Here is a 57,671-nt window from a genome sequence, read left to right on the forward strand (position 1 = left end):
GCTCGATGCCCGCACCGGGTCCTATCGACCATGTACAGTCCGCTTGGGCCGAACGCATTCAGGGCGCCGGTCCCGATTGGTCGGGACCGGCTTGGGCGGATCAGTTCGGATTATTCCAGAGGATCACCTTGCGATTCGGATCACCGCCCGGCGCCTGCGCAAGGTTGCCGAAGATCACCCCGATCTCCGGAGCCTCCAGCTTCACCGAGAGGTACTCCTCTCCGGTCTGGCGGGCGACACGGTTCCAGGCCGCGCCGATTTCAAAGCCGGTCTTGCGGTGGATGACGCGGTAGTCGGGGGCTTCTTCGCTTGCCTTGTTGGCGTTGGGGATGATGGCGATAGGGGCGTTGACCCGGATCGTGGCGAAGACACCCTCGAGAGTGCCATCGGTCTTCTGCGTCAGAGCTGCGATCGTGGTTGCCATGGTATTGTCTCCTTCGGTTGCTCGGGACCATTCCCGATGACGCGCGAAGAGACGGCCGATCTGCTGCGGTCATCTCGCACGAAAATTCTGCGAAGATTCTATTTTCCGCAAAAAGGCGGGCGCGCTTCGTCCCGCTTGCCGGAAGAAGTGCAAGAAGCCCGCATGAAGAACCTAAATCGAACTTTGCTGAATTTTCGTGCGAGACGTACCCCTTCAGGGGTTGACCGCGAAAGCAGGCGGTCGACTAAAGGGCGATATAGAAACGGGAATGGCTTGTTGCAACCGAAGCCGGCGACAGACCGTTCAGGCCACCCGGTCCGGCACCTCTTAAGGCCGCCGGTACATTGCAACGTGGGCACATCACATCGGCTTGCGCTGCCCCCCTCGCCCATCTCTGCCAATCGAAAGCAGCAAGGAGCGTCGACTGCCGCCACATCTCTCGGATGCACGTTGAGACGACCGCGGTGGACCATATTGCCAGAAAGCCGTACTGCAATATCTCGAGACGCTAGGCCCCGCCGAGATCGACCAAGTCGATTTTCGACAATCTTGCCCGCCGTCCGGTCTTGGTACGAGCACAGTCCCCCGACAATACCCGTCTGCTCCGATTAGTCGGTCCTGCGCAATCGGGGCTGGCATCGCTTGACGATATCCGGGGTCGCCGACCTGCCTGATCGCCGAGGGCGTCACGCTTCTGGAGCTGCAACGCTTTCGAGCCCAGCGCGGCATGGGAAATCCCGGTTCGTGCTGATGAGTTGCGAGCATTGCGAGCGAATGCGAGCCGAAGGAGATCCTCGACGCGGCCATGGTATCTCCGCCGGAAGAACACAATGAACTGTTCGCCGCGGCGATCGGCTGCGAACGGCGAGGGCTATAACGCCGAGCAGTGAAGTTCCTGCCCGCGAGAACTCACCGAACGCGAGGGATCGTCATGTCGTCAAGGCGCGAAGACTGGGTGCAGGCTTCGTGCAGCCGGCTCGCCGGCGAAACAGTGCTCGCTCGGGCAGATCGCCGGATGCGAGTGACCCGTCCTTCCTGGACTGAGGGTCAACGCGCCGTATATACGCCTCTGTAGATACATAGCGGAGGCGACCATGCCCCATCTTGCGCGGGTATTCCATTCCGGAAAATCGCAGGCCGTCCGCCTGCCGAAGGAATTCCGCTTCAACGTCGAACGCGTAGAGATCGCGCAAGAGGGCGATGCTCTCATTCTCCGCCCGCATGTTGAGGCGGGCGAGCCGTGGTCGTCGCTGATGGCAGCGCTGGCCCGCGGCATGAGTGAAGACTTCATGGAGAGCGGGCTCGAGCAACCGCGCCATCGTCGTCAAGGTTGAGCGCTAACAACGAGGTGACAACCCGTGACGTCGGCAACACGCTGTGCTGTTGTCGGTTCACTGCGCTTGTGACAGATGCAGCCCACGCACCGCTTGGCTTTAGCGTATTCGGATCTTTTCTGTCCGACATGATTCCCGGGAAGCGCTCGTAGCCGAGCGCGTCCGCCGACATCTTCGGACGCGTGTTTTCGCAGAAGAACATCTTCTTCCACCGCTGCCGCGCGGGGTCCGCTTTATACTATCGTATTTCCGATAGTCTACACGACAGATCCGTGCTACATCGTCACCGACCCTTACAGGCCCCTTGGATGGGCGGCGGAGATGCAATGTGCGACGGTTTCTGATCGGCGACAGGTCGTTCGAAGAGGAATCGAACGAATTCCAGGCTATTCTTCCACGTGCTTACGAACATGGGCTCCGGCCGCATTGTCAGTGCAAGGAACCGCCGGTTCCGATGTATATCGCGCAACTTGAGGGGCAGCATTTCGTCAAACGCATGCCGCTGTCCGGGCGCGATCACGACCCGGCTTGCCCCTCCTACGCCCCCCCTTACGAGTTGTCCGGCCTCGGTCCTTTAATCGGCAATGCCATCCAGGTTGATGCGAACGGCCGGGCAATCTTGAAGATAGATTTTTCGATGACGAAGAAAGGTCCGCGAGCGGCGGCATCTCAATCGGCGGATCCGTCAGAGCGCGCCATTCGCAATGAGCCACAGAAGCTATCGTTGCGCGCAATGTTGCACTACCTGTGGGAAATGGGTGAATTGACTGAATGGCGTTCCTCCTGGGCCGGAAAGCGCGGCTGGGGTCGGGTCCGCACGAGCCTCATGAACGCCGCGTCGCAAATGACGACTCGTGGCGGTCAGCTCAGCGATATGCTGTTTGTGCCGGAGACTTTCCGTCAGGAGGACAAGGAAGCAATTGCCGCGCGCCGAGCGACCGCACTTGCCGGTGCGCAAGCGTCCGGGTCAGGACCGCGCAAACTGATGATCGCAGTGGCGGAAGTGAAGGAGTTCATACCCGCACGCGTGGGGCATCGGATCACGTTGCGGCATCTGCCCTTTCCACTCATGCTTGAACACGAAGCATGGAAGCGACTCAACGCCAAATACGAAACGGAATTGGAGTTATGGCGTTCGAACGATGAGCTGCATCTCGTTATGATTGCGACATTTGGGGTTTCGGCATCCGGGGTCGCTGCCGTCGCAGAACTCGCGATGATGGTGGTGAACGAGAACTGGATCCCATTCGAAAACGTCCACGAACGTCATCTTCTGGAGAGACTGGGTGCGCTGCGACGCAAGTCCGTCAAAGGGCTACGCTTCAATCTCCCACAGGAGCAACCAATCGTGTCGGTCACCTTGCCGGAAGAGCGGCCCTCCCCGGTCGCGATGTTCATCATCCCGGCCGGTGCAAGTGGGGACTACCAGCGGGCATTGGCGGAAATGATCAAGGCGAGACCAGAGATGACACCTTGGATTTGGTGCATCGCCGAGGGGGACATGCCGAAATTGCCGTGATCGCCAGAGTGCAGGAGGGATGGTTATTGTCTTTGCTCAGAGCAAGCTCGTTAGATGGTGAAGGAAGCAGCAAATGAAGGCGTTCGTTTCGTAAAGTTCACGAACAGGCACAGCCTCTCCCGGTAGCGCCGCTCAATCTGGTCGAAATCGATCTCAGTCAAACTATGGATGCGGATTCAACGGACAGAGAAAGCGCACGGCGCCACAGCCCATTGCATCCTCGGCAACTTCTTTTCCGCCAAAGGGGTGCCAGGCGGCAGAGGTGCCGTCATGCGGCGAGCCAACATAGCTCGCTTTGCCGGACGTCCTTACTTCACAAAATTCAAATGGCCGCCGATTGCCGCAGCAACCGGCAATTCGAAAACTGCTTCCCTGCCGCCGCGGTCAGCGCTCCCAAGCATCACCTCGCAATTTTTCGCCCGCAAGGTGATGATCCTTGGCTGTTCTTCTTGAAAGGGACGCCTATGCGGCGCCCCGGGCCTCATCCTGCTGGGCCTGTTGTGCATGCATCCAATCGGCGATCTCCTGGGCTTTGCTGGCGGCAGTGAAGATTGCGCGCTTGTCGGAATTCATCACGTCAACCCACGAGGCAATGTAGCGCGCGTGGTCGGGCCGCGGCTCGACGCTGAGGCCCAAGTCGGCGCAAATCATCGCACTCAAGAGCTCGACCGTGCATTCCTCCATCGCATAGGCAGCCGTGCCGAAGCGTCCGGAGAGATCGCGGCCGAGGCGGTGGCTGGCGCCAGAAGCATGGCCGCATTCATGGAGCAGCACGGCGTAGTAGGCGACCGCGTCGCGGAAGCACGCGAATCTTGGCATCTGCACCTGGTCCGTAGCCGGGCGGTAATAGGCCTGCGAGCCGCCGTGGCGGATTTCGATGCCGAGAGCCGCGCAGAACCGTTCGGCCCGATCGATCCGCTCAGCCTCGGCCAACACCGGCATCACGGCCGGTGTGTAGCCGTCAACTTGGGCGCAGTTAAAAACCGAATAGCCGCGAGCGAACATGCGGCGGGCGGGCTCTTCACTTTCGCGATCTCCGTCTTGGTCATCCGCTCTGTCGCGATCGCTAGCCTTCCAGAACACGACAAGGTGGCCGTGCTCGCCCTTGCGAACCTGGGCGCCGAGCGCCTGCCATTGGCGGTAGGTGCCCCAGATGCCGGTGGGGTAGCCTGCCGCGTGCGCCGCAGCCCAAAGTGAGAGAATGTTGATGCCGCGGTAGGTCTTGGTTGAGGCGATATTGACGGGCGTGGTGATGGCCGATCCGTCGTGATGCCAGGGCATTCGGTAGTTGCCGGCGCCGGCCTCGATGGCAGCGATAATCTGGTTGGTGACGCGCTCGTAGATATCGATGGGTGTTTGGCGTCTGCGATCTGTGGTCATGGGTGCCTCCTTCAGCTCGCCCTCTCCGTCGAGGGCGAGGCGGCAGGGGCAGACGCGGGAAGCCTGCCCGTCATACCCTGTTCTCGGTGCTGGTGCGGAACAGGGTTGATGGGCTGGCAGCGTCTGCCACACCCGAGCCATGTCCCGACGGGCGCGCTTAAGGAGGCGCCGACCATGATCGGCGCGCGGAAGAAAACGGCCGGGATGATGCGCGCCTCTCAGCCAGCGTCGTCTCGTGGCGCGCTTCAGGGGGAGAACCCCGGCGTTACCGGAATGGGCCAGTGCCGCAGACCCTCTCGATGACGGCATTCCGGCCGGCGTCCTGCAGCGTCAGCACCTGGCTGTACGGGGCGGGCGTGTAGACGAGGCCGGGCAATTCGGCGATCTCGGTGCCGCGCATGGCTCGAAGCTCGGCTTGAGCGCGCGGACGGGCGCTCCTTGAGGGCTTTGAGTAATGATCGCCGTCGGCAGGATTCGGCAGTCCGGAACTCGGCGAGAAGACCGACCGCACGATTCGCCGTCGCCCGGCTGACGGCGGCTTCGTACGCCAGGTTGGAGACGGTGAGCGCGTCATCTGTGCGCTCGGGGCGGCCATCGAGCAGCCGTGCCATCGCCGCCTCGCTCTTTGCGCCGAGCGCGCTCATGCTCCGCCCTCTATCTGGGGAGCAATCAGCCGGCACTTGCGTTCATCGTCGCTGCGGCGGCTTCGCGTTGCAACGGCAACAAGGGCTGATTGCATCGAACGATACCAAAAGAGCAAGCATATTCAACCAATGCTGGTGTATATGTAAATTATGCTATTGAAACAATTCAGTTTGTCCTGCAAGATATGGTACATGATGAAATGCAGGACAAATTCCGGTGGTTGAGTACACATCCCCGTATTCAGATGAGCAGCAGCGTGTTCTGATCAATATCGAACAACACTATGATACCTGGATGGCAGCCGAACGTGCTGCGACAGCACTCCCATATGGAATGAAATGGGCGGAAAGATCGGGTAAGGAGTACCTCTATCAGGTCTTAGACCGCATCGGTAATGCCAAGAGCTTAGGCCCGAGGTCGCACGAGACAGAGGCTGCCATGGCGAACTACACGTCATCCAAAACCGAGATCAATGAGCGTCGGCAAGCCAGTGCTCGGAAGCTCACAGAATCTTGCCCAGCCCGTTGCCGCTAGAGGAACAGGAGTGGCTGCTGTTAGGAACGTATCTGAGCCATGTTGTCGTTGCCCGTGATGGGACTCCTGCTCGTTTGGTAGTACCCGATCCTCGGTACTTCGGCTTGCAAAAACTTTGGATGTCGGCGCAAGTGAAGCGCGACCCACGGAAAAAGCCGAAGGACCGCAGGCAAGGCATGGCAGTCTTGTCGGCAACAAAGGCGACAATGCCGCATATTTCGATGGATGAAGAATTCGAGAAGGCGATTCCAGTAGAACTCCAACCTTTCTATGAGTCGTGGAAGGTGAACTATATCGGGTCACCAACACCCCGCTGGAGGTAGCATCGTGCGCTACGATCAAAGTCACAAAAATCCGCGCATCTGGCATTGACGCAGCAGAAACCTTTGATCTGGTCTGATGCGAAACGTTTCCAATCGTAGCTTTCTTAATGGATAATCTGGTATTTTGTCTAAATCTCAATCTACTCAAGGCTTTAAACCTTGAGTAGATTCTGCTTAATTTTGATGGCGAAAGTTCAAAAGTATGTGTCGAACAGCACCGGCGGACATGTCCGCCGGGCTCGTTGTCACATCCAAAGATCTTATCAGGCTCGCAGCTGCTGCGAATCCCGGGTTTCCATCTGTTCCATTTCGCGTTCGCGCTTGTTGTACCGGATCGAAGACCAGAGCGAGATGCCGATGAGCGCCGCGCCACCAAGACCGGTGATCACTTCCGGAATGTGGACGAGCGTCTGGAAGTACATGACGACCGAAAGGATCAGGATCGCGTAAAACGCACCGTGTTCCAGGTAGCGGTATTCGTTGAGCGTTCCCTTCTCAACCAGCATAATCGTCATCGAACGGACATACATGGCGCCGATGCCGAGGCCAATCGCAATGACGAAGAGGTTCTGCGTCAGGGCGAAGGCGCCGATGACGCCGTCAAACGAGAAGCTGGCATCGAGGACTTCGAGGTAAAGGAAGGCGCCAAAGCCGCCTTTTGCCGCCGCACTCATGGTTTGTTGTGAAGCATCGAGCAAACCGCCGACCACCTCAACCACGAGGAACGTCAACAGGCCGTAAATCGCCGAATAGACAAACGTGTGGACCTCTGCCGGTTCGAGCAGCGTCGAAAAGCCAAGAATAAGGGCGAGAACGAAGGCGATTTCGATGCCCTTGATGGTCGCAAACCTGGCCATCTTGCTCTCGACCCATTTGATCCAGTGCACGTCCTTTTCATGGTCAAAGAAGTAAGTCAGCCCCACCATCATCAGGAAGGTGCCGCCGAAGGCTGCGATCGGCAGGTGCGCGTCGTTCATGATACGCGCGTATTCCTCAGGCTTGCTGGCCGCCAAAACGATCGCTTCGATCGGTCCGATCTTCGCCGCAATGACGACGATCAGCAGCGGGAAGACGATACGCATGCCGAAGACGGCAATGATGATGCCCCAGGTCAGGAAGCGATGCTGCCACGCGGGCGTCATGTCCTTGAGCTTGTTGGCATTTACGATCGCGTTGTCGAAGGACAGCGAGATCTCGAGCACCGCGAGCACGGTGCAGATGAAGAAGACCGAGGCCATACCGCCGATGGTTCCGGTCGATTGCCAACCGAGCCAGGCGCCGAGCACCAGGCCCACCGCCGTGGCAATGAAGGCCCATTTGAAATAGCCGAGAGCGCTTGTATGCGATTGAGGCTGTGTCATCGACGGGCCTCCTTCGCGCGAACGACGCCGGATTCGGTGAAGAAATGTGGTTTCAAAACGGAAATGCGCACGGCCGAAGGGGCACATGCGTGAGGCATGAGATCAGTTTTCATTGGAGCTAATCCGCCGGCTAATTTGCTGGCGGTACCGACATCACGAGAGCGCCGTAAAAACTCTCGCCAGAGGGGCCCGGCACCAGTGTTCATCCCGCGTCCGATGTCTTAAGGGCGGGACCACTTCCTAATTAGCAGCGTCCAGTGGAACGTCAAGAGGGCGCTTCTCGCTTTAGGAAGTCGTTCACGCAAATGCGCCGTGTTTCGGTCCGACGCAAACGACTCTCGCGATCGCGGCCTTGTGGAGATCGTAATTTGACGAATTGTGCGCGACGATACTCACCGCGAATGGCCAGGCGTCATCGCACCTCGCCGGCCATATCCCGGAGCTTGACCAATGAGACGGGCATCAATCAATCAATCGCCGTCAGGATTGCCAACCGGTGGTCGCCGCCGCCAATCCCTGGCCAATTCGTTGTCCGCCATGCTTGGAGACGAACTTAGTTCCGAAAACGCATCGCCTTGAAGCCTGCCCTGATCTCTTCGGCGAAGAGTTCCGGCTCCTCCCAGGCAGCAAAGTGCCCGCCCTTCGAGGCGTGATTATAGTAGACGAGCTTCGGATAGGCTTTTGACAGCCATTTTCTTGGCGGCCGATAGACCTCCCCCGGAAACACGGTTACGGCGACAGGAACTTTGGCCGCGGTGAGCTTTACTCCAGCCTTGAGGTTCTCCCAGTAGATGCGTCCGCTCGACGGACCGGTGTTCGTCAGCCAGTACAATGTGATGTTGTCCAGGATATCGTCCCGGCTCAAAGCCTGTTCCGGGTGACCTCGTGTGAACACCCAATCTGCGATCTTGTCGTAGAGCCAGGCCGCCAGACCGACCGGAGAATCCGCAAGCCCGTAGCCAACCGTCTCCGGACGCGTGCTGAGGATCGAAGCGTAGCCAAAGCCGTTGTTGAGGAAGTCGCGAGCCTCGTCGAAAACTTGCCTCTCTTCGGCCGACAAGTTGTCGGGAGCCGGCCCTCCGCTCTTCAGCGCTTGAGCGGCGTCGGTTGGGAATGTCGTCGCGCGCTCGATCCGGTTGACGTGGATACCGAGCAGCCCTTCCGGAGCCTGACGCCCGAGGGCGTCGCTGATGATGGCGCCCCAGTCACCGCCTTGCGAGACATAGCGGTTGTAGCCGAGCCGTTTCATCAGCGTGTCCCAGACCATGGCGATCCGCTGTGCGTCCCAACCGGTCGAGGTTGGTTTCTGCGAAAAGCCGAAGCCGGGGATAGAGGGAATGACAAGATGGAATGCGTCCTCAATCTTGCCGCCATGAGCGGTCGGGTCGGTCAGCGGGGCGATGACGTCCAGCAGCTCAAAGACCGAGCCCGGCCAGCCATGGGTCATGATCAGCGGAAGTGCATTCTCATGGCGCGAGCGCACGTGGATGAAATGAATATCCAGCCCGTCGATGTTGGTCAGGAACTGAGGAAACGCGTTAAGCTTTCGTTCCGCTGTGCGCCAATCGTAGCCGGACTGCCAGTATGCCACGAGGTCCTGGAGCGTCTGCTGCTCGACGCCCTGGGAGCGATCCTTGACGGTCGCACTGTCCGGCCAGCGCGTCGCCGTGAGACGGCGTCTCAGATCCGCGAGGGCGGTCTCGGGAATGTCGGCCTTGAAGGGGCGGATATCGTCGTTGCTGATCGGCGCTTTCGCGACGTTGGCGGCAACGCCGGTCGTCGGTAGCACCGCTGCCGCTACTCCGATCGCAGCGCCTGAAAGCAGAAACGAGCGCCGCGTCACCTGGCGCTTCGCAGCCTTGTTTTCCAAGTCCATTTAAGAAATCCTTTTGAACACTCACAATCGTCGTCGGACAGATTTTGACGCTATGACGGAGCCTCACCGATGGCGGCGAGGCCCCGGACTACGCAAATTTGTCAGGCCTCGTCGGGGCCTGTGCGGTAGATCAGGAACTTGTTTCCTTCCGGATCGCGAAAATAGGCACAGTAAGGGTCACCGCCATCAGGGCCTCTCGGACCGGGAGCGCCTTCGTCCGAGCCGCCCGCTTCGAGCGCCGTCGCATAAGCGAGGTCCACCTGCGCCCGCGATCGGGCCTCGAAGGCGATCATCGTACCATTGCCAGCAATGGCCGTCTCGCCATTGAAGGGCTTGAGCACGCCGAACTCGAGGGTACGGTGCCCGTAGTAGACGGCACGTCCCGGCTGAACGAGCACGCGTCCGATACCGAAGACGGCGAGGAATTTATCATAGTAGGCAACGGCAGCGTCGAGATCGTTCGTGCCGACCGTCGAGTGGCCGGGCAGCGCTCTGGCTTTTTCCGCAACCGCATTTTGCGAAGAGGGCGTCATATCGTTCATTCTGATCTTCCTGTTTAGGCGAGCGATTTTCGTCTCGCTGGTTCGCTTGGGATCGCTGTCGAAAACCGACGATCCGCGAATGAACAGAAATCTAAGAACGGGGCCGGGCAGCCGGCACCCCGCGGAATTGAGAGCCATCCTCTCACGCAGGCGCGTGCTTCGACCGGGTCGGCTGGGAGCGGGCGGAGGTCGCGGCACCGCAGGAACGGGCATTGGAGCAGGCATCATGCCGCCGGCGGCCTTTGCTCAGTTCAAGAGGGTCCCTCTCACAAACACCATCTGCCCACGACCATTAGGATATCGGATCTTCTCAGCAGGATCAGACAGACCAGAAGGACGCCTGACATGGTCATGCCATCGCTCAAGAATTTCGCCATCACCGCTTCCATGGCAATGGCGTCGGCTGCATCAGCGCACGCCGGCGCCGCCATTTCCGTGACCGGGCCGAAGATCGACTTCATCAAGATCGACGAGACTATCACGCTGCGGCGCATGGTTACCGGCCCAACCTCCGCCACCGGCACGGTTCTCTTCCTGCACGGCTTCCCGGAAACACTGACCGTCTGGAAGGAGATCGCGGAAACATTGGGCAAGGACTACGAGGTGCATGCTTTCGACTGGCCTGGTTACGGCCAGTCTTCGCGCCCCTCGGCGCCACAGTTCTCCTATTCGCCGAGGGATTACGCCAAGGTTCTCAGGGCCTATATCGAGAAGACGGGCGTCGACCGATCGAATTTGGTCATCTACGCGTCGGATATCGGCGGCCTTCCCGCACTGCTGTTGGCCCTCGACGAACCAACCGTGGCAAGGAAGATCATCGTGGGCGATTTCGCCCCGTTCAACAGGCCGCAATACATGTATGAGAGCCTGCAGAACCTCAAGGCAGAGCCGACGGCGACGCCGACGCGGGCTTACATGAACAAGACCAGCGAGGAGATCCTGCAAAACGTGCACCGCCGTGGCCTAGCGCCGGAGACCCAGTACGAATTGGCGCCCGAGGTGCAGGCGGACATGAAGGATTCTTGGGCACGCTACGGCGTAACAAGCGCCGACGCCTTCGCCTTCTATTACTCCCATTTCACGCGCGACGAGGACTATCTCGAGGCCAATCTTCACAAGCTCAAGACTCCAGTGAAAGTGATCTGGGGCGACCGGGATATCTACATCAAGGCGGAGATGGGCAGGGAGTTTGCCGAGCGTACCAATTCGGAGTTCGGGCTTCTGGCAGGTATCGGCCACTTCCCGCATCTTCAGGATCCGGCCCGGACTGTTGAAGAGGTGCGGGCCGCCTTCGCAGACTAGGCCTGCGATACCTCGCCCCTTTTGCAGACAGCGCGCAGGCGAGGTAGCGCCCAGTCGACGAAGGACCGTACCTTCAGCGTCAGCTGACCTTGGTGGGAATAGACAATATGGATGGGTCGGGGCCTTTGGTCGAAAGGCTCCAAAACCGGCACGAGGGCGCCCGAGCCCAACTCGTCCGGGATTTGATAATCGAACAAACGGGCTATGCCGGCTCCGCCGACCGCCGCTGCCACGCAATTTGCCGCAGTGTTCAACTCGAGACGGTTGCGGGGGACCGACTCCAGTTGTTGCCCGGCGACATCGAAGGTCCAGAAGAAACTCCGCTTGTTGAAGAATATTCCGTCATGGTCTGCGAGGTCGCTCGGATGCTCGGGCACGCCCCGACGCTGCAGATATGCGGGGCTGGCGCAAGTCAGCAGGCGGAACTCACCGGCCTTGACCGCGTAGAGAGAGCTGTCGGCGAGGTCGCCCAACCGGATGGCTATGTCGACCTGTTCTTCTACCAGGTGCACCGTCCTGTCGAGCGAGAGCAGGTTGAGCGACACCTCCGGATACTCCTCCATGTAGCCGAGTGCGATCGGCATTACATAGCGGGCGCCGAACTCGACCGGCATGGTGATTGTCAAGGTGCCGCGAGGCGTCTGGTACTCGCCGGACGCCCGACGCTCGGCTTCCTCGAGGTCGGCCATGATCTTTCGGGCCGCCTCGACATATTCCCGGCCGGCATCGGTGAGCTGAAGATTGCGGCTGGTGCGCACGATAAGACTCGCACCCAGGTGCCGTTCGAGTTCGGCAACCTTGCGGCTAACGCTGGGCAACGGGGCATTCAGCTTCCTGCTCCCTGCAGAAATACTGCCGGCATCAACAACTGCCAGCAAAATTTTCATTGCTTCGAGACGATCCATCGTGTCCCCCGCAGGCGCTTCCGGTGTTGCTTACGATATTATGATCCTATGCTCTGGCTGCGTTCGAAGCCGTAGCTCGCTCTTCTCCACCCTCGGTCCTGGCCAATGGTTCCGAAGAAGCGCGCATCTCCTGCGCGAGCAGGCTGACCGCCATGCGTTTGCTCTGCCGAACCGGCTCGCCTGTTCGCGTCATTTGCGCAATGGCCGTCGCCCCCTCGTGCAAGAGGTTGATCGTGTCGGCAATGCGTTTCGGTTCCGCGAACCGGGCCGCATGCGCGAGCTCCTCGAAATAGGCAAGGACCAGACGTTTGTGCATCAAAGCGGCGCGGAACACCGGATCGACGGCCTCCTTGTGCTCCCCCGCCGCGCTCATGAAAATGCAGCCGCGGAACTGCTTGTCCCGGACCGAAGCTTCGAGGAAATCGAAGGTCGCGAGAAGACGCTCATATGGATCGTTCGTGCGCTGCTCGACAAAGATGCGCATCTCGGCGCGGGATTGTTCGTCACGCCGCTCAAGTGCGGCCAGGATAAGATCCTCTTTGGTTTCAAAATGCCGATAGAGCGTCGTCTTGGCCACTCCCGCCTCGGCGATGAGGAAATCGATGCCGGTCGCGTGGTAGCCGTGCAGGTTGAACAGGCGCAAAGCGGTATCGAGCAGATGACCCCGGATCTCTGAGCGGCGCATATTCACTCCTTAAAACAAAACAGATTTGTATCATTCTATCGCGCTCGACGAGAAATGCAAGCCACGCGCGCCGGCCTCCCAAGTGCCGCTCCCAAAGGCACGCCACAGGCCTCCAAGCAGTATTTCTGGGGTAACGCCACAACAAATTCCCAAAAAGCAGGATTGCCAAACGATACAGATCGGTATATTTAAGCATACATCGATACAGAGCTGTATCGTTTAGCAAGGCCAATCGGGAGAATGGCCCGACGCCGCCAACCAGGAGAAGACAATGCCTCGTGATCTCGCACACCACAGCGCGGCGCGTCCGCGTGTCCACATTCGTTCCGCCGCCTCCGCGCTCGACGTGATCGATAGCCACGGCCAGGCCGTCACTGCGGCTGGCCTTTATGGCGCGCTCGCCGTGATCTACGGCTGGTTCGGCGGCATGAAATTCACCCGTTACGAAGCGGAGGGTCTGGTCGGCCTGGTCAGCAACAATCCCTTGCTGAGTTGGACCTATTCGCTCTTCAGCGTTGAAGGCTTCTCAAACCTTCTCGGCATCCTCGAGCTAAGCATTGCCGCCCTCATCGTGGCCCGGATCATAAAGCCGATCTACTCGCTCATCGGCGGCCTGCTCTCGGCTGGGCTTTTCGCAACGACCGTGAGCTTCATGGCGACGACACCCGGCGTGTTTGTATCTGAGCTCGGCTTTCCAGCGATCTCGGTCGCTCCCGGGCAGTTCCTGCTCAAGGATGTCGGGCTCTTCGCCCTCTCCGTCTGGATCGCCGTCGACTCGTTCGCGGCGCTCCGTGCGACACGCGCCTGATTGACGAATTGCGCGACCCAACGGTCCGCCTCCTCCACTGCAATCTACGTCTCTCCGGCGATGTGGCCGGCTGAACAAAGGAACGTCTCATGATCATGCACTATCTTTTGTCGAGAATCCGCGCTCACCAACGCTACCGCCAGACCGCTCTGGAACTAGGCCGTTACAGCGATCAGCAACTGGATGACATCGGCATCTACCGCTTCGAAATCGACGATATCGCCCGCCGGCAGTTCAACCAGTGACCAAGCCACGACGCGGGGCCGGTGCAACAAAGTATTGCGCAAGAGGTGCATCGGCCAGCGTCCTGGCCAGGACAAGGCAGCTGGCCGCGCGCCGCGGATGTGGCGCCGGCCAGCGAAGCCTGAGCTTCATCGCCCGTTCCGAGCAAAACGCCCCCTATTGGAGACAAGCAAATGACTTACAGAAAGACAGACGAAGCGATCCGAAAACTGACGCCCGAGCAGTTTCGCGTCACTCAACAGAGCGGGACCGAGCGTCCCTTCACGGGCGAGTACAATGACAACAAACGCCCGGGGATCTATGTCGATATCGTTTCCGGCGAGCCGCTGTTTGCGTACTCCGACAAATTCGATTCCGGCTGTGGCTGGCCGAGCTTCACCAAGCCGATCGTGCCAGCGAACGTCGAGGAACTGCAGGATCGTTCCCATGGCATGATCCGCACCGAGGTTCGCTCGAAGCATGGCGACAGTCACCTTGGCCATGTGTTTCCCGATGGGCCGCGGGATCGAGGCGGCCTTCGTTATTGCATCAATTCCGCCTCACTGCGCTTCATTCCCCGCGAGGAGATGGAGGCGGAAGGCTATGGCGCGTTCATCAACCAGGTGGAGGATATCTAAATGACGGATAGAGCTGGCAGAGCTGTCTTGGCAGGTGGCTGCTTCTGGGGGATGCAGGATTTGATCCGCAAGCTCCCCGGGGTCATTGCCACGCGTGTGGGCTACACCGGAGGCGATGTGCCTAACGCCACCTACCGTAACCACGGCACCCACGCCGAGGGTATCGAGATCGCCTTCGATCCGGGGACGATCAGCTACAGGCAGATTCTGGAAGTATTCTTCCAGATCCACGACCCCACCACAAAGAACCGCCAGGGCAATGACATCGGCATGTCCTATCGCTCGGCAATCTACTACGTCGACGACGAGCAGAAGCGAATTGCCGAGGACGCCATCGCAGACGTCAACGCTTCGGGCTTGTGGCCGGGCAAGGTCGTGACCGAGGTGGAGCCCGTGGGAGATTTTTGGGAGGCCGAGCCGGAGCACCAGGACTACCTGGAGCGCTATCCCAACGGTTACACCTGCCACTTCCCGCGCCGGAATTGGGTGCTGCCGCGGCGGTCCGTCGCGGAATAGCGGCCGCCGATACCGGCATGAATTCGGGCAGGCAGGCTTGCCCGAATTCTCCTTCATCTGAAGCGACATCAAGGGGTGAACGCGGCTTTGTGACTGCGTTCATCGCGCACCCTCGAAGTCGTTTGTTCGCGAACAGGGAAAATGGAGCGTACGGCGTTTGAAAAGAGCGGCCGTATGCGGCGCCGAGCATCAACCGCCCTTCGCTACCGTGCCGCGGCGGCGACGCTGCGGCGTCCGGGCCGCAAGCCAGCCCTTAATGTTGCCCGCATGCTCCTTGGGCGCCTTCGACGCTGCGCGTCCGGCAATGCTCGCCAGCGTATGGCCGGCCATCACTTCTCTCGCCCGTTTTTCGGCCTCGATCATGACTGCGTGAATGGAGCAGACGCCGTCCTTTGCCCAGGCAGGCGTCCGATCGCCGAACAGCGCGCACTGTCCCCGGATTTCTTTGCATTCGAACAGCGGCTTCCGTCCGTCGATGGCCTCGATGACATCGAGCGCGGTGATGTCGGTGGCGGGGCGGGCAAGCGCGAAACCGCCGCCGATCCCCTCTCGGGCGACGACGATGCCAGCCTTTTGTAGCTTGGTGAAAAGCTTTGCAACGAATTCGGCGGAAATCTTCTGCAGCTCGGCGAGATCGCGTGCACTTGCCGGCTGGTCTGTCTCCTCTGCCTCGATGAGGAACAGGAGACAGTGGAGAGCGTATTCGACGCCTGCGCTTATATGAGCCACGGAAACACCAAAACACCGACAAATACAGTCGGAGATAACATCGAAGCCTTACCGGCGCAAGTCCTTGGCCGTCCTCCCTGCGTTGACAGTGCGTTTCCAAGATCGACCGGATTCGGCATTGCTCATTAACTACGACTGAGTTAGTCGTAGTTAAGCGACGACATTGGATCATCGCGAAAACCGTCTCCGGTTTGGAGACTTCTACCGAAACGGCAATCGCACGATGGCTGGCCCCGGTCAGCCAATGGCGAAGCCTTGTCTGAGGAAAAGAAATGCGTGAACGAATTCTGATTATCGGCGCTGGATTTGCCGGAATGTGGTCGGCACTCGGCGCCATGCGGCTACTGGACCAGCAAGGAAGGGCAGACGGTTCCGTCGAGGTTGCCGTGATTGCACCGCAGCCCGAACTCCACATTCGCCCCCGCCTCTATGAAAAGCATGCGGCCAAGATGAAGGCGCCCCTGTCCGAGATCTTTGCCAACGCCGGCGTGCGTTTCATCAAGGGTTATGCGACGTCCATCTCGACGGCGGACAACGCTGTTACCTATGCGGATGACCACGGCCGGGAAGCGAGGATCAGCTACACCAAACTTGTTCTCGCGACCGGTAGCGTCCTGTTCCGCCCGGATATCCCGGGGCTCACCCACGCCTTCAATGTCGACCAGCTTGCGGATGCGGCGAAGTTGGAGGAACACATTTCTCAATTGGGTCGTCTTCCGGAAACCCGTGCTCGCAACACCGTGATCGTCGCCGGCGGCGGCTTTACCGGCATCGAAACGGCCGCCGAATTGCCGCATCGTCTTCGCGCCGCACTTGGAGAAAACGCAGACGTTCGCGTCGTGATCGTCGAGCGCGGCAATGCAATCGGACCGGATCTCGGGCCGGGCCCGCGTCCGGTTATCGAGCAGGCGCTTTCGGAATTGGGCGTTGAGACACGGCTGCGGTCTCCAATCGTTGCCATCGACCATAACGGCGTCACCCTCTCATCCGGCGAGCGCATCGACGCGGCCACCGTTATCTGGACCGCGGGCGCCCGCGCCAATCCGATCACCAAGGAGATCGACGCGGACAAGGACTCGTTCGGCCGTCTTCACGTTGACCGGAACCTCAAGGTCATCGGCCACGCGAACGTCTTTGCGACCGGCGACGTCGCGTGTGCGGCAACGGACGATATCGGCAACCGAACGATGATGAGCTGCCAGCATGCCCAGAACCTCGGGCGTTCCGCAGGGCACAACGTGGCTGCCGATCTGCTCGGCGTAAACGCGATTCCCTACAGCCAGGAAAAGTACGTTACCTGTCTCGATCTCGGGCCGTGGGGTGCTGTCTACACCGAAGGGTGGGACCGTCAGGTAAAGCTGACCGGCGCCGAAGCAAAAGAGCTCAAGACGAAGATCAACACCACCTGGATCTATCCGCCGAGTGCCGATCGCGCAGCAGCCCTGGGAGCTGCCGACCCGCTCCGCATCGTTGTCGCCTGATCACTGCAGAAGCGAGCCCGCCGACCTCCCTTACGGGCTCGCTTCTTGCCAGATCTCATTAAGGAGAATGTCATCATGAGCACTCGATTTGTCACAGGCGCACTCTTTGCCGCTATCGCTTCGGCGTTGCCGGCCGCAGCGCACGATGCCGGCGATATTGTCACGCCGCACTACGAAAAGGCGATACCCAATATTCCGGGCAAGACCTTGACCGCCCTGATCGTCGACTATCCCCCAGGCGGTGCCTCGGTTCCGCACACGCATGCAAAGTCGTCCTTCATCTTCGCCTACGTTCTCTCCGGAGAAATCGTGTCCAAGGTCAATGACGGTCCGACACAGACCTACCGCGCCGGCGAGAGCTGGTACGAGCCGCCGGCGTCCACCCACCTCGTCAGCCGCAATGCGAGCCAGACGACGCCGGCAAAGCTGCTGGCGGTGTTCGTCGCCGACACGGATGAAAAAGAACTCACCACCCCGATCAAGTAGACCCGAACCCAAGGAACGGAAGAATGAGCAAACGTCTCGACTACAACCAGATCGCACCGGCCGGTGCCAAGGCCCTTGGAGGTGTCTACGGCTACGTCCTGCAAAGTGGCCTGCCGCCAGTATTGGTGGATCTGGTTTATCTTCGCATCTCACAGATCAACAATTGCGCCTACTGTCTCGACATGCACACGCGCGACCTTTTGAAGAAGGGCCAACCGATCGAGAAGATCACATTGGTTCAGGCGTGGAGAGAAGCCGGCAATCTCTTCGACGCGCGTGAGCGGGCGGCCCTTGCCTGGGCCGAAACCGTCACACGCGTCGCCGAGACGGGTGTGCCGGACGAAGCTTATGCGGGCGCACGTGCGCTGTTCGACGAGCGTGAGATCACCGACCTCACGATCGCGATCGGCCTGATGAACGCCTACAACCGCATGGCGATCAGCTTCCGTAACACGCCACAGGCGGCACTAGAGAAGTAATCTCATAGCCCGTTGCGGGCGCAATCACTGCGCCCGCAAGCTCTCTGCTCATTCCTGGGATCTAAGTGTTTGAGGCGGCGCGCTTTTCTTGATCTGAGCATGTACCGCAAACGGTGAGATCAATTTAGCCCCCGGCCGGATCCTCCTTGCTCGTCCGTGTCTTGGGTGGAGGCGCAACACCCAAACCGATTCATTTGCAAAACTTATGGTTCCATATGCAGACGGCAATGGATCGACCCGGCGGAATGTGTCATGGCGTGCGCAACTTGCTGAAGGCCCCAACATGACCGTAATCACTGCCCCCGTAACCGCCCCGAACGCCGCCCGAACCGGTGTCCTCATCATGCTGCTCGGCATGCTGATGTTTTCGTTGAACGACGTCATGGGGAAATGGCTGGTCGCGACCTATTCCGTCAGCCAGTTGATGGTGATCCGCAGCGTCGCGGCACTTCTGTTTCTGTCGCCTTTCATCCTCAGGCGTGGCCTGCGCTCGATGTTCAAGGTCGAGCGGCCGGGACTGCAAGCGCTTCGCTCGCTGCTGTTCGCGATCGATGCCTCGGCCTTCTATTTCGCCGTCGCCTATATGCCGCTTGCCGATACCATGACCTATTGGCTGGCGGCGCCGATCTATGTTGCTGCCGCCTCGCCGTTCCTGCTCGGCGAAAAGGTCGGCTGGCGGCGCTGGACGGCGATCCTCGTCGGTTTCGCCGGCGTGTTGATTGCGCTTGAACCGTCCAAGGAGAGCTTCAGCCTGCCGGCGCTGATCGCGCTTGCAGGCAGCACAGCGTTCGCCTTCGCACTGATGCTTGGTCGTACGCTGCGGTCGACGCCGGATACCACCCTCGTCTTCTGGCAGATCGTCGGCGCATTGATTTTCTCACTCGTCGGCGTTGCGGCCAACCCTTCCGGCTGGGCGCCTGTCGACGGCGAGGCACTCCTGCAGCTCGGCATGCTCGGCATCGTTGCGATGCTGGCGCACATCCTGGTCAACCGCTCGCTCAAGCTTGCCGATGCCGCGACCGTCGTGCCCTTACAATACACATTGCTCTTCTGGGCCGTGGTCTTCGGCTGGGTCTTCTTCGGCGACACGCCCCGCCCGACCGTGATCATCGGTGCGGCGCTGATTGTCGCCTCGGGCCTCTTCATCTTCTTCCGCGAGCAACAACTGAAGAAGCGGCAGGCAAAGTCCTGAGCAGCCAGGCGGGTTTCATTGAGCGTCGCTCTCTGCTACCCCGCCCGCAACAAAACGCTGAAGGAGAGGCTGGTGGCCAAGGCGATCCATTCGATGATCCGGGTTCTCGATGAAAACAAGTCGGTCGAGTTCTATCGCCTGGCCTTTGGGCTTGAAGTCGCCGAAAGGCTGGACTTCGAAACCTTTACCCTCATCTATCTCAGCAATGAGGAGAGCGAATTCGAGCTCGAACTGACGCTCAACAAGGATCGAAGCGAGCCCTATGTGCTCGGCGATGGCTATGGCCATCTGGCGCTCTCGGTCGACGATCTCGATGCAGAGCATCAACGTGCCGCCGATGCGGGCCTGAACCCTGGCAAGATCGTCGCCTTCAACCGCGATGGCGCCCTGCTCGCTCGTTTCTTCTTCCTGGTTGATCCCGACGGCTACAAGATCGAGGTGCTTCAGCGCCACGGTCGCTACAAGTGACACCTGACAAACAGCGTCAATCAACCAAAACAATACCGGTTATCGCGCCTATCTATTTCGCTTATAGGCCGGAGCAACATAGTCTTCCCTGGAAGCATCAAGAATGATGCAAACCAAAGGGGAACGCGAAATGAAGAAGCAGATTGCAGCAGCCATGCTGGCCATCATGGCAGCGAGCGCCTCGTCGGCTCATGCCGCGGAAAAGATCAAGATCGGCACGGAGGGCGCCTATCCTCCCTTCAACTTCATTGATCCTGCCGGCAAGATCGGCGGCTTCGATGTGGATATCGGGCTTGCACTCTGCGAGCGCATGAAGGTCGAGTGCGAAGTGGTTGCCCAGGATTGGGACGGCATCATACCGGGCCTGCTTGCCAAGAAGTACGACCTGATCATCGCCTCGATGTTCATCACCGAGGACCGCAAGAAGCAGGTTGCCTTCACCAATCCCTATTATCTCGCAGCCATGACGCATGCTGCGCCAAAGGGCTCCGGCATCACCGAGTTCACCAATGAGGCCCTCAAGGGCAAGGTGATCGGCGCTCAATCCGGCACCACCCAGGCCGAGTACATCACCGCGACCTATCCCGATGCGGAGATCAAGCTCTATCCGACCCAGGACGAAGCCAATCTCGACATGGTCAACGGCCGCCTCGACCTCCAGGTCGGCGACATGCTGCCGCTGCTCGACTGGGTGACCAAGAACGCCGATGGCAAGAACTGCTGCGAACTCATCGGCGAGCCGATTACCGACAAGAAGTTTGTCGGCGACGGTGTCGGTATCGCCGTTCGCCAGGAGGACAATGACCTGCGCGAGAAACTCAACAAGGCGCTCGACGAAATCCGTGCCGACGGCACCTACAAGAAAATCAACGACAAATACTTCTCGATCGACGTCTACACGATGAAGTAAGGCGCCTGGCATCAACCAGCCCCTTGAGAAATCCGACCGCGTCTCCATGGGCGCGGTCGGTCACCTCCCAATCGTTACGCGTCGCACGTTGCCGCGCCACGATGGCCGCGAATTCGGAATCACCTATGAGCGACTAAGGGGCCGAGTGGCCTTCGAGGCATTTGCCATCGCCCTGCCAGCCGCCATCGACAGGTCGTCGGAAATAGTTGAACGAGCGCAGGCGTTCAGCGACAAGGCTCGGGCGCCGCGGCTCGGAACCCCTACCCTTCGATATGCTCGCTCGCCCGCTCCAGGTGAGCATCCAAACTCCGGCAGGTGCCGAGATCGAGATCACAGAATTTGGCATCAAGGTTCCCGGCCTTGCACGCCAGCGGCACCGGCATGGCTGATTGGATCCGAGGTTGGCGGATAGAGTGACAGGCGCTAAACCTCGTTCCTGAAGCTCTGATTTCGCTTCGACCAGGAAACAACGGGCACCGAGGGCCGGCATGTTCAATCTCAGCGGAATGACGGCACTCATTACAGGCGGTGGCCGCGGGCTCGGCCTTGAAATGGCAAAGGCTCTCGCCGAAGCCGGCGCGGCGGTAGCAATCAACGGTCGCAACCGCGAGAAACTTGAAGCTGTGCGCCAACAGCTTGCCGAAGATGACATCGCACTCGATATTGCTCCGGGCGATGTCGCAGCGGATGCGGCACAGATTGTCGATGCGGCTGTAGCTGCGACGGGGCAGCTCGATATCCTGATCCATGCGGTTGGCGAGCGCGACCGGCGTGGCACCGACGCCATGGACCCCGCCTCCTTTGCGGCCCTGATCAACGCCGACCTGACGGCCGCCTACACGATGGCGAAGGCGGCGCTTCCTTATCTTCGCCGCTCCGTTTCCGGGCGGCTGATCTTCGTTACCTCCATCGCCGCCTTCGCCGCGCGCCCTGGAGACCCAGCCTACACCGCCGCAAAAGGCGGCCTTGATGCACTCACCCGCTCGCTTGCAGTCGAGCTCGGCTCCGACACGTTGACGGTCAACGCTATCGCGCCTGGCTGGTTTGCGACGGAGACCAATGCGGCGCTTGCCGCCGATCCGGCGCTCCAGGCTTTCGTTGACGTCCGCATTCCCTTAAAACGCTGGGGCCGACCGGAAGAGATCGCGCCTGCGGCCGTGTTCCTGGCTTCCCCCGCTGCAAGCTTCGTCAACGGCATTACACTGACCGTCGATGGCGGCATGACCGTGCAAATGTAGCTGCCGTTGGCCCCAAGATAACATCATGGTCTGCTGCTCTCGTTCGGCAATTCTTCTGCGAGAAGCATCGCGAGACTGGAGGCGGCCTTGTCCGCCTGCGGCTTGAGCCGCAGGCTGAACTCCGCCTTCGGCAACGCCGGCAACGAGAGGGCTTGGGGCGCGACGGCGACCCCCTCGCCTACAAATCGTGCAGTCCGCGCCGTGATCGCGATGCCGCTTCGGACCGCAGCACGCAACCCGGAAAGGCTCGGACTGGTCGCCGCGATACGATAGGCACGTCCGGCGTCATCGAGCGCACTTGTGGCCGCTGAGCGAAACCCGCAGGGCGGGTCCAATACCGCGATCGGCAGCTCACCACCGGCGGGAACCGGATCAGCCGATGCAGTTAACCACAGCATCGGCTCGCTCAGCATCGCGATCTCGTCCGGTTGCGCGCCGTCCCGCATGACGATCAGGACATCGATCGCTCCTTGGTCGTAGGCTGCCGTCAGCTCCCGGGAGCGCCCGACCCGCAGATCGAGGCGCACGCGTGGATGTGTGCGCGCAAAGAGACGTAAGAGATCAGGCAGGTTGCTGTCGGCAAAGTCCTGGGTGCAGCCGAGCGTCAGGCGACCATCGGCCTTCGCGCCCTTAAGGCTGAGCCACGCATCCCGATGGACTTCGAGAATCCGCCGCGCATGAACGAGCAGATCCTCCCCGGCCGGCGTGAGGACACGTCCTCTTCCCGACTGGGCGAGCAGCGGCTCTCCCACCATTGCCTCCAATCGCTGCATCTGAGCGGTGACAGCGGAAGCGGTGCGCCCCACCGCGGCAGCCGCATGAGCAAGCGAGCCACCGTCAGCGAAGGCAAGGAACGTTCGGAGCAGGTCAGGATCGAAGGTTTGCATAACTTCAATATAATCGAAGTGTTAATATCATACAATTCGATTTTATCTCATCAAATGAAGTGGCAGATTGGATTTCAACAGGGATCACAAATCACCAAAAGGAGCCTTCCATGCCCATCATCAACATCACGGTCAGCGGCAAGGCCGACGCGGCTCTGTCTTCCCGGATCGCCGCCGCGGTCAGCGAGCTGACGGCAACACACCTGCGCAAGGACCCGGCGATCACTGCGATCGCCGTCGCCTACATCGATCCCGCCCATTGGTTCGCCGGCGGCAAGTCACTGGCGGAGCAGGACTTGAACAGCTTCTGGCTGGACATCAAAGTTGTCGACGGGACAAACACGAAGCCGGAAATGGCTGCCTATCTGGAGGCGGTATACGGCCGCTTCGCGCAACTTCTCGGCAGGCTGCATTCGGAGAGCTACATTCTCGTGCACGAGGTGCCGGCCGCCGCCTACGGCTACGGCGGCAAAACGCAAGAGTTTCGATACATCAGCGGGAAGCTGAACGTCACCGCATAGCAGCGGACATTCTCTCATCTGGCGACCCCTCCGCGCAGTCCGAATGGCGCGAAGGGGTCGCCAGTTTCATCACGCGGCAAAATGGGAGCGCCGGAGAGCAGAAGGATGGGAGGGAACAATCGCTTGGCAAGGCCGTTCGACGCTGAACTGACTCAAGTAAGGGAGGGCCGATCATTGTGGATCCGGTCCAAAAGACGGGGCATTGGGCGACAATGGCGATCGCACAAAGCACCGGCGGAGCATGTTCAGGATAACACGACGGCGACAAATTTCCTTACGATCGCCGACTTTGGCGACGTCCTGTTGCATCAACTAGCCTCCAGGGGATGCGCGACCTCATTGCGCAGTGGCGCTCCACCTCCTGTTGTAGTGGACGCACCTGGAAGGGTGGAAATATTGCGGGCAGCCAACCCACAGACGGGCGGTCACTCCTGGAACCTTCGATCTGTCGATGAGGCGTAGGCTCACAAGGCCTTCTGCTTCATTCGCTCGCCCGCCCCTGCAGCCGCTGCTTGCACATAGGAAAAGGCAGCGCTGATCCTGACACTGGCGAATAATCCTGCTCCTAAGACAACGACATCGAACGCGCCTGATGCCGCTCGATAACCCGGGTTCCCTACCTAATCCCGCGCATTTGCATTGAAGACTTGGCGCCGTCCTTCTGTGATCTCCAAGTCACGGACTGCCGACTTCGTCGCATCGAGGTCCGCCTGGATCTTCAACAGTCTCTTGCGCAGGTTGAGTACTGCTGTCGAAACCACGACAATTTCGGCGATCACGACGACACCCGCCCCAGCAACGCCTCCAATGCCAAACAGGACCAATGTGGCGGCGCCGATTAGGATTGCGATAGCGCTGCATCTGAGGCTGCAGCCGCCGCTCAGGAATAGAACGGCCGGAAAAGTTGCCAGCAGGACCTCTACAACCCCGGACTTGTCTCCAATGGCCTGCGAAACGAATTCGATGAGCGTATCCATAGCTACCCGCGGCTCGGTGAGACAATTCAAGTTTGGCGTTTGATCAACCGAAAGTTCCACTTCGAAGCAAGTCGGTGTTTTCATCGAAGGGCATTCATCAAAGCGTCATCGCAATTGGCTAAAGTGGACGCGGAGCGGTCTCTGGCCGCCGTCCAAGCCTACGCGGGCTTCACGATTAACATTTTGATGCTCTGATCGTCAGCAGTCTCATCCCGTGTATGTGCTCAATGCATCTACCACAATAGCGGTACGCGACATTCGCCTTTTGGCGTTGAGCTCGATCAAAAGTACTGGTCGCCACATCCATTGCTTAGTCATCGTACGCCCTAGTGCTGATGGCACGTATATTAGCGAACCTGATATGTTCCCGGTTGGCCGGCAGTTTGGATCGGTCAACGGCGGAGCAGGATGACTTGGACGTACCGCAATTTGGGGCGCCAAACCCCAGCTTGCCGCGTGTGAGTGCGACTGACCGTTAGCTCCCCAACGTTCAATACTGCAGGCCTTCCGCTGGTGCAGCACCGGCGGACCTTATCATTACGGTTATTTGAGGGGATTTGAAGATGCAGAGCTCGACCGACCGTGTGATCGTAACACCGGAACCGGCGCTGCTCGACGTGAGGGAGATCATCGATTTTCTTCGCCGGCGTTGGAGGTTCATCTCGTGCACTGCCGCCCTAACGCTCGCAGTATTCGTTGCAATTTCGCTCGCCATCACACCCTCATATACGGCGTTTTCCAGGATCCTGCTCGACGCTCCCAAGGACTACATTTTGTCTCAGGACGCAGGGCCTGAGCTGCGCGACAACTCCACCTTCATCGAAAGCGAGATTGCCGTCCTGACGTCCGCTTCGCTGCTCCAGAAGGTTGTCGAAAGCGAAGGGTTGGCGGAAGAAGACCCCGACCTTAGCGCCGGAGCCCTGGCATGGCTGGAAGGTGCGCTAGAAGTTTCGCGCGTCGGACTGGCGGATGTCATCGAACTGTCTGTAACCTCGCATGATCCAGAAGAAGCGGCCCGTCTGGCCAATGCCCTTGCCGAGGTCTATGTGCAGGACCGCATTGCGTCCCGCTACGAGGGCGCCAAGAAAGCTTCCACATGGTTGAGCGAGCGGGCCGGAATTCTGCGCGAAGAACTGAGCCACTCGGAAAACGCCGTTCAAAAGTTCCGTGCCGAGAACAATCTCCTGGCAACGCAGTCGGGGAGCCTGACCGAGCAGCAATTGTCAGAGCTGAACATAGCCCTCATCAACGCCCGCGCCGAACTGGCAACGAAACGCTCGAAGTTCGAGCAGGCAGAGAAAATACTTCGCATTGGCGGCGACGCTCAAACCTTGCCTGACGTGCTGCAATCCAATGTCGTGAGCGCGCTGCGCACCCAGGCCGGCGTGATGACGCGCAAAGAGGCAGACTTGCGCCTGAGGTACGGCGAACAGCATCCGGAGGTGATGACGGTCCAGGCGGAGCGGCGCGACATTGAACAGCAAATCTCCGCCGAAACCCAGCGGCTCATCGGCAACCTTAGAAACGAGGTGGAAGCCGCGGAAGCGCGTGAAGCTGCGCTTTCTCGGGCGCTCGCATCGGTCTCTGGCCAGTCGGCGGTCGAGGATCAGGTGGGGGTACAGTTGCGCGATTTGGAGCGTATCGCGGCCGCAAACAAAGAACTGTTCCAGACATTCCTGTCGCGAGCCAAGATCGCCGAGGAAAAATCAACGCTGCTCAGCAGCGGTGTGCGCGTCATTACGCATGCTGGCGTTCCGCTCGCACCGAGCTTCCCGAACAGGCCACTTTTCGCGGCTGTGGGTCTGGTTTTTGGCACCGCGTTGGGGGGTGCCGGCGCACTTGTACGCGAGCTGTTTGCTTCCGGCTTTATGGCGAGACGTCAGGTGGAAGAAGCCTTGGCGGTTCCAGTTCTGGCCTCCCTGCCCCGAATGACGGAATGGTCGAGGACGAAGTCGAGGGTGCAGCCAGTAGCATACCTGGAGCACCGACCGTTGTCGCGCTACAGCGAAGCCATCAGAAGGCTGCGCCTGGGGCTGGGCGGCATATCCGAAGCCGACCACTCGCGATCAGTCACTCTCGTCACCTCGGCCATGCCTGGAGAAGGAAAGACGACCCTTGCTTTGAGCCTTGCTTACTCCGCTGCTGCCGACGGCGAACGCGCGCTGGTAATCGACGCCGACCTCAGGGTTTCGGCCACCACCGCCTTCTTTGGGATGGCGGAGAATGTTGGCCTGGTCGATCTTCTGACGCTCCCCATTGATCCCGCCAAGGCAATCCATCTGGATGAGCGTTCCGGCATTCACGTTCTGCCTGCCGGCGGAAAGACCTTAAATCCCCCGGCCCTTCTCGCCTCCGCACGCATGCGGGCAATGCTCGAAGAGTTCCGGCGCACCTATGACACGGTGATTATCGATGCGCCGCCGGTCGGGCCGGTGGCGGATGCCTCCATTCTCGCAGGCCATGCCGACAGGGTGGTCTTCGTCGTGAAATGGCGTGACACGGCGCGCGAAGCCGTCGCTGAGGGCATTCGATACCTCGGCAACCGATCCAAGATTTCCGGAATTGCTCTGACCATGGTCGATGGACCGAAGCTGCCCAAATACGGGCGTTACGCGTCGCTCGACGGCAACGGATATGACAACCGCTACTTGAATTGAGAATTGGAGCACTTCGCGCTGCTGGCGAAGATACCTCGCCAAGAACAACATGGTTAATGTCAAGATAACAATAAGACAACATCAGGCAACCGACTACACTCACAACGATATACTGTCCTGGATTCGAACATTTTAAATAAATATAGAAAATAGAGGTGGAGAGATGCTAACTGACAACACACGCGGTGGCTCACCTACGGCGTCGATGGACGATACGAACGATACTCAGCTCGAACGCTGGTACGTTGTACAGACACATCAACACTGTGAGAGCCTGGCTGAAAGACATTTGTCCTCACAAAACTTACGGACCTACCTGCCGAAAAGGCACCGAACCATTCGTCACGCGCACACCATAAAGACCGTTTGTTCGGCCTATTTCGACGGCTACCTTTTTGTCTCGCTGGACATTCAACGGCAGAGGTGGTCGCCGATCAATTCGACCGTTGGTGTACGGAAGCTCGTCATGAGCGACCGCAAGCCGATACCGGTACCCTACGGGATTGTAGAATCTTTGATCCTGGCAACAGACGAAGACGGCTTCCTCCACCCAAAAGATATATTTCAGACTGGAAAAACAGTTAAGGTCTCAAGCGGACCATTTGCAGAACAACTAGGTGTACTCGACTATGTCGGTCGATCTGGCGCTGTTAGAGTGCTAATGGACATTATGCATCGCGCGGTTCCGATTTATATAGACAGAGATAAATGCATAGTATTAAATTGAAACAGGGATTTTTGTTCCTCGTAATTTGCGCTCTATTACTTATTAATGGAATTTTATGCACAGATGATGAGTCCGATCGACTCACCTTCGGTGCGGTAGCCTGCGAAGAATTGGCAAAGGCCGGCGTCGGCTCGAACGACCGACAACATCACACCATGGATTTTCAATGATGACGCTCCCGACAATCGATTGCGACGGGCTCCGTTGGCCATGCCTAAACAGGGCGAGAGGGGTGAACCACACTCTCTCAAAGAGGTCCACGGAGCCAACAGGCAACCGTGAACGGTTTCGGTGGCTCCCATGAGCTCACAGCCCATGTCCACTTGGCAAGAAAACATCGTTGCACGGGATTCTACGCCTTCGGCGGCGAACAGCCTGGATCATGTGACAGCGTTGCGCTGCGATCCAGCTTTGAGCGCATCGCCGCCTTCAGTTTCGCCGCTGGCGGCTGCCGCTGAACTATTCGCGGCGCTTGATGCAGCCGGCATCCGTTATGGAATGATCCAAGACACGGCAAGCCTGCCCGAAGCACTCGCTGGCCGTGACGATATGGACATGCTGCTCGATAAGCAGGACTACACGGCCTTTTGCGGGATCATGGCGCGATTGCACGGTCTGCGCAGTGTGAGCCTCTCCTGCTACGACAATGCCTGCGCAGGTCGAGAGGACTGGTTTGTTCCTGATTTTTCACGCAGTGCCTATCTTCATATAGATCTTCATGTTGGCATCCGCGTTGGTTGGGAGTTCCGCAAGCGCTATCTCGCGTTCGACTACGCGGCAATTGAGCAATGGGAGCACCTGTCTATCGCTGGGATATCCATACCGGTCGCCTCTGCGGAGGCTGAGATCGGGTTGGCGATTGGCCGTTTCGCGTTTCGTTTGCGAGCATGGCCGTGGACACAATGGCTGGCTGTACCTGGGGATTGGGGTAATAAACTCGCGCGGCTGCCCTTACTATCGAGCAAACCGGGAGAATGCGTCATCGAATACGATGGCGGCCGGAACGGCATAGTATCCTGCAGAATACGGCCGAGCGACAGCGGCATCGAGGTGCATCGCGCTGATCTTGCGCGGCTGAGGCGCTCGATCCGTCACCGGTGCGGGTTTTCGAATGGTAGCGGTCTGGCGGACGCAACAATCCACGTGATCCGCAAGGCCTCCTATCTTTCGTTAAGGGTACTCGGACGCGTGTTGCCGGGCAGCGTTCCGGCCAAAAGGCGCGCATTGACAGGCGGGCTCGTGGTGGCTCTCGTGGGACCGGACGGGCTTGGCAAGAGCACCCAGACCAATCTGCTGGCGCGGACCTTCGCTTGGAAGTTCGGCTGTGCGCAGGTTTATGTCGGCACCGGAGAGGGCAATGGTTGGTGGTTCCGCAAAGTACTACAGAACCTGCTTGCACCCCGTAGACGTCATTTCAAGGCGGTGATCCAGCGTGATCGGAAGGAGCCAGGTAGCGGGGCGAAGAGCAAGGCACTTGCGGCCGGGTTGGCCCTTTGGGGCGTGCTGATTGCGATTGAAAGATACGGGGTCGTCAAGCGCGCACATCGCTGGGCGACACGCGGCCTCATCGTCGTCTGTGACCGCTGGCCACAGACGCTTCAAAAGGGCTATCTGGACGGGCCGATGATCCCGTCGAACCTGCCCGCCGTTCCCGGAATTGCGGCCCTCGCCCGGTTCGAAGAATGGCTTTACCAGAAGATGAATGAGTGCAAGCCAGACCTGACCCTTCACCTCGTATCGGATTTCGCGGTCTCGCAGAGCCGAAAGCCTGGCGAAATCAGCAAGGAAGGGTTTGAGGCGCGGATGTCGTTGATGGCCGAGCTTCGCGCACTCGACAAGGACATCAGGGTCATCGACGCAAGCGCCAATACCGAGACCATCAACCGGAACCTTTTCAAGCAAATCTGGCTGTCCCTGTAGCCGCCCCGTCCTCAAGACAGCCCCGGACAGACCAATACGCACCACGCCTGCGGCGGGGCCAACTGCATGTCCCCTGGATCGCAACGTTTTGAGGAACCCCACGCGGACCCGTCGTTCCCAGGCCACGGCTCCCGTCTGAAGGATCCGCAGTCATTAATGTCGCGGAGATAACAAAAAGATGAAGATCGTTCACGTGTTAACCCGCCTGTATCGCGCAGGTTCGGAGGAAAATACCCTGGCCTGCTGCCACGCTCAGGTGAAACACGGCCATGAGGTCTTGCTGGTTCACGGCAACCAATACGATCCCAGCCTGCAGGCTTCGGTCGCCAAGACCATGCGTGTTGTTGGCCTCGACGCGCTTGTCCATCCAATATCTCCCTCCAACGATTTCGCGGCCCTGAGGCAGCTCAGCCGATTTTTCCAAGAATGGCACCCCGATATCGTCCATACCCACCAAAGCAAGGCCGGCATCATTGGTCGGCTCGCCGCCAGGCAGGCGAATGTTTCAGGCATCATCCATGGCGTCCACATCATACCTTTCGTGCAGGTCGGCAGCGCGCAGAAGATGACGTTCCTGGCCGCCGAGCGGCTGACGGCCAGGTACACCCGTGCCTTTATCGATGTCAGCCAATCGATGCGCGATATCTGCCTCTTCCACCGCATCGGCAGTCCCGCCCAGCACTATGTCGTTCATTCGGGCTTCGACCTTGCTCGCTTCTCCGGCGCAAAGTGGCCGAAGGAGGCGCCGCGGCTTCTTGGCATTGCCCCGGGCGAACCCAAGCCACCGGTCGTTTTGATGCTGGCGGCGCTCGAGCCCAGGAAGCGCCATATCGAGTTCATTGAAGAATTCCCGCAGGTTGTCCAACGCGTTCCGGACGTACGGTTGATTCTTGCTGGCGAAGGGCCGGCACGGCCTGATATCGAAGCTGCCATTGCGCGTTCGCCGGTGGCGCAAAGTATCCACCTGATCGGATATCACTCCGAGCCGGAGCAACTGATCAGCTTGGCCGATGTCTGCGTGCTGACGTCGATGCGGGAAGGACTGCCGCGCGTTGTCATGCAATATCTGGCTGGCGGCCGGCCCTGTGTCGTGTCGGAGCTGCCCGGGTTAGGCGAAGTCGTCAAGCACGGGATCAACGGCGTCGTGACGCCAGCGGGTGATGTGGGCGCGGCGGCAGCGGCCGTTGCCGATGTCCTCGAGTACAAACCGCTTCGCGCCCATCTGGCCGAAGGAGCAAGGCGCACCGACCTCACATCCTGGGGACTCGATGCGATGTGCGACAGCGTCGAGATGGTCTACCAATGCGTTCTGGGGGCACCCGCTGCCCACCGCCCTTCAGGCGCGCAGGCATACCACTAACGACGACAACACCACAGTCAACGCTTGATGCAACGATCCCGGCGCCGCCGTCTGTGCCAAGCCGGTCGTCGACTCCTTTCTTTCAAAGGCAATAGGTTCGTCCCGTTTCCCCTGGGAGATGTATCGTGACTCAAATACCCGCCGAATCCACACATCCCTGGCACAGGGCAATTTCGCTCCCAATGGAGCAAGTCAAGAATCGCTACGTGCTCAGATGCCTGCTGTGCTCCTTGGCGATGCTCGGCGATCTCTGCATGATCGTTGCGGCAGCGATCACGGCCGACGTCACCAGCTTTGACGTGGTCGGCTTCGCCCAGAGCCCAAAGCTTTCCTACGTCGTCTTGCCCACCTACCTGGTCGCAGCCTGGAGCCTTGGCGCGTACCACTTGCCGACCTTACGCTCGGCCACGAACTCTATCAAAAGCTGCCTTGCCTCACTGGCTGCGGCAACCGGCTTTTCGCTGCTGGCCGCACACGCCTTCAATGTCATCGGCAATTTTCTGTCGCAAGAAACGCTTCTCTTCCTCGGCCTTGCAGCCGTTGGCCTCACCGTCCTTCATTGCGGCATAGCGGCGGGACTGCGTCGGCGAGAGGATCAGACGGAGGCAAAGGTCGTTCTGCTCGGCGACGACAGCGTCCGTTCCAATCGGCAGCGTAAAGTCGCGGCGACGATCAACGTGAGGGCATGCGACTGGCATCCGGTGGAAACCGACCCAAATTTCCTCAATGATCTGTCGCTTGCCGTCGCTGACGCGGACCGGATCGTGCTGTCATTCAGGGCTTTCAAGGAACAGTTGAAATGGGCGAAGCTACTCGGCGAACTCGGATTTGAGACCGAGTTACTTGAACCAGGTCTTGCTGGCCTGAAACCATTGGCTCTCCGCTACCTCGACTCCACACCAACGCTGGTTGTTTCCACGGGACCGCTGACTTTGCACAAGCGCGCCTTCAAGCGCGCCTTTGACCTGCTGCTCGTGCTCTTGTCCGCGCCGGTGATGGTGCCCCTCGTCGCCGTTCTCGCCGTTCTCGTGCGCGCGGACTCGCCCGGTCCAGCATTCTTCGTGCAGAAACGCATCGGCACCAACAACAGATACTTCAACTGCATCAAGTTCAGAACCATGCGTGTCGACCTGACAGACACAGCCGGCAACCACCTTACCGAACGGAACGACCCCCGGATAACACGGCTCGGGCATTTCCTGCGCCATACCAGCCTTGATGAGTTGCCGCAGCTTTGGAACGTCTTCTTGGGACAGATGAGTCTCGTCGGTCCGCGGCCGCACGCGCTTGGTGCATCCGCGGAGGGTGCGCTTTATTGGGAAGTGGTGCCGGATTACTGGCATCGTCACGCGATGAAACCTGGCCTGACGGGCCTCGCTCAGATCAGGGGCTATCGGGGCCCGACCGAAAAGCGATGCGACATCGAAAGCCGGGTCGCAGCTGACCTCGAATACATCCACTCCTGGTCGCCATGGCTGGATGTGAAGATCCTGTTGAGGACGATGCGCGTCCTTGTGCACAGCAACGCATTCTAAAGTGTATCGAGTATCGTCACGCCTTGAGCGTTGACGAAGGAGGCGGCGATGAAACGGTGTGTCGATCCAACCTATGTCTCAGTTCCGTTCGGGCGCGAATACCGGGGCTTCCATCGACCTGACAGTGGGATTGATTGCGGTCGCCTTTGCCTGCGAACTCTTGCGCTCGTCATCGCTTTGTTCGCCGCGAACTTCGCCCGCGCCGACGGGTATCTCCTCGACACGGGCGACGTGGTGCGTGTCTTGGTCTTCGGGGAACCAGCCTATCCGTTGGAGGTTGTGGTCGATGATCGCGGCGCGATCGCGCTTCCACTTCTCGGAGACGTTCGGGCCCGTGGCCTGACGACCGGCGCCCTTTCTCAGGATATCCGGAGCGCTTACCAGCAACGGAAATTGATCCTCGACCCCTATGTCAAAGTCGAGATCGGGCAATACCGGCCGTTCTTCATTTCCGGCGCCGTTGCCCATCCTGGCTCCTATCCGTTCCAGCCGGGAATAACCGTCAGGCACGCATTGGCTCTCGCAGGCGGCTTCCGTCCAACGACAGCTGGAGAAACTGTGCCTGCGCTGCAGATCGCGGACCTGCGCAGCGAGCGGGCAAACCTGCTGATCGAGGAGTATCGCCTGAAGGTTCGCCTTGGCCGGCTTCATGCAGAGAGCAAACTCGTCGACAGCATTGTTGTTCCGGCCGATCCCCCAGCTGAACTTGGCCAGAGTTTGATTGACGAGATCATAGCAACCGAGCAGGCACAACTAACGGCCCGGCTGACCGCATTCCGCGACGACATATCCCATCTTCAAGCCTCGCTCGCACGCTTGAACAAGGAAGCCGAAATGTTGGCCGGCGCCAAGGGCGAGCGGCAGCAGACGGTGAAAAGCCAGCTCGACGAACTGGAGTCCATCAGGACCCTGCGCCAGAAAGGTCTGATCACCAACTCGAACGTGATGGCATTGGAGCGCGCGCACAACAACTACCGTCTCGACCTTGCCCAGTTCGAGATGCAGCAGACGCGCCTGCAGCAGGATCTGCTCAACATGGAGAGCGAGTTGCGCAAGAAGCACCAAGAGCACGCGTTTCAGCTGATTTCGGACACGCAGGAAACACAAGTTCAACTGGCGAAACTGGCAAGCCAGCTACGATACCTTTCGGACAAACTGCTTTTCGTCTTCGAATATGGCGAGCACCGGACACTCGAAGACCTGCAGGGCTCCGTAAAGATCCTGATCTTCCGGCGCGGCAAAGAAACGGACCAGGAAGTTGCCGCAAATGAGAACACCGAAGTCAATGCCGGCGACCTCATAGAGGTCTCGGTGGTGGCAAGCAAGGGCTTCTATTCGTCAGCAGCATCCCGTCCGGACCCGGCGGCCGACATGGAGAAGAAAGCTTTTTGAGGTGGGGTTGAGACGCTGTCCACCGTTTCGGCGGCCGATTTACGCGTTATGCGCCACGGGCGCAGCACCAGCAAACCCGTCAAAGAACCCAATTGCACGGTCATAACAGCGAGCAATGTCAGCAAGATCACAGGGAGAGGGCTGACGATCTCTCGATACTGCACCAGGTAAATTGGTGTGATCAACAATACGACAACGGACGAAAGGAAGATCCAGGCAACCCGCCTGGAGCATCCTCCGAGGAAACCAACCGTCAGAAGGATTGCGAGCTCTAACACCAGTCACTCCTCAGGCTGAAATCTTCATCCGAAGCCACAGTTAGAGTCACGGGCAAATATCGTAGCAACGATCGACGAGAACAATGACAGTGGTGCAACAGTTTCGCAAGATGCGGCTTGCCGGTCGTTGGTTTCCGGCCTTTTGGGCGGCCGGGATGCACTAGAGATGGTTTTCAGCGGCCCAAATATCGCAGGCATTTTGACCTTCCTTTCAGGTGCGGCCGTCGTTGTTGTGGGAAGTCGCATGCGCTCAGAACCTCGTCACCCAACCGCACCGGCAAAACAGGCTCATCTTTTGCGCGGGCCGCGGCGCCGATCGCGCCATCGCACAAGCCCGCTCACAACCTTGCAAGTGCTCGGTGCGTTCTTGTTCGCACTCGCACTTGGCCGGTTCGCGTTTGAGTTCTTGCCGACCAGCGGCGCGTGGAAGACAGCAAGGTCCGAGCTCTCCGTCGCTCCATGGCGAGCCTGGATGGAAAGCCTCAACGCAAGCGCCACCCTCATAAGCGATCAGCTAACCAAGCTGACCGGTGTTGCGTTGGATGGCACATTGCTTTGGATAGCGATCACGGCACTGGGTCTGCTGCTAATGCTCGTTCCACGGAGGCGGAAAATCAAAGTCTCCGTCGCCAATACCTCTGCGGCGATGCTATCGGCCGCTCAACGTCCCGCGCCTGGTACGGAACTTGCGAGCGGTTTGCGTTCCTGCCGTAGCGCACTTGTAGGTGTGGCAATATTCAGCGGCGTCAGCAACATCCTCATGCTGAATGGGGCGATTTTTATGCTGCAGGTCTACGATCGGGTCCTACCGAGCCGGAGCGTGCCAACACTTGTCGGCCTGTCGATACTGGCCGCTGCGCTCTTTTTTGGGCAAGCGCTCATTGATCTCCTGCGCGGTCGGATCATGACGAGGATCGGCGCTGAACTGGACGAAACAGTCTCCGCGCGAGTGTTCAGCGCTATTGCACGTCTACCTCTCCTCGTCGGGCAACAAGGCGACGGTCTGCAGCCTCAGCGCGACCTCGATAGCATTCGGACCTTTCTCGCCAGCCCGGGTCCCAATGCGCTTTTCGAACTGCCGTGGCTGCCCTTCTACATCGCAATCATCTGGGGTTTCCATCCCATCCTGGGGCTGACCGCGATCGGCGGCGCAATCGTACTTGTAACACTGACAATCACGACCGAGATGCTGACGCGAAAGCCTGCGAGCGCGGCGACATCTTCCGGGATCCGGCGCAACAACCTGGCGGAAGCCAGCCGCCGCAATGCCGAGGTATTGGCGGCCATGGGTATGCGCCGGCACCTGCACGACCAATGGCGGGAAACGAGCCGCGAACATATCGCCCAACAGCAAAGCGTCAGTGATGTCGTTGGAGGCCTCGGCAGCCTGTCCAGGGCGTTGCGACTGATGCTTCAATCGGCCATGCTGGGCATCGGCGCGTGGCTGGTCATCCATGGCGAAGCGACGGCCGGGGTCATCATCGCGGGGTCAATCCTCGCAGGGCGGGCCCTTGCGCCCGTTGATCTCGCAATTTCCCATTGGCGCAACTTCATCTTGGCCCGCCAAAGTTGGCGCAGACTGAGCCAGTTGCTCGCGCGGCTGCCTGAGGATATTGCACCGATGGCTCTTCCCGCTCCGCGCTCCAACCTCACGGTAGATCGGGTCGCCGTTAGCGCGCCCGGCACACAACGGCTGATCGTCCAGGGGATTGAGTTCGATCTGAATGCTGGCGTCGGGCTTGGGGTTATCGGCGCCAGCGGCTCCGGCAAATCAAGCTTCGTGCGTGCCCTCGTCGGCGCGTGGCGACCAACCATCGGCCGCATAAAGCTTGACGGGGCGGCACTCGAACAATGGCCGCAGGGATATCTCGGGCGCTACATCGGTTACCTGCCGCAGGACGTTGAGCTTTTCGCAGGAACGGTGGCAGCCAATATCGCGCGCTTCGAACCGGTGGCGGATGCCGATGCCGTTGTCGCTGCCGCCCGTGCCGCAGGTGTCCATGATCTGATCGTCAGCCTGCCCAACGGATACGAAACCCAGATTGGCGAAGGCGGGGCCGCTCTGTCGGCCGGACAACGTCAGCGCATTGCTCTTGCCCGCGCGCTCTATCGCGATCCATTCCTGATCGTCCTCGATGAGCCGAACTCAAACCTTGACGCAGATGGCGAGATTGCACTTGGCGATGCCATAAGAAAGATCAAGGCCCGCGGCGGTATCGTCGTCATCGTTACGCATCGGCCGAACATCCTCGCCGCCGTCGACCTGGTGATGGAAATGAAGGAAGGGCAGATGCAGATGTTGGGCCCGCGAGAACGGGTGCTTTCCAAGCTCATCCCGTTGCACCCCGCCAACATTGACGGCCTGAAACGCGTTGCCGCACAGTCCAAACCATCGAATTGAATGGTCGCCAAGACAATTACCGACTCTCAGATGAACGCGACACACTCCCACCGACGCTCCATTCGCCGTAACCTTCTGGGCGGGGTGACTATCATCGCCCTGCTCTTCGGCGTGGTCGGCGGATTTGCCGCAACCATTGAGATTTCGGGCGCAATCATCGCCCACGGCGTGGTGGTTGTCGCTTCCAATGGCAAGAAGGTCCAGCACCCGACTGGCGGCATCGTCAGCAGGATCCTTGTGCGAGACGGCGCGCATGTTGAAGCCGACGATCTTCTCGTGCAGCTCAGCGACGTCGTGCCCCGCGCCAATCTGGCCTTCGTGACCAGGAGCTTGGACGAGCTCTACGCTCGAAAATCACGCCTCGAGGCTGAGCGCGATGGCGACCAACAATTGACCATCGCCCCGACACTCACCGCGCGGATGAGCCAACCGGAGGTCGCGGCACTGGTTGAGAGCGAGCGGCGATTGTTCGAGATACGTCGCCTCGAACGATCCGGGAACAAGGCTCGGTTGCGTGAGCGCATCGAGCAACTGCAGAAGCAGATCGAGGGCTACCTGGCCCAAGGAAGGGCCAAGAAAAAGGAGATCGAGCTGATCCGGGAAGAACTCCAGGGAATTCGCGATCTTGTTGAAAGGAAACTCACGCCGCTGTCGAAGCTGACGGCCTACGAACGCGACGCGACCCGGATTGAGGGCGAGCGGGCACAGTTGATTGCCAGCACTGCACAGGCGCGGGGCGCGATCGCTGAGGTGCTTCTCCAAATCCTGCAGCTGGACAAAGAATTCTCGAGCTCGACCGGCAGCGAATTACGTGACGTCGACGCAAAGATCGCTGAATTCGAGGAACGCCAGGTTACGGCCACGGATCAACTTCTGCGCGTAGATATCCGTGCACCCGCAAGCGGTACCGTCCATCAGTCGACGGTGCACACCATTGGCGGCGTGATCGGCGCGGGCGAGCCGATCATGATGATCATTCCGGATCACGATGTTTTGGCGGTCGAGGCAAAGGTTGCCCCCCAAGACATCGACCAGATTCAAGTCGGCCAAAGCGCCCTGCTGCGGTTTACCGCCTTCAATCAGCGCATTACGCCGGAGTTCCAAGGTGTCGTGTCATTGATTTCGGCCGACGTCACGCATGACCAGCGAACGAACGAGAGCTATTACGTCGCGCGGATCACGCCGACGCTCGATAGTCCGGCACACGCAAGTCCCTTGGCCCTCGTTCCCGGCATGCCCGCCGAAGTGTTCATCACGATCGGGGATCGGACAGTGATGTCCTATCTGATGAAGCCTTTGTCGGACCAGATGATGCGCGCTTTCAGGGACGAATAGGCTCAACCCAGGTTGGGCCACCATTGCCGTTAGCTTTGCCCGTTATCTCCACAGAACGAGGTTTGCCGTGATCGCGACCAAACTCAGACCCCCGATATTCCTGATTGGTAACTATCGATCAGGCACGACCATCACACAGAAATTGATCGGCCTGCATCCTGATGTGGTGACCTGGTATGAGCCGAGGACGCTCTGGCTCTACGCGGATCCCGGGCGGTGCCACGACGTGTTTACCGAGCGCGATGCGACGGAAAAGGTTATTCGCTACATCCGCGGCCGCTTCCTCGAGTTTCAGGTAAGGAACGGTGGCCGGCAGATCATGGAGAACACCCCGTCCAACGTCCTTCGCTCATCCTATGTGCACCAGATTTTCCCTGAGGCGACTTTCCTCTTCATCACGAGAAATCCGTTTTCCTATATCAGCTCCATGGAACTGAAATGGCAGCGAACGAAGACGCTGAAGGGAATGAAGAGAACGCTTGCGACAACTCCAATAACACAGCTTCACCATTATGCCGGCGCGTTGATCCGACAAATCTTCGTCAAGAAGATACTGCGGAAGAAATACGCGCCGATCTACGGGCCGAAATACGAGGGGATCGATCAGGATCTGAGGGAACACGACAAGCTGACCGTAATTGCCCGCCAATGGGCGCGTGGCAACCGCCGGGCGAGAGAAGATCTCGCCCAGCTCGGAGAAGGCCGCGTATTGACCTGTCGCTATGAGGACCTGATGCAGGATACCGAGACGACCTTGCGCCGCATCTACGACCACTGCGGGCTCGTCTGCAGCGATGATATCCTTCGTGTCGCCAAGGAGATGGTCGACCCCACGCGCCAGGAGAAATGGCTTCGTTTCGATCCAGAACAACTGCAGGCGATCCTGCCGGAAGTCGAAGAAGAGATGCGCGTATATGGCTACGAAGTACCCCTTCCGCTTCGATCAGAGAAGGCCGGCAAGGGCGCCGTGTTAGGTCCTTCGCCTGAGGAGTGCAAGGCGTGAGCGATATCCGACAGGGACTGGCAAAGCGCAGTGTCGTGGGCATGTTCTGGACGGGTTTGTCCATGGGGGCCCTCGCCCTGGCGGAGGTTGTCGCGCTCCTCGTGCTCGCCCGGCTCCTTTCTCCCAGTGAGTTCGGGCTTTATGCCGCGGCTCTTGTCATTATCAAGCTCGCAACCATCTTCGAAAACCTCGGTGTTGCGCCGGCAATCGTGCAGCGACCCGAACTCGACGAGCGTCACCTTCGGGTCGGCTTTACATTGTCGCTGGTCCTTAGCCTCCTGATCGCCGGACTGGTCTGGTTGGTCGCACCGGCTATCGCCCACGCCATGCGACTTACCGAACTGGCAACGGTCGTGCGTGCCACCAGTGTGGTCTTCCTTTGCCAAGGGATCGCACTGGTGGCGCAAGCCGTTGCCCAGCGGGCTTTGCGGTTCGAGTGGCTGGCCGCCGTCGACGCGGCGACTTTTGCCGTCGGCTTCGTGATCGCAGCACCGATCTTTGCCTTGGCTGGCTTCGGCGTCTGGGCGCTTGTCGGTGCACTCATGACCCAGAACCTGCTGCGCACGGTCGTGCTGCTCATCGGCCAACCACATCCCAAGCGGCTCTTGCTTGAGCGACGGGCAGCCGGAGAGCTGCTTTATTTCGGTGGCGGGTTCACCATAGCTCGCGTGTGCAACTACCTCGCAACCCAAGTGGACAAAATCATCGTGGGGCGCTGGCTCGGAGCGGAAGCGCTCGGCATCTATTCGCTTTCCTCGCAGCTCATGACGACGCCGGCGGTCATCATCGGCCAGATTCTCGACCGCGTCCTGTTTCCAACGATGGCCCTCGTGCAACAGGAGCCCGCCCGGCTCGCTCGCGCCTATCGCAGTGCGGTGGCGGCCTGCGCACTTGTGGTGCTGCCGGCAAGCGTCGTCGTCGCGATAACAGCGCCCGAGCTCGTTTTGGTCCTGCTCGGTCCGGGATGGGACGCGGTCGTCGCTCCCTTGCAGATCCTGGCCGTCGGTATGTTGTTCCGCACAAGCTACAAGCTCAGCGACTCCATCTCGCGTGCCACCGGTGTGGTATACGCAAGGGCATGGCGGCAGGCGATATTCGTGGTCACCGTGGCGACAGGCGCCTTCTTTGGACATTTCTGGGGCGTGACAGGTGTGGCGGCCGGCGTCGTCGCGGCAGTCGCGTCCAATTTCATGCTGATGGCGCATCTGAGCCTGCGCGTTACCGGGATCAGTTGGTCCGAATTCATCGGGGCACATGCGCCAGCGCTTGCACTTGCAAGCGTGGTCGGTGCGTGCGCCTGGATCGCGGTCGATCAATTGCGCCAAGTCCAAGTGGCGCCCCTCGTTCTCCTTCTCAATGTGGCGATTGCCGCCGGCGCGTCGGGGCTGGTGTCATGCTGGCTGTTGCCGACGCTGTTTCTTGGGCGGGACGGACAGTCGATGCTTCGCCTGATCGCAGGGATGGCGCCGGCGTGGCTGCGTCGAAGCCGGCCAGGATAAGGAGGTCGCTCTTCAACATTCGGCGGGCATAGACCCGCCGACGATGCTCCAGCGTTCTAAAGCCCATCCCCGCGATCTGAACGTGCGACGCCGCCTTGACCAACGGCGCCGCTCCTTCAGCCGCGGGCTTCGGCGTTGCCCCGGGATGCCCGGCGTTCGGCGAGCATCCACACGGATAGCAGACCCGCAAAGGCTGGCTCGCAGAGCCGCCTCGGAAAAAGGAGGTGACATGAAAGAGGTCGCCTCTGGACAGAACGGATCACTGAGATGCAGGTGATGATCGGGGGACAGTCACGCTTGCAGCCTTTCGGCTTATCCGGTTGGCGTTCGACACGGGAAGACGATCCCCGGCATCGGCGAGTTCTTCGCAAGGCTGATCGAGGCGGAGATCGACGATATCAGCCGGTTCCGCAACCCGAAGAAGCTGGCCGCCTATGCGGGCCTCGTACCGTCGACCTATTCGAGTGGCGGTAAGACCCGCTACGGCAAGATCATCAAGCAGGGCAACAAGTGGCTGCGCTGGGCCTTCGTCGAAGCGGTCGCACCGGCCGTGGCCAGCGATCCTGAGCTTCGCGCCCAGCACGAGCACCTGAAGATCAGAGAAACCAATAAGGCGCGTGGGGCGATTGCACGCAAGCTTTTGACGATCGCCATCCAGATCCTGCGTGACCAGCGCGCCTATGAGCGGCGCGGCAAAATCCAGGAGGAAGGCGCTTGGGCGATATCCCGGCTGTCCTGATGACTTCGTATCGAGCCCGGCAGGATTGGGCTGCGCTCTTCAAGGAGAATGGGAAACCGGGAACCGAGCCCTCTGTGACCGAAGCCAAGGCATAAGGTCACGCATTGGAGATTGGTTCAGAACCGAAGGACGGAAAAACAACCGGTCCAGCGGCCAGAGACGATTGAGCCGATCGGCGCCAATGCCGATCAAAACCGAACCGAACCCAAGGAAAAGCCGCCGGTTCAACGCGTTTTGCCCCTTGCGTTCTTTCATTGGAGATACGACATGACCAGCCTGGCTCGGTTTCCTAGCGTCAAACAGCTCTTGGCAGATATCGACCTCGACTATGGCCTCAAGGGCGATGGGCTGACCGCTGACGGATCAATGACACTGACCGGCATCTCCGCTGCCGATGCATTGGCTTCATTTTTCCAAGACATACTGCGAGCGACGGTCTCGTTCGAGGGGATCGGCGACTGGGACCGCTGGCCCACTGGCTTCGATCCATGGGGCGCGCCAACGCACCACGACGACGCCACGGCTCCAGCCGAAAGCGGGGTGGCGAACCAGACCGAGACCGTATCCCCAACCCTGGCGTCTGACGGCGACGCAGCCGCCAAGACGATGAGCGCTCAGAGTTTTGCGGTTTCCAGCAGCAGCACACCGACGACTTTCGAGACACGCGTGTCAGGTGCGGCCGATGACGCCGAGGAAAAGGCCTCTGGTTCAATAACCGGCAATGTCAATGATCTTGAACTTGGATATGATGACAGCACGCGCCAAACGGTCGGCTTGCGCTTTGCCGGCATCGATATCCCGAAGGGTGCGATCATTACCAACGCGTACATCCAGTTCACCACGGACGAGGTGAGCACGGGGTTAGCTTCACTACTGATCCGTGGTCAGGATTCGGACGACGCTGCCGAGTTTACCACCGCAAAATTCAATGTCTCCTCACGACCGACCACAGACGCATCGGTCAGCTGGGCACCGGCGGACTGGACGATACGCGGCGAGGCTGGCACCGGGCAACGTACGCCCGACCTGAAGGCGATCATTCAGGAGATTATAGATCGTGGCGGTTGGGCGGCGTTGAATGACATCGCCTTCCTGGTCACGGGGACCGGCACCCGCACTGCCAAGTCTTTCGATGGCAATGCCGTGGCCGCGCCCTTTCTGCACATCGAATATTACGTTCCGACAGCGAGCGCCCCGGTCGCCTTCAATAGCCCGGCCGATGCCAACTCCACCGCCAATCAGATTGCTGAACTGGCGGCCGCCGGAACGGCCATCGGCATCACCGCTTCAGCAAGCGATCCAGATGCCAGCGATACGGTGAGCTACAGCATAGACGACGCGCGTTTTTCCATCGATGCATCGACCGGCGTCATTACGCGTTCGGGCGTCGGTGTCCTCGACTTCGAGACCCAGACTTCGCTAACCCTGACTGTGACGGCGACTTCATCCGACCAAAGTACGGCCACCCAGTCCTTTACCGTTGGCATTCTCAACAGCCAAGAGCCGGTCGCCTTCACGTCCCCGGCCGATACCGACACGGCCACCAACCAGATTGGCCAGAACGCCGCCGCTGGCACCAAGGTGGGAATTACCGCTTCAGCGGCCGACCCGGACGCCGGCTCGACCATCGCCTACAGCCTGAACGATACGCGCTTCGCAATCGATGCGAACGGCATCATCACCCGCTCGGGCACGGGTACGCTGAATGCCCAATCCCAGCCTTCGATCACCTTGACCGTCACCGCGACGTCCTCGGACGGCAGTACCGCCTCCCATGACTACAGCGTCAACGTCATTTCAGGCACGCCCAGTCCGCCCACGTCAGCAACGCTCGTGCATATCGTTCCGACCTCGCAGTGGTCGCCGGCGAGCCCGGACCCTTCGGGTATCACCTACATCTCCCATCTCGGAACCTTGATGATCTCCGACGCTGAAGTCGATGAGATGTCGATATTTCAGGGAAAGAACCTCTTCGAGATGAGCCTTAACGGTACCTTGGTGAGGTCGATGACCACCACCAGCTATTCAGACGAACCAAGTGGGGTTGCCTACAATCCAACCAATCATCATCTCTATTTTTCCGATGATACCGGCACGAAGAGTATTTACGAACTCAATCCGGGAACGGACGGACTCTACAATACGGCCGATGACATCGTAACCTCGTTCAGGACATCCGCATTCGGCAGCTCCGACCCGGAAGGCATCGCCTATGACACGAAACGTGGTGTCCTTTATCTCGCAGACGGCTCGGCAAATATCTACACGATCAACCCGGGCGCCAACGGCAAATTCGACGGAGTGGCCTCCACCGGCGGCGATGACGTGGTGACGAGTTTCTCGATCGGCACGCTCTCCAATGGAGATCCTTGCGTCGAATACGACCCCGTCCACGACCTGCTCTATGTCGTCAAGTCGCGCACTCAGGTGGTCATGATGTCGACGACGGGGCAGCAACTGGGCACACTCGATATTTCGGCGGCCAATGCCCGCAAAGTGGCCGGTTTGGCCCTCGCACCGAGCAGCGACGACGCGAACCAGATGAGCCTCTACATCGTCGACCGTGGCGTCGACAACGATTCCAACCCGAACGAAAATGACGGCAAGCTTTACGAGTTCCAGCTCGACCACTGGCTGCTCGCGTGAGCGCGACCAACGTACATGATCGGCCGTCGGGCCACAGCCTGAAGTGATCCCGTCGCGCGCCTGGTCGCACGGCGGGCATGGAAGCACCGGCCTTGCCGGCTTGCCCCAATTGTCCGCAACCCGCGGAAAGGAGATTGGACATGTCCAAGCTGTCTCGCATCCCGTCCGCCCTCGACGACCCAAAACTGCTCGCGCTCGATTTTGCGCTGAGTTTTGACGTCAACGGCAACTACGTGTTTGACGATCTCGACGCCGATCCGATCGGCTTCATCGGGCTGAGGGCAGCTCAACCACGGTCGATAATTGACCCTAGCGCGCCCTGGGGTTTCTTCGCATCCGTCAACCGCAGCGAGCGTCCCTCCACCGTTGCGAACGATGACCAGGGCCCTGTCGTCGGGACGATCGGCAACCCAGCGCCAGCCGGCGCCCCTGAGCAGACGACGAACTTTGACACGCAGCCAAGTGGACTGCGGCGGTCGATCGCGCCGGCAACGGAGCCGATGTCGCAGACACCCGATACCGACACGGCGTCTCTAAACAGTGCTGCAGTCACGGCACTTGCGGCCGATCCGATCTTCGAGGCGCGCGTGGCCTCAAGCGCAGACGACGCGGAGGAGCGATCAACCGGTTCGGTGTCCCTGAACAGCAGTGACCTCGAATTGACCGTCGATGACGGCGTGGGCCAGACCGTCGGCATCCGCTTTACCGGCATTGACATCCCCAAGGGAGCAATCATCACCAACGCCTACATCCAGTTTACCGTCGATGAGGTGAGCACAGGGACGATTTCGCTCTTGATCCGCGGCCAGGACGTGGACGACGCTGCGGCCTTCACCACTGCGAAGTTCAACGTCACCTCTCGTCAGGCCACCGACGCATCGGTTGCGTGGGAACCGGTGGATTGGGCGACGCGCGGAGCGGCCGACCCTGCCCAACGCACCCCTGACCTCAGCGCAATCATCCAGGAAATCGTCAGCCGCGACGGCTGGGCAGCGCTCAACGACATGGTGTTCCTGATCACCGGTACCGGTACGCGTACCGCAAGAGCCTATGATGGCGGCCCGGCTGCCGCACCGCTCCTGCATGTCGAATATTCCGTGCCGCCGACCAGTGATCCGGTCGTCTTCAATACGCCTTCTGACGGCGATCCCAGCGCAAACCAGATCGCCGAGCTCGCGTCCGCCGGCACGGCCATCGGCGTCACCGCTTCGGCGGCCGATCCCGACGCCGGCGACACCGTCACCTACAGCATCGACGACGCACGCTTTACCATCGACGCAAATGGCGTCATCACCCGATCGGCCACAGGCACCCTGGATTTCGAAACTCAGACCTCGATCACGCTAACGGTCACGGCAACCTCATCCGACCAAAGCAGGGCCGTTCAGGCCTTTACGGTCAGCGTTCTCAACAGTCAGGAGCCAATCGCCTTTCGCAATCCGGCCGATAGCGATCCGACCGCCGACAGGATCGACCAGAATGCTGCCGCCGGCACCCGGATAGGCATCACTGCTTCGGCCAGTGATCCGGATGCTGGCTCGACCGTGACGTACAGCCTCGACGATCCGCGTTTTGTCATCGACGCAAACGGCGTCATCACACGCTCGGCAATCGGTACGCTCAATGCAGATACCGAGCCGACGATTACACTCCATGTAACGGCGACTTCGTCCGATGGCAGCACGGCCACCCGCGACTACTCCGTCATCAACAGTCCGCCTGCCACCAATAGCATGATCTTCGAGAAGAGAGTTATCGCCAGCCTCGATGATGTCGAGGAGGCTGCTTCGGGCTCAGTCTCGGCCAATAGCAGCGACCTGGAACTGACGGTCGACGGCGCCAAGGTCCAGACGGTCGGCATGCGCTTCACCGGCATCGACATCCCAAAGGGCGCGATCATCACAAACGCCTACATCCAGTTTACCGTGGACCAGGTGAGCACTGGAACTGTATCGCTTATGATCCGCGGCCAAGATGTGGACGATGCCGCCGCGTTTACCACCGCTCAGTTCAACGTGTCTTCCCGCTCGGCAACGGACGCATCGGTCGCATGGGCGCCAGCGGACTGGACAACCCGGGGAGCGGCAGGATTCGCGCAGCGAACGCCGGACCTGAAGGCGATCGTTCAGGAGATCATCGACCGCAACGGCTGGACGGCGCTCAACGACATGGTGCTCCTTGTAACAGGTACCGGCACGCGCACCGCAAGAGCATTTGATAGCAATGCCGCGGCAGCGCCGCTGCTGCACATTGAATACTACGTACCGCCGGCAAGCGCGCCCGTTGTCTTCAACACACCCTCCGATGCAGATCCCGGTGCGAACCAGATCGCGGAGCTGGCCATCGCGGGCACGGCCTTGGGCATTACCGCTTCGGCCAGCGATCCGGATGCCGGCTCGACCGTTACCTACAGCGTCGACGACCAACGCTTCTCTATTGGCTCGAATGGTGTGATTACCCGCTCCGGTGTCGGCACGCTCGACTTCGAAACCCAGGCCTCGATCACGCTGACTGTCACGGCAACCTCGGCCGATCGTAGCACCGCCACCCAGACCTACACTCTCGGCGTTCTCGACAGTGATGAGCCCGTCACCTTCAGAACGCCGGCCGACGCCGATACAGCCACCAACCGGATCGTCCAGAGTTCTCCCGCCGGCACCAGAGTTGGCATCACCGCCTCGGCAAGCGATCCCGATATAGGCTCCACTGTCACCTACAATCTAAGCGATAGCCGCTTTACCATCGATGCCAACGGCGTGATTACACGATCGGGTACTGGCACTCTCAATGCCCAGACCGAACCTTCGATCACCCTTCACGTAACGGCAACGTCCTTAGACGGTAGCACGGCCGAGCACGACTACATCGTCAGCGTCGCAGCCCAAGCGGGACCGCAGACCCTCTACCGCTTTGCGGTCTTCGGCGATTTCGGAGACACAAGCCTCAATGGAGAAAAGGCGGTCTCGGCTCTCATTCACAGCTGGAATGTCGACTTCGCCCTTACTGTCGGCGACAACGTCTACGCACCGCAAACCCTGGATGGGGCGGTAGGCCAGCAATATCACGACTACATCGGCAACTATCAGGGGGCCTATGGCGCCGGCAGCGCCGTCAACCGCTTCTTCCCCGTACTCGGCAACCACGAATATGGCGAGAACAATGTCACCAACTACCTGAATTATTTCACTCTGCCCGACAACGAACGCTACTACGATTTTCAGATCGGGCCGGTGCATTTCTTTGCCCTCAACAGCAACAAGGAGGATCCAGACGGCCGTAGTTCGACGTCGGTCCAGGGCCAGTGGATGCACACAACGCTCGACGCGTCGAACGCAAGCTTCAACGTCGCCTACTTCCACCACACGGCCTACAATCCGAGCGGCAGCACCAGCACGATGCGCTGGCCCTTCGAACCCTGGGGTGTGAACGCGGTTTTCGCTGGGCACCAGCACAACTACTACCGCGAAAACCGAGACGATAACGGCGACGGGCTCCAACTTCCCTACACCACCACGGGCATTGGCGGTGCGGGGCGCGACGTCCCCAATGTCGGCGCCAGCCTCGTAACAATCACCGATCAGGGAATGTTGATCGAGTTTTACAACGTGACCAGTTTCAACGGCACCACCGTCACCAGCTCTTTGACGGATACCTACTTCATCGCGACGCCTGCAGGCCGTGCCCCGACAATCTCAAACGGAGGCTATGTGCTGAACGGCACGACAGCTGCCGACTATCTCTGGGGGCTCGGAAGCAATGCAACATTAACGGGCGGGCGCGGCAACGACACGCTCGTCGGCGGCAAGAACAGCAATCTCTTTGTCTTCCAGGCTGGTGACGGCAACGACACGATCGTCAATTTCCGCGCCGGCGCCAGCACGGGGGATGCACTCGATCTGCGTGCTTACGGCATCGATAGCGCCAATGAGTTCCGGCAAGTGGCGTCGAACCAGGGCGCGAACGTGGTGGCCAATCTCAGCGGCACAGACCACCTGACATTGCTCGGCGTGCATGCCGAACAACTCCACGACGACAACTTCGTCCGCGCAAGCCTGCTTGTCTGAAGGGACTTGGTCTGCCGCTTTTGAGCATGAGATATGATGAAACGAAAGAAGCCGGCATTTCCGCCGGCTTCGTCAACACTTAAGGATCACCGCGTGATCCCAAGACACCTGACTTGCGTCAGTGCGGTTTATTTCTTGCGCTTCTCAAAATCCAGGCCGGCGACTTTTTTCAGTTGGCCGCGTGACCCGTAGTGGGCATGTTTCTTGTCTCCCCATCCCTTTCCCGAGTGCGCTTTTTGTTTAGGGCGCGATCCACAGGATTTGGCAATCGCTCGTGAGCTCAAGCTTGTACCGAGCAACAACGTAATGGCGGGCGGAGTTATCGAAGCAAATTTTCCTGCTTTTAAGAGAAAATCTCGACGCGCCTCGGATTCAGCGCTAAGTTCTTCTTGTATTTTTTTCACATCATGCTGAGAACTTATAGACATGACACTCTCCGATGACGCGACTTAAGATTGTTTCTGGATTTTAACACCTTGAATGAAGCAAGGCAATCAACAACTTTCATCAATATATACATACTTCATACCTTAGAGCGAATATTTCTGTTTAAGAGAACGATCGCGATCCGGCGAGCGAGATAGGCCGGATCGTGCCGCGCCAGGTCTCGCACGCGTGAAAACCGTCTTGCGCCCCAGACCACGTTGCCAGCCAGTCGCAACGGCGCGCCCAAGATCGGGTGACGCGAGGCAAACACGCGTCTCCAATGCTGAAACCGGATCGTTGGGCGCTCTGCGCACTCGCGCGGAATGCTCGTCCCGAAGAAGCGATACAGGGCCAGCAACTGCGTATCGACCGCATTGCGTACACTTTTGTCCACCACGGTCGCTCGAAGTCCAGCCCAGTCGAGAGGTTCGCTTTCGGCAAGCTGGGCCAGGTCGTACATGTGCCTGAGGTCTATTCGTCCTCGCCAGTAGTCACCTTCCTTGAGCTGGTCATGCACGATCCAGTGCAGGGCGCGAGACTGAGCCGGAGGGATCTTCACCAGCAGATCGTTCTGCCGGACGAGCTTGGGACGCGAAAAGCCATCGGTACGATGCGCGCGCAGCTCCAGCACGCCGACGTCCTGATCGCGCGCCAGGCCGCGGCCATGGGACAGGGGGACGTAACCCAGGACTTCGAGACAGGTTTGAGCCAATGCTTCGTCGCGCGCCGTGACGGCCAGATCGATGTCGCTCGTTATCCGGTCCGGAATTGCTTGGGAGAGAAACAGCGGCACTGCACCCTTCAATAAAACCGGAGCAATGCCAACTGCGTTCAGAGCTGCAACGGCTTCATGCAATTGCCTTCGCAAGCGTTGGTTGCGCTCTCGATTGCAGTCGCGAATGAACTGAAGATAGTCACGCACATCTCCCGGCACGCGTTCCAAGAGACCTGCCCGTTCAAATGACGCGAACAAGGCCGGCGTAAGCAGGGTCTGGTTCGCCAGCGCGATCATTCCCTTCCAGTCCGGCGGCTCCTCCAACCGACCGCACAGGCCAGCGATCAACGCGTCGAGCGAGTTCGCGACAGGTATCATTCGCAGGCTCGCTCGACCAGCCCGACCGCGTCGTCGAGCCCTGAATAGGTCAGGCGGTAAGCTCTCACCGACGCTATGACGCGGGCCAGGACGTCGAAGCCGGTGTCGCCGAGTTCACCGCTCGGCGCGAATGCGCCGCCAACCAGGCCCCTCAGAACATCCACCGGGTCGATCGGATCCAGGCCGGGATGGGCAGCGCGATCTCGTTGGAGCAGAATGACCCAACCCACAGGCCAAGACTCCGTTGTGACCGCGGCGGACGCTTTTGGCGCAAGATAGCGTACACGCCGGTTGTCCGGGCGGCGGAACGTTGGCGTGGTGTCGAGGTCGGGGAAGTAATCCGCCAACAGCGGCCAGGCACCCGACTTGACGGCCGGTGCGAATGGAAGCCCGACACAGCATCCATCAGCATTCAACAGCGCGACATCGTCCGACGCGAAGCCGAACCCGGCATGAACCAACGCAAGCGTCAATGTTGTCTTGCCCGCCCCCGGCTCGCCGCACAGCAGAACAAGGCGCCCGTTCTTTAAAAGAGCGGCCGCGTGGAGAGCCAGTTCATAGGTGGCGGCCCTGAGGACATCACTCAGCATTTCCCCCTTCAAGATCGTCGCCATCTCGTTGGGAGCCGACGCCACGATCCACTCGCCATTGCGAAACAGGTGCAGCCGGCCAGCATAGGCCGCCAACTGGAATACGACGTCGGTATCGCCCTCGCCGACTTCGAGGTGCCTGAATATGGTCATCGTCGGAAGAGCGTGGACTTTTGGATAGAGGATGCGCATGCGGCGGCCGGCGACGCTTAGCATCTGGCTCACATACCCCTGTGCCGCAACGTCGTGCGGCGAGATATGGGGCCGGATCAGCCCGAGACGCTGCCAATCCTCCAGCGCTGCCTTGACCTGCCCGTGCGCATCCCGGGTGCCGATGCGGTCACGCGCAATACCACGCGCGACGGATTCGGCAGGCAGTCCCTCCTCCAACAACCGCCAGATATCGGCGGCCGTATCGTTCAGGGCGAAGATCGCGTGCTGCGACGCACTGAACAGGACATTCTGCCCCCTGATACGCACGAGCCGCGCCTGGGTAACGAAGCGCGCCGACGCACCCTCGCCTGGCGCTCGCAAATGGGCCTGCATCGGCTTCCGTCCCCCCCCCTCAACCCGCGGTACTGGCGGCCACCTACCCTCACTCGGCCGGCGACCCGGCCAATTCGGCAAACACCTTCGGATCACGCACGATCCGCCAACGCAACCAGAGCCCCGTGGCAAACGAGGTCAGGATCGAGGCCAGCACGAGGGCCGTGAACATCCGTCCGTCGATGATGCCAGCGGCATGCGCCACACTGGCCAGCACGATGCCTGGCCCGCCGCGGGTGTTCATGGAGACGCCGTAGTCGAATGCTCTCACCCAGTCGCAGTCGGCGGCTCTCGCGGCAAGCGTGCAACTCAACAGCTTGATAGCCGTGCTCATGCCTATGAACAGAACAGTCAGACCGGCATCGAACTCCTGCGCCAAATTTAGCCTTTGCCCGACAAGCGCGAAATAGATCGGGACGAAAAACCAGATCGCGATGTCGGCGATGTGTTGCTTGACGGGAGCAAGGTGCCGCGAGGGAAACCGAGCCATAACAAGGCCCGCGACAAGCGCTGCGAAAACGATGTTCACATTCAACAGGCTCGCCACAGCGACGAAGATCAGGCACAGCAACATGGTGTAACCGGTGAAAGGCGCCTCGCTGAATTTGCCGAGTATCCATCGGCGGAGTGCTCTTACGGCTGCGGGTGCGAAGAAGAGAGAGGCGAGCACGAAACCGAGCGTAATGGCGACCACGCGCCCGATTCCGAGCGCATTCGCCGCCTCACCATGCTGGACTGCGGTAGCGACAGCAAGGATCGTCCAGAGGATGAGATCCTGGATCGTGGCGGCACCAATAACGTTGCGTGCGAAAGGCGTTCCCATCACGCCGAGATCAAGGAATATGCGCGAAATGACCGGGATCGACGTGACGGCGGCAGCTATGCCCATAACCAATTTAAAGGCGAAGGGATCGCCAAGCTGGGTATCTGCAAAAAGCGAGGCGCTCGCATAACCGAACGTGAACGGGATCATCAGCGCGCCGACCACCAGCGCGACAACAATCCGGCCAGCGCCCCCAACTCCCTCTGCGTGAACCTTGAAACCTGCCGTGAACATTAGAAGGACAAGGCCGAACCAATAGAACGCGGTCAGCAGAGCGGCCTGCGCTGGGAAAGCCACAAACAGCGATTTGTGTGCTTCGGGCGAAATCGCGCCGAGCAGCGATGGGCCAAGGACGATGCCGCCGGCTATCTCGCCGATGACCCGCGGCATCTTCAGCCGCTCAAACAGATGACCTCCGGCAAGAGCTGCAACGAGCAGCAACACCAGGGACAGGAAGAAACGAGCAGTTTCGGAATCGCTCACAACGCGTCCTCGAATATCGGCGCGACCGGACGGTCAACAATACAGCTGCGGGTGTCACGCACGACCGTCGATCCTTGTGTAGGTGGCGACGACACGGGCAGCCAATTCATCGAGCGAATGGAGTTCCGTATCGAGAACGAAGTCTGGGTTTTCCGGCGGCCGGTAGATACTATTGTAGCCGATGAGGGTATCGATCTCGCCGCGCATCGCCTTGCCGTAGAGCCCTTTCGGGTCTCTCTCTGCGCAGCCTTGGATGGAGCAGGCAACATAGCCCGTCGTCAGGTTTCTGACATTCTTGCGCACGTATTCGCGTGCATCCTCACCCGCTGTGAGCGCCGCGACAACCACATTCAGGCCGGCCTCGGCCGCTTTGTTCGCCAGATGCGCAAGAACCGAAACCACAAGGAGCCGGCTTTCTGCACCGAAACCAAGCTGAGCGCCAAAGAAGCCGCGCACCTCATCACCATCGAAGAGAATGGCGGGAATCCCGGCCCTCCTCAGATCGGCAACCACGCGTGTTGCCAGCGTGGTCTTGCCGGACGAAGTTGGTCCAAGCAACCATAGGACCGTTCCGGCCTGCGGAAGCGCGCGCACGTGCCGGTTTTCGGGCTGTAGATGCGTCCTTGTCTGCACAATCTATCCTCCCCATCCTCGCACTATTCCTGGAACAGCGCGTGTTTCATCATCAGCTCTGCCCGAACGACATCCTGCACCTCGGAACGCATCATCCAGTTCGGCAATGCTTCGCCTGCCTTCAACGCGCGCCGGATTTCAGTACCGCTGATGGGGCTGGCTGTTCTGCAGGCGCTCAAGTCGACATAGCGTTCGGATTGGGTGTCATAACCAATGGCATCGAAGAAGATCGGTTCGATGCCGATATCACCGAGCTCGTCGAAAAGTTCGCGACCGGCATTTACTCCGTAAAAGTCACCAACGCCGGAGTGATCGCGCCCGACAATGATGTGACTGCAGCCCATATTCTTGCGGCATAGCGCCGTGAATACGGCCTCGCGGGGACCAGCAAATCGTGGATAGGTGATGAAGCTTGACAGCACCACTTTGCCCGCTGGGTAAATGCCGTAGTCCAGCATGGCCTGATAGCCGTCGAGGATCAGGTGCGGCAGGAAGTCTCCACGCTTGGTAGGTCCGACAATGGGGTTGATCAACAGGCCGTCGGCATAAGTGCGCTCCAGGGCCTCGAGCTGAATCATCTCGTGACCGCGGTGAACGAGGTTGCGGCCGTGGAATGCGACCACCCGGTTCCAGCCCTTGTGAGCAAAAACTGTCCGCAATTGCGACGGGGTCAGGTCATAACGCCGGCAGGGCAATTGCAGCGGCTGCACGAGCGTGACGTGGCCAGCGAGAAAATGCCCCCCGCGCGCGCGTACGCGGGCGACGCCGGGATGCTCGCTTGAGTCCGTGCCGAACCATTTGCGCGCGAGACGATCAGGTTGGAATTCGTAGGTTTCGGATACATCAAGTACGGAATGTGGCGATCCGCCTTGCGTGGATAGCAGGATGCGGTCGCCCTTGGCGTAGCGGGTCGCTGTTTCTTTCGGCACGGCCAGCAGAACCGGCATTGTCCAGATTGGCCCGCCAGGCAGCCGCTTTTTTTCGAGCACGCTCTCCAGGCAGGCTTTTTCCATGAAACCGCGAATTGGTGAGAAGGTGCCGCGGGCAATTTGCTCTACGTCGGTCAACTCTTCATCAGCGACCGTGATCACCGGCAAATGCTTGATGTCGCGGATTTCGGCCGAACCTACCGCCTGACAGACGAGGCGCCCGCCATGGGGTTCCACTCCCGGAGTGAGCGCCGAAGGGCGCACGCGGATGGGCCGCCCGCTATTGTTAGCGTTCCGCAGGAATTGCTGGGCGACCTTTGCCACCATCCGCGCACAATTGACTGGATACTGGCCGATCGCAGTCTCTGCCGCCAGAACAAGACCATCGGCGCCATCGGCCAACGTGTTGTAGATATCGTTGACTTCGGCGCGTGTGGGAGTGGGCGCGCTGGTCATCGACTCGAGCAGATTCGTTGCGACATAGGCCTTGGCGCCATGCGCCTTCGCCTGACTGATGATCATCTTCTGTATGGCCGGGATCTGTTCGATCGGAACTTCGCGCGAAAGGTCGCCGCGGTCGATGAGGATCGCCTGAGACCTTTCGGCGATGGCTGCCAGATGACGCAGTCCACTGAGGCACTCAATCTTCGATATGATCGTCGCGTCGCTGCCGGCATGGGAGCGGATGACATCCACGTCGGAGGCACGATGGGCGAAGGAAAGCGCAAAGTGGCGAATGCCCATTCGCCGGCCGATGGCAATCGCGGCGATGTCCTTCTCCGTGAGCGGCGGCATCTCGATGGTACGCTGCACCGTCACGGCCTTGTTCTGCCCTATCTCTCCGCCGTTCAGAACCCGAAGAACAACCTCGCCGTCGCCTTTCTCGACAACCTGAGACAGGACCGCATTGAAATCGATGCTGACGAAGTCGCCGACTTCGAGCTTGCTGACGATGTATGCCGGGTAGAGACTGATGGCGGACTGGTCACCCGCGACTGGTCGGGCATGCGCAGTCAGAAACCGATTTTCTCGCACGGTCACCTTGCCATCGGCAAATGGCCCTGTGCGGACCTGGGCGCCTTCTGTGTCCAGGCAAAGCGGAACGGATGTACGCTGCTTGATGAAGCCGACAATGCGCTCGATATCTTCGACCTTCGTGTGCGACAGGTTGAGACGCAGGAGCGATGTGCCTGTCCGCTCCAACCAATGGATCACCCTGTCGTTGAGCGACGCCGGACCCAGAGTGCACAGCAGTTCGACTTGTCTTGCTTTCATGGCTTTCACCTCAGATCGGGTTCAATGCTCTTCAAGATCATGAGCGCGTTTGTCAGAGGCCCTGCCCGGCACAACTCGCGCATTCGGTTTGAAGACGTCACAGTTCGTCATTGAAAAATCGGGGAACTTGCGGATGTGCGGTGATCCATTGTCGGCGGGACTTGTTCCAATAGTTGCGGGCGTCATTGCCCGTCAGCAAATCAAATCCTGCGGGTGGAAGCGGCAGCTCCGGTGGCATCGCTTCATCTGGGAGCCACAAAAGCATATTGCCTTGGCTTTCAGACACTCTTTGCCAGGTTCGTTCCAAACGCCGAAAACCTCGCATCTTTGGCGAAGAAAACGCGAATACCGAGTTCGTAATTTTCAGCTGTGGGGATACGTCGGAGGCTTTGATTGGCGCTTGGTGGACTAAGTCGCCTTTGGCAAGGTAAGCCTGCATGCGGATCAGTGATCGATCTATCGTCACGAGCTCTTTGCTGCCATCGCGATCATTCGATGCCGGGTCGAGGCTTACGCCCGAAAAGCAGCCGTCGAACAGGCAATCTTGAATGGCACCGCCGAGGAGGTAGTCATCTTCCACCGCATCGTCCCTGATCTCGCTCAGCCAGCAGCTCTTGAGCAGAAAGCCGTTTGCTTGGTCTGTCAGGCGAATGCCATCCCAACAACGTCGCGCCCGCAGGCCCTCGATTGTCGGCCGCGTCGTCCCGTTTTTGACGAGCAGGCCAGCACTGTTGCAGTAGGTGTGCGCCCAGTCCGTATCAAGCGGCACTTCGCCGTTGATGCGCCCACCGACGAAATGAACCTCGGGGCAATCGCGAAGGACGACGGGATAGGGATTGACCGGCTGCATACCGATATCGCATCCAAGGATCGCATTCGGAGCCGTGTTCCGGCTGTTGGCGACAGTGAAAAAAGCCCGCGTAGCATCAACCGTGGTTTCGGGCGGAAGGTTGCGCAACATCTTCTGCGCGTAGCCGAATTCGCCTCTTAACACGACGCGTGTACCGTGCAGATCGTCTTCGTCGCGTGGTGCCTGCCGGTCGTCGGTCACGCCAGAACCGGTCAACAGTGCGAGGGCGGGACCGACACCAGCAAGGCGCATGAAAGATCGACGATCGAGTTTCACGTTCAATGGCCTCCGGGTTCGATAGCATTATGCCTACGCTGGCAGGCCAGAAGCACCGCTTGCAACGTCTTGTCCGCTACCTCGTCCGGTGAAGCAGAAGCGGTCATGTCCACGACTGCAAGCATCGGCGTGCCGCGCGCTGCGGTCTGTGTCTTCCAAAGGTCGGCTGCAATCGTACAATAGGCGCGTTCCGCCTTGGTCCAGAGCGACAGTTCGCCCGTTGAAGGCTCGCGTTGCAGCCTGGAGGCGCGATCATCCCTGCCTCGGATCCGATTGCGCGCAAGATCGGTACTACCGCGCAAGTCGACGAAGACGATGTCGTCCAGTCCAATGGCGGACATGATATCCAGCCAGTGCTCTGAAGTTCCCCTATGTCGGCTCTTCAGCAGGACAGACCAGAAGCCTTGCAGCAGTCCCTGGTCAAGGACTGTGAAGTCGGTTTCCTTCGATCGCTCTTCGACAAGGTAAGCGGCAACCGACCACAGATACCAAATCCAGCGCATCAGGTCCGCAGGCGCCTCCTGACCATCCTCGGCGACAAACCTTGCCGTTCGCAATGCGATCGAGCGGAAGTCATGATTGCGCAACCTTGGCAGGACAAGCCTCAGCCTGTTCAGCTGACGCGTGACCAAAGGTTTGTCTTCCCACGTCACCCTTTTTTCATCGACGAGTGAACCGGTACGCCGCAGCCTTTCAGCCAACAGGCGCGAAGCGGTTGTCTTCCCGATTCCCGGAAGACCGAAGAACTCGATGAAACGAATACCCGCTGGAAGCGGGCGGGCGCCGATGCCTTGGGGTTCCGCCCCCGCCATGGCGCGCAGCCGCAGCGACCCCGCAGGATCCCTATCCAAGGCGGCGACCCTCATGTGCCAAAGCCTGCGCAGCCTGTGGGATCGCCTCGCGGTAAGTCAGGCGCTCACCTGTCTCTGGCGCCGGCGATCGCCGCATGCTGCGATAGGCGATCAGCAGCGCGAGCGGGATCCAGAAGAACGGCGCCGTCGATGGGCCGAAGGAGTCGCTCATCTGGTTAGCCACAAGATAGTTCCAAACACAAACTGCGGATCCAAGCAGCATGGCATTGGTGCTGGTCGCGTACTTGCTCTTGCCTTCGCCTATCACCGTGGGGACAACAGCACCGGCAAGGACAACAACGACCAGCAACACCATGATGGTGATCAGCCCGAGTCCGGGGACACCCAGGGTGCGAAAATATTCGATGAACAGGTTATGGCTGTGGGGCGCGATATCGCCGATTGGCTGGCCCGCGCCGACGCCCGTGAACGGATGCGCAAGACCCAGATCAATCGAGATGGACCACAGCCGCTCGCGCGAGATCATCGAATGCGCCTCGCCGCCGGACAATTGGGTCATCAGAAGTCGGTGCGCGCGCGGATTGAGGGATTGCAGGATGAACAGTGCTGTCTGGAGCACCAAAGGCGCCGCGACCACTCCAGCGATGACCGTCAACGGGCGCTGTCTCCTGACCACGAGATAGGTGGCATACAAGGCGAAGAAGAGCCCGAGGCCACTGACGCCGACGACGAAATTGGTCTTGGAACCGGACTTCACCAGGCCCAGGAGTACCGCAACCAGACAGCCGGCGAGCAACATTCGGTGTTTGCGCGCGCTAACCAGTCGGGCGGCAATCAGCGGCAGGCCAGCCGAAAGCGCTATTCCCAACTGATTTGCGTGCTTGAAATAGCCTTCTGCCCTATCCGCGAACTTGGCGCCGCCGAGCCCCGCGATAACGATGCAAGCTGTTGCGACGCTCATGATGATCATCGCCGAAACCAGCCGTTCGATCAGAAC

The 57,671-nt window shown here is 59.8% G+C and carries 49 protein-coding genes and 2 pseudogenes (1 of these 51 running past the window's edge); 31 read left to right on the forward strand and 20 right to left on the reverse strand.

Translation table 11 applies throughout. The features are described 5' to 3' along the window. Positions 1-100: 100 nt before the first annotated feature. On the reverse strand, positions 101-424 hold the full coding sequence (locus ACTJKM_RS21900; protein ID WP_058323403.1) for a DUF736 domain-containing protein: 324 nt from the start codon (positions 422-424) through the stop codon (positions 101-103). Between the two features lie 1,094 nt (positions 425-1,518). Here ACTJKM_RS21900 and ACTJKM_RS21905 point away from each other — a divergent pair. Beyond that, positions 1,519-1,758 (forward strand): antitoxin, encoded by a 240-nt coding sequence (locus ACTJKM_RS21905; RefSeq protein WP_440660875.1) that lies wholly within the window; start codon positions 1,519-1,521, stop codon positions 1,756-1,758. A 328-nt stretch (positions 1,759-2,086) separates the two neighbouring features. Continuing rightward, a complete protein-coding gene (locus tag ACTJKM_RS21910; protein ID WP_440660876.1) occupies positions 2,087-3,277 on the forward strand; it encodes a DUF1173 domain-containing protein in 1,191 nt (396 codons plus the stop codon). A 462-nt stretch (positions 3,278-3,739) separates the two neighbouring features. Here ACTJKM_RS21910 and ACTJKM_RS21915 read toward each other — a convergent pair whose 3' ends face one another. After that, positions 3,740-4,657 carry an ArdC family protein gene (locus ACTJKM_RS21915; protein WP_440660877.1) on the reverse strand — a complete coding sequence of 306 codons (918 nt, stop codon included), beginning with the start codon at positions 4,655-4,657 and terminating at the stop codon, positions 3,740-3,742. Between the two features lie 265 nt (positions 4,658-4,922). Then, positions 4,923-5,057 carry a hypothetical protein gene (locus ACTJKM_RS21920; RefSeq protein WP_336409524.1) on the reverse strand — a complete coding sequence of 45 codons (135 nt, stop codon included), beginning with the start codon at positions 5,055-5,057 and terminating at the stop codon, positions 4,923-4,925. A gap of 769 nt (positions 5,058-5,826) precedes the next feature. Here ACTJKM_RS21920 and ACTJKM_RS21925 point away from each other — a divergent pair. Then, positions 5,827-6,159 (forward strand): GSU2403 family nucleotidyltransferase fold protein, encoded by a 333-nt coding sequence (locus ACTJKM_RS21925; protein ID WP_440660921.1) that lies wholly within the window; start codon positions 5,827-5,829, stop codon positions 6,157-6,159. Between the two features lie 263 nt (positions 6,160-6,422). Here the strand turns inward: ACTJKM_RS21925 and ACTJKM_RS21930 are convergent, their stop codons facing one another. The 3 genes from ACTJKM_RS21930 to ACTJKM_RS21940 form a co-directional block, all read right to left on the reverse strand. Continuing rightward, positions 6,423-7,520: a DUF475 domain-containing protein gene (locus ACTJKM_RS21930; RefSeq protein WP_440660879.1), complete on the reverse strand. Its 1,098-nt coding sequence runs from the start codon at positions 7,518-7,520 to the stop codon at positions 6,423-6,425. Between the two features lie 553 nt (positions 7,521-8,073). Continuing rightward, entirely contained in the window at positions 8,074-9,396 is a 1,323-nt protein-coding gene (locus tag ACTJKM_RS21935; RefSeq protein ID WP_113511740.1) for an epoxide hydrolase family protein, read from the reverse strand. Positions 9,397-9,497: 101 nt separating this feature from the next. Further along, positions 9,498-9,938 carry a VOC family protein gene (locus ACTJKM_RS21940; RefSeq protein ID WP_058328498.1) on the reverse strand — a complete coding sequence of 147 codons (441 nt, stop codon included), beginning with the start codon at positions 9,936-9,938 and terminating at the stop codon, positions 9,498-9,500. 345 nt (positions 9,939-10,283) lie between these two features. On the opposite strand from ACTJKM_RS21940, the gene ACTJKM_RS21945 reads away from it, so the two are divergent. Beyond that, entirely contained in the window at positions 10,284-11,240 is a 957-nt protein-coding gene (locus tag ACTJKM_RS21945) for an alpha/beta fold hydrolase (RefSeq protein WP_440637923.1), read from the forward strand. On the opposite strand, the gene ACTJKM_RS21950 is transcribed toward ACTJKM_RS21945, so the two are convergent. Next, the gene (locus ACTJKM_RS21950) at positions 11,237-12,145 is read right to left on the reverse strand and encodes a LysR substrate-binding domain-containing protein (RefSeq protein WP_440660881.1); all 909 of its coding nucleotides are present in this window, start codon (positions 12,143-12,145) and stop codon (positions 11,237-11,239) included. The two genes, ACTJKM_RS21945 and ACTJKM_RS21950, sit on opposite strands and share 4 nt — an antisense overlap. Positions 12,146-12,191: 46 nt before the next feature. Continuing rightward, positions 12,192-12,830 (reverse strand): TetR/AcrR family transcriptional regulator, encoded by a 639-nt coding sequence (locus ACTJKM_RS21955; protein WP_440660882.1) that lies wholly within the window; start codon positions 12,828-12,830, stop codon positions 12,192-12,194. Between the two features lie 271 nt (positions 12,831-13,101). On the opposite strand from ACTJKM_RS21955, the gene ACTJKM_RS21960 reads away from it, so the two are divergent. The 4 genes from ACTJKM_RS21960 to msrA all read left to right on the forward strand — a co-directional run bounded on the left by ACTJKM_RS21960 (position 13,102) and on the right by msrA (position 15,014). Next, positions 13,102-13,638, forward strand: coding sequence for a YkgB family protein (locus ACTJKM_RS21960; protein WP_082640969.1), 537 nt, complete (start codon positions 13,102-13,104; stop codon positions 13,636-13,638). Between the two features lie 89 nt (positions 13,639-13,727). Continuing rightward, complete coding sequence (locus ACTJKM_RS21965; RefSeq protein ID WP_082640967.1) at positions 13,728-13,883, forward strand: DUF1127 domain-containing protein; 156 nt, start codon at positions 13,728-13,730, stop codon at positions 13,881-13,883. 171 nt (positions 13,884-14,054) lie between these two features. Continuing rightward, positions 14,055-14,498, forward strand: coding sequence for a peptide-methionine (R)-S-oxide reductase MsrB (msrB, locus tag ACTJKM_RS21970; protein WP_440660883.1), 444 nt, complete (start codon positions 14,055-14,057; stop codon positions 14,496-14,498). After that, complete coding sequence (msrA, locus tag ACTJKM_RS21975; protein ID WP_058328503.1) at positions 14,499-15,014, forward strand: peptide-methionine (S)-S-oxide reductase MsrA; 516 nt, start codon at positions 14,499-14,501, stop codon at positions 15,012-15,014. It abuts the gene before it with no gap. Between the two features lie 189 nt (positions 15,015-15,203). On the opposite strand, the gene ACTJKM_RS21980 is transcribed toward msrA, so the two are convergent. Then, positions 15,204-15,743, reverse strand: coding sequence for an RrF2 family transcriptional regulator (locus tag ACTJKM_RS21980; RefSeq protein ID WP_440660884.1), 540 nt, complete (start codon positions 15,741-15,743; stop codon positions 15,204-15,206). A 272-nt stretch (positions 15,744-16,015) separates the two neighbouring features. Here ACTJKM_RS21980 and ACTJKM_RS21985 point away from each other — a divergent pair, with 272 nt between their 5' ends. The 7 genes from ACTJKM_RS21985 to ACTJKM_RS22015 all read left to right on the forward strand — a co-directional run bounded on the left by ACTJKM_RS21985 (position 16,016) and on the right by ACTJKM_RS22015 (position 21,997). Next, a complete protein-coding gene (locus tag ACTJKM_RS21985) occupies positions 16,016-17,224 on the forward strand; it encodes an NAD(P)/FAD-dependent oxidoreductase (RefSeq protein ID WP_440660885.1) in 1,209 nt (402 codons plus the stop codon). A 75-nt stretch (positions 17,225-17,299) separates the two neighbouring features. Beyond that, positions 17,300-17,710 carry a cupin domain-containing protein gene (locus ACTJKM_RS21990; protein WP_058328506.1) on the forward strand — a complete coding sequence of 137 codons (411 nt, stop codon included), beginning with the start codon at positions 17,300-17,302 and terminating at the stop codon, positions 17,708-17,710. A gap of 23 nt (positions 17,711-17,733) precedes the next feature. Then, complete coding sequence (locus ACTJKM_RS21995) at positions 17,734-18,189, forward strand: carboxymuconolactone decarboxylase family protein (RefSeq protein ID WP_440660886.1); 456 nt, start codon at positions 17,734-17,736, stop codon at positions 18,187-18,189. 283 nt (positions 18,190-18,472) lie between these two features. Further along, positions 18,473-19,381 carry a DMT family transporter gene (locus tag ACTJKM_RS22000; RefSeq protein ID WP_440660888.1) on the forward strand — a complete coding sequence of 303 codons (909 nt, stop codon included), beginning with the start codon at positions 18,473-18,475 and terminating at the stop codon, positions 19,379-19,381. Between the two features lie 72 nt (positions 19,382-19,453). Beyond that, complete coding sequence (locus ACTJKM_RS22005; RefSeq protein WP_440660923.1) at positions 19,454-19,849, forward strand: VOC family protein; 396 nt, start codon at positions 19,454-19,456, stop codon at positions 19,847-19,849. 130 nt (positions 19,850-19,979) lie between these two features. Continuing rightward, positions 19,980-20,759 carry an ABC transporter substrate-binding protein gene (locus tag ACTJKM_RS22010; protein WP_440660890.1) on the forward strand — a complete coding sequence of 260 codons (780 nt, stop codon included), beginning with the start codon at positions 19,980-19,982 and terminating at the stop codon, positions 20,757-20,759. A gap of 488 nt (positions 20,760-21,247) precedes the next feature. Beyond that, a complete protein-coding gene (locus ACTJKM_RS22015; protein WP_440660891.1) occupies positions 21,248-21,997 on the forward strand; it encodes an SDR family oxidoreductase in 750 nt (249 codons plus the stop codon). A 23-nt stretch (positions 21,998-22,020) separates the two neighbouring features. Here ACTJKM_RS22015 and ACTJKM_RS22020 read toward each other — a convergent pair whose 3' ends face one another. Next, positions 22,021-22,884: a LysR substrate-binding domain-containing protein gene (locus tag ACTJKM_RS22020; RefSeq protein WP_440660892.1), complete on the reverse strand. Its 864-nt coding sequence runs from the start codon at positions 22,882-22,884 to the stop codon at positions 22,021-22,023. Between the two features lie 110 nt (positions 22,885-22,994). Here ACTJKM_RS22020 and ACTJKM_RS22025 point away from each other — a divergent pair, with 110 nt between their 5' ends. Continuing rightward, complete coding sequence (locus tag ACTJKM_RS22025) at positions 22,995-23,405, forward strand: tautomerase family protein (protein ID WP_058328511.1); 411 nt, start codon at positions 22,995-22,997, stop codon at positions 23,403-23,405. A 620-nt stretch (positions 23,406-24,025) separates the two neighbouring features. Here the strand turns inward: ACTJKM_RS22025 and ACTJKM_RS22030 are convergent. Continuing rightward, positions 24,026-24,466 (reverse strand): hypothetical protein, encoded by a 441-nt coding sequence (locus ACTJKM_RS22030; RefSeq protein ID WP_162764613.1) that lies wholly within the window; start codon positions 24,464-24,466, stop codon positions 24,026-24,028. A 479-nt stretch (positions 24,467-24,945) separates the two neighbouring features. On the opposite strand from ACTJKM_RS22030, the gene ACTJKM_RS22035 reads away from it, so the two are divergent. From ACTJKM_RS22035 to ACTJKM_RS22100, 14 genes and pseudogenes are all read left to right on the forward strand, one after another. After that, on the forward strand, positions 24,946-27,039 hold the full coding sequence (locus tag ACTJKM_RS22035) for a GumC family protein (RefSeq protein WP_063893389.1): 2,094 nt from the start codon (positions 24,946-24,948) through the stop codon (positions 27,037-27,039). Positions 27,040-27,244: 205 nt separating this feature from the next. Next, positions 27,245-27,766, forward strand: a complete 522-nt coding sequence (nusG, locus tag ACTJKM_RS22040) for a transcription termination/antitermination protein NusG (RefSeq protein WP_440660924.1) — start codon at positions 27,245-27,247, stop codon at positions 27,764-27,766. Between the two features lie 315 nt (positions 27,767-28,081). Next, positions 28,082-29,686 carry a hypothetical protein gene (locus ACTJKM_RS22045; RefSeq protein ID WP_440660894.1) on the forward strand — a complete coding sequence of 535 codons (1,605 nt, stop codon included), beginning with the start codon at positions 28,082-28,084 and terminating at the stop codon, positions 29,684-29,686. A 178-nt stretch (positions 29,687-29,864) separates the two neighbouring features. Beyond that, positions 29,865-31,046 (forward strand): glycosyltransferase, encoded by a 1,182-nt coding sequence (locus tag ACTJKM_RS22050; protein ID WP_440637904.1) that lies wholly within the window; start codon positions 29,865-29,867, stop codon positions 31,044-31,046. A 182-nt stretch (positions 31,047-31,228) separates the two neighbouring features. After that, positions 31,229-32,581: an exopolysaccharide biosynthesis polyprenyl glycosylphosphotransferase gene (locus ACTJKM_RS22055; RefSeq protein WP_058328514.1), complete on the forward strand. Its 1,353-nt coding sequence runs from the start codon at positions 31,229-31,231 to the stop codon at positions 32,579-32,581. Between the two features lie 48 nt (positions 32,582-32,629). After that, positions 32,630-33,079, forward strand: a pseudogene (locus ACTJKM_RS22060) (polysaccharide biosynthesis/export family protein); the annotation flags it as partial. Positions 33,080-33,139: 60 nt separating this feature from the next. Continuing rightward, the gene (locus ACTJKM_RS22065; protein ID WP_440660927.1) at positions 33,140-33,973 is read left to right on the forward strand and encodes a hypothetical protein; all 834 of its coding nucleotides are present in this window, start codon (positions 33,140-33,142) and stop codon (positions 33,971-33,973) included. A 924-nt stretch (positions 33,974-34,897) separates the two neighbouring features. Further along, the gene (locus ACTJKM_RS22070; protein WP_440660926.1) at positions 34,898-36,652 is read left to right on the forward strand and encodes a type I secretion system permease/ATPase; all 1,755 of its coding nucleotides are present in this window, start codon (positions 34,898-34,900) and stop codon (positions 36,650-36,652) included. A gap of 30 nt (positions 36,653-36,682) precedes the next feature. Next, positions 36,683-37,987, forward strand: a complete 1,305-nt coding sequence (locus tag ACTJKM_RS22075) for an HlyD family type I secretion periplasmic adaptor subunit (RefSeq protein ID WP_245296187.1) — start codon at positions 36,683-36,685, stop codon at positions 37,985-37,987. Between the two features lie 67 nt (positions 37,988-38,054). Beyond that, positions 38,055-38,990: a sulfotransferase family protein gene (locus ACTJKM_RS22080; protein ID WP_058328516.1), complete on the forward strand. Its 936-nt coding sequence runs from the start codon at positions 38,055-38,057 to the stop codon at positions 38,988-38,990. Then, positions 38,987-40,489 (forward strand): lipopolysaccharide biosynthesis protein, encoded by a 1,503-nt coding sequence (locus ACTJKM_RS22085; RefSeq protein WP_440660895.1) that lies wholly within the window; start codon positions 38,987-38,989, stop codon positions 40,487-40,489. The genes ACTJKM_RS22080 and ACTJKM_RS22085 overlap by 4 nt, the downstream gene beginning before the upstream one ends. A 337-nt stretch (positions 40,490-40,826) precedes the next feature. After that, positions 40,827-41,228, forward strand: a pseudogene (locus ACTJKM_RS22090) (transposase); the annotation flags it as partial. 267 nt (positions 41,229-41,495) lie between these two features. Then, entirely contained in the window at positions 41,496-43,874 is a 2,379-nt protein-coding gene (locus ACTJKM_RS22095; RefSeq protein WP_440660897.1) for an RTX toxin, read from the forward strand. Between the two features lie 140 nt (positions 43,875-44,014). Next, a complete protein-coding gene (locus ACTJKM_RS22100; protein WP_440660898.1) occupies positions 44,015-47,938 on the forward strand; it encodes a metallophosphoesterase in 3,924 nt (1,307 codons plus the stop codon). 128 nt (positions 47,939-48,066) lie between these two features. Here the strand turns inward: ACTJKM_RS22100 and ACTJKM_RS22105 are convergent, their stop codons facing one another. From ACTJKM_RS22105 to ACTJKM_RS22145, 9 genes are all read right to left on the reverse strand, one after another. Further along, a complete protein-coding gene (locus tag ACTJKM_RS22105) occupies positions 48,067-48,366 on the reverse strand; it encodes a hypothetical protein (RefSeq protein ID WP_162764614.1) in 300 nt (99 codons plus the stop codon). 95 nt (positions 48,367-48,461) lie between these two features. Beyond that, positions 48,462-49,457, reverse strand: a complete 996-nt coding sequence (locus tag ACTJKM_RS22110; protein WP_440660900.1) for a nucleotidyltransferase family protein — start codon at positions 49,455-49,457, stop codon at positions 48,462-48,464. Next, positions 49,454-50,593 carry a PqqD family peptide modification chaperone gene (locus ACTJKM_RS22115; RefSeq protein ID WP_440660901.1) on the reverse strand — a complete coding sequence of 380 codons (1,140 nt, stop codon included), beginning with the start codon at positions 50,591-50,593 and terminating at the stop codon, positions 49,454-49,456. Before ACTJKM_RS22115 ends, ACTJKM_RS22110 begins: the two co-directional genes overlap by 4 nt. Before the next feature lie 49 nt (positions 50,594-50,642). Continuing rightward, positions 50,643-51,806, reverse strand: a complete 1,164-nt coding sequence (locus tag ACTJKM_RS22120; RefSeq protein WP_440660903.1) for a cation:proton antiporter — start codon at positions 51,804-51,806, stop codon at positions 50,643-50,645. 147 nt (positions 51,807-51,953) lie between these two features. Next, on the reverse strand, positions 51,954-52,532 hold the full coding sequence (locus ACTJKM_RS22125) for an adenylyl-sulfate kinase (RefSeq protein ID WP_440660905.1): 579 nt from the start codon (positions 52,530-52,532) through the stop codon (positions 51,954-51,956). A 23-nt stretch (positions 52,533-52,555) separates the two neighbouring features. Next, positions 52,556-54,736 carry a pyruvate kinase gene (locus ACTJKM_RS22130; protein ID WP_440660906.1) on the reverse strand — a complete coding sequence of 727 codons (2,181 nt, stop codon included), beginning with the start codon at positions 54,734-54,736 and terminating at the stop codon, positions 52,556-52,558. A 97-nt stretch (positions 54,737-54,833) separates the two neighbouring features. Next, positions 54,834-55,862: a hypothetical protein gene (locus ACTJKM_RS22135; protein ID WP_440660908.1), complete on the reverse strand. Its 1,029-nt coding sequence runs from the start codon at positions 55,860-55,862 to the stop codon at positions 54,834-54,836. Positions 55,863-55,864: 2 nt separating this feature from the next. Continuing rightward, on the reverse strand, positions 55,865-56,728 hold the full coding sequence (locus ACTJKM_RS22140; protein WP_113511778.1) for an AAA family ATPase: 864 nt from the start codon (positions 56,726-56,728) through the stop codon (positions 55,865-55,867). Continuing rightward, entirely contained in the window at positions 56,706-57,644 is a 939-nt protein-coding gene (locus tag ACTJKM_RS22145; protein WP_440637885.1) for an O-antigen ligase family protein, read from the reverse strand. Before ACTJKM_RS22145 ends, ACTJKM_RS22140 begins: the two co-directional genes overlap by 23 nt. Between ACTJKM_RS22145 and ACTJKM_RS22150 the strand changes: the two genes are divergently transcribed. After that, positions 57,634-57,671, forward strand: partial view of a hypothetical protein gene (locus ACTJKM_RS22150; RefSeq protein WP_197423497.1) — the beginning only. Its footprint extends 211 nt past the window's final position; 38 of the gene's 249 nt are visible here — the first part of the coding sequence; it begins with the start codon at positions 57,634-57,636; the stop codon falls past the right edge of the window. The genes ACTJKM_RS22145 and ACTJKM_RS22150 overlap by 11 nt on opposite strands.

Origin of the sequence: Ensifer sp. 22460 (assembly GCF_052044935.1) — a bacterium.
Taxonomy (GTDB): Bacteria; Pseudomonadota; Alphaproteobacteria; order Rhizobiales; family Rhizobiaceae; genus Ensifer.

Coding starts and splice junctions, on each gene's coding strand:
- ACTJKM_RS22045 (WP_440660894.1), top strand. CDS start 28,082: ATGTCCACTTGGCAAGAAAACATCGTTGCACGGGATTCTACGCCTTCG.
- ACTJKM_RS21905 (WP_440660875.1), top strand. CDS start 1,519: ATGCCCCATCTTGCGCGGGTATTCCATTCCGGAAAATCGCAGGCCGTC.
- ACTJKM_RS22000 (WP_440660888.1), top strand. CDS start 18,473: ATGACCGTAATCACTGCCCCCGTAACCGCCCCGAACGCCGCCCGAACC.
- ACTJKM_RS22070 (WP_440660926.1), top strand. CDS start 34,898: ATGCTATCGGCCGCTCAACGTCCCGCGCCTGGTACGGAACTTGCGAGC.
- ACTJKM_RS21960 (WP_082640969.1), top strand. CDS start 13,102: ATGCCTCGTGATCTCGCACACCACAGCGCGGCGCGTCCGCGTGTCCAC.
- ACTJKM_RS22145 (WP_440637885.1), bottom strand. CDS start 57,644: ATGATCATCATGAGCGTCGCAACAGCTTGCATCGTTATCGCGGGGCTC.
- ACTJKM_RS21985 (WP_440660885.1), top strand. CDS start 16,016: ATGCGTGAACGAATTCTGATTATCGGCGCTGGATTTGCCGGAATGTGG.
- msrA (WP_058328503.1), top strand. CDS start 14,499: ATGACGGATAGAGCTGGCAGAGCTGTCTTGGCAGGTGGCTGCTTCTGG.
- ACTJKM_RS22095 (WP_440660897.1), top strand. CDS start 41,496: ATGACCAGCCTGGCTCGGTTTCCTAGCGTCAAACAGCTCTTGGCAGAT.
- ACTJKM_RS22055 (WP_058328514.1), top strand. CDS start 31,229: ATGGAGCAAGTCAAGAATCGCTACGTGCTCAGATGCCTGCTGTGCTCC.
- ACTJKM_RS21950 (WP_440660881.1), bottom strand. CDS start 12,145: ATGGATCGTCTCGAAGCAATGAAAATTTTGCTGGCAGTTGTTGATGCC.
- ACTJKM_RS22035 (WP_063893389.1), top strand. CDS start 24,946: ATGCAGAGCTCGACCGACCGTGTGATCGTAACACCGGAACCGGCGCTG.
- ACTJKM_RS22015 (WP_440660891.1), top strand. CDS start 21,248: ATGTTCAATCTCAGCGGAATGACGGCACTCATTACAGGCGGTGGCCGC.
- ACTJKM_RS22110 (WP_440660900.1), bottom strand. CDS start 49,457: ATGATACCTGTCGCGAACTCGCTCGACGCGTTGATCGCTGGCCTGTGC.
- ACTJKM_RS21940 (WP_058328498.1), bottom strand. CDS start 9,938: ATGAACGATATGACGCCCTCTTCGCAAAATGCGGTTGCGGAAAAAGCC.
- ACTJKM_RS22025 (WP_058328511.1), top strand. CDS start 22,995: ATGCCCATCATCAACATCACGGTCAGCGGCAAGGCCGACGCGGCTCTG.
- ACTJKM_RS21955 (WP_440660882.1), bottom strand. CDS start 12,830: ATGCGCCGCTCAGAGATCCGGGGTCATCTGCTCGATACCGCTTTGCGC.
- ACTJKM_RS22030 (WP_162764613.1), bottom strand. CDS start 24,466: ATGAAAACACCGACTTGCTTCGAAGTGGAACTTTCGGTTGATCAAACG.
- ACTJKM_RS21920 (WP_336409524.1), bottom strand. CDS start 5,057: ATGCGCGGCACCGAGATCGCCGAATTGCCCGGCCTCGTCTACACGCCC.
- ACTJKM_RS22130 (WP_440660906.1), bottom strand. CDS start 54,736: ATGAAAGCAAGACAAGTCGAACTGCTGTGCACTCTGGGTCCGGCGTCG.
- ACTJKM_RS22120 (WP_440660903.1), bottom strand. CDS start 51,806: ATGCCGCGGGTCATCGGCGAGATAGCCGGCGGCATCGTCCTTGGCCCA.
- ACTJKM_RS22075 (WP_245296187.1), top strand. CDS start 36,683: ATGAACGCGACACACTCCCACCGACGCTCCATTCGCCGTAACCTTCTG.
- ACTJKM_RS21945 (WP_440637923.1), top strand. CDS start 10,284: ATGGTCATGCCATCGCTCAAGAATTTCGCCATCACCGCTTCCATGGCA.
- ACTJKM_RS22010 (WP_440660890.1), top strand. CDS start 19,980: ATGAAGAAGCAGATTGCAGCAGCCATGCTGGCCATCATGGCAGCGAGC.
- ACTJKM_RS21900 (WP_058323403.1), bottom strand. CDS start 424: ATGGCAACCACGATCGCAGCTCTGACGCAGAAGACCGATGGCACTCTC.
- ACTJKM_RS22115 (WP_440660901.1), bottom strand. CDS start 50,593: ATGCAGGCCCATTTGCGAGCGCCAGGCGAGGGTGCGTCGGCGCGCTTC.
- ACTJKM_RS22050 (WP_440637904.1), top strand. CDS start 29,865: ATGAAGATCGTTCACGTGTTAACCCGCCTGTATCGCGCAGGTTCGGAG.
- ACTJKM_RS22105 (WP_162764614.1), bottom strand. CDS start 48,366: ATGTCTATAAGTTCTCAGCATGATGTGAAAAAAATACAAGAAGAACTT.
- ACTJKM_RS22140 (WP_113511778.1), bottom strand. CDS start 56,728: ATGAGGGTCGCCGCCTTGGATAGGGATCCTGCGGGGTCGCTGCGGCTG.
- ACTJKM_RS21995 (WP_440660886.1), top strand. CDS start 17,734: ATGAGCAAACGTCTCGACTACAACCAGATCGCACCGGCCGGTGCCAAG.
- ACTJKM_RS22100 (WP_440660898.1), top strand. CDS start 44,015: ATGTCCAAGCTGTCTCGCATCCCGTCCGCCCTCGACGACCCAAAACTG.
- nusG (WP_440660924.1), top strand. CDS start 27,245: ATGGACGATACGAACGATACTCAGCTCGAACGCTGGTACGTTGTACAG.
- ACTJKM_RS21915 (WP_440660877.1), bottom strand. CDS start 4,657: ATGACCACAGATCGCAGACGCCAAACACCCATCGATATCTACGAGCGC.
- ACTJKM_RS21935 (WP_113511740.1), bottom strand. CDS start 9,396: ATGGACTTGGAAAACAAGGCTGCGAAGCGCCAGGTGACGCGGCGCTCG.
- msrB (WP_440660883.1), top strand. CDS start 14,055: ATGACTTACAGAAAGACAGACGAAGCGATCCGAAAACTGACGCCCGAG.
- ACTJKM_RS21930 (WP_440660879.1), bottom strand. CDS start 7,520: ATGACACAGCCTCAATCGCATACAAGCGCTCTCGGCTATTTCAAATGG.
- ACTJKM_RS22020 (WP_440660892.1), bottom strand. CDS start 22,884: ATGCAAACCTTCGATCCTGACCTGCTCCGAACGTTCCTTGCCTTCGCT.
- ACTJKM_RS21965 (WP_082640967.1), top strand. CDS start 13,728: ATGATCATGCACTATCTTTTGTCGAGAATCCGCGCTCACCAACGCTAC.
- ACTJKM_RS21990 (WP_058328506.1), top strand. CDS start 17,300: ATGAGCACTCGATTTGTCACAGGCGCACTCTTTGCCGCTATCGCTTCG.